Below are 55,004 nucleotides of genomic sequence, written 5' to 3'. Positions count from 1 at the left end.
GGCTTCGCCCTCGAGTATCAGATCAGCCGGGTGCTGTGCGACGCGCGCATCCTCTCGATCTTCGAGGGTGCCGCCGAGATCCAGGCCCAGGTCATCGCCCGCCGCCTGCTCGAAACCGCCTGAGGCGGGCTTCGGATCGTCGTAGACGGCTCTTCGACGGTCCTTCACCGACCATCCCGTCTCCCCTGGCAGTCGCCCTGGGAGGCGGGCACGAAACCTCCGGGCCCGCGACACCGGCCGGATCGCCTTCAGACGGCGGCCGGTCGGCGCCCTGCTGCGACGTCCCCGATCAGTTGCAGATGCCGGGGCAGGCAGACCGATGCGAGGTCGTAGCCCAGCGCGGTCCGGCGTGCGGCCGCACGAAGGCCCCGATGTCCCTGTGGATCGGCCAGCAGCGCCACCACCGCCTCCGCGATCGCGCCCGGCGAGAAGAAGTCCACCAGCAACCCGTTCTCCCCGTGCCGCACCAGTTCCTCCACCGGCGGCGTCGCCGAGCCGACGACGGCGCAGCCGACCGCCATCGCCTCGATCAGCGACCAGGACAGGACGAAGGGATAGGTCAGGTAGACATGCGCCGCCGAGACCTGGAGCAGGTTCAGGAACACCGCGTGCGGGATGCGCCCGACGAAATGCACCCGTGAGAGATCGAGGGCGTCCTTGACCTCGTCGAGATAGGCGTCGCGGTGGCTGCGCCCGTCGGCTCTCGGCCGTCCGTAGCTGGTGCCGTTGCCGCCCACGATGATGACGCGGGCCTTGGGGCGCCGCCGCAGGATCTCCGGCAGCGCCCGCATGAAGATGTGATAGCCGCGGTAGGGCTCGAGGTTGCGGCTGACGAAGGTGACGACCTCGTCGCCCGGCGAGAGCGTCGGGCCCTCGGTGTTGAGCCGGATCGTCGCCGAGGGGTTCGGCGACGCAACGCCGGTATCGATCCCGTCGTGGATCACGCTGACCTTTTCGCGGTAGGCGGGCGGAACCTGGCCGGCCTGCCACCGCGTCGGCGAGACCAGCCAGTCTGCCTGGTCGTAGGCCAGGAGATGGGGCGCGTTCTTGACGGTCACCTCGAAGCGGGACGCTTCGCCGTCCATGGGGAACTCGGGATCGAACCCGACGTCGGCACCCGCGAGCCGGTAGTGGAACTCGGCGAACCCGAGCATCCTGGCCGCGGGCCAGACATCCTTCAGGAACAGCGTCTCGCCCCAGCCGGGATGACCGCAGATGACGTCGGGCGAAAATCCCTGCGCCTTGAGCGCCAGCCCGGCGCGGGCCGCGGCCTCGCCGCGCAGGACCTTGGTCTCGAAGTTCCGGGCGAGGGGATGGATCCCCTCCGTGGGATGCGCCTTGATCCCGTAGCGCAAGGCGTTCACGCCGGGCAGCGCCGGCGCCTCGTTCATGCCGAGCGCCACCACCGCGTGGCCCTGGGCCGCCAGGGCGGGTGCCACGTGACGGTACTGGCCGGGAAAGTTCTGGTGAACGAAGAGGGCGCGCATGGGCAGGCGGGTTCCGGTTGCCGGCGTCGTGTCGGAGCATGAGCCGGCTCCGGCCTTTCCGGCCGAGCCGGCGGCCCGGACAGGAAGCGGTTCGCGCCGGGCTCGCCCGCACGCCGTGAAATCATGCCTCAAGCGACGGCGGCGGGACAATTCCCGTCGGCGGCGAGAAACCCGGGGCGATGCGGTTGCGCCGGTCCGGTCTGGCGCCCCGCGATCGGTCTGGCATATGGTATTCCAAGAGATCGAGAGGATGTTCGGATGACGGTGCTGTTCCACCACGCGGCCGCCTTGGCCCATCGCACGCCGCACGGCCACCCCGAACGGCCCGAGCGCATGCAGGCGGTGCAGGACGCGCTCGCCGGCCCGGACTACGCCGGCCTCGACCGGCGCTCGCCGGAACCGGCCACCCTCGAGACGGTGATGCTGGCCCATCCCGAGGCCTGGGTGCGGGATCTCGTCCGCTCGGCACCGGCGGACGGGCTCGTCCACCTCGACGGGGATACCGTGCTCTCGCCCGGCACCATCGACTGCGTGCTGCGCGGCGTCGGCGCGGCGGTGACCGGCGTCGACCTCGTGATGACCGGGGCCGCCAGGAACGCCTTCAGCGCCATGCGGCCGCCGGGCCACCACGCCGAGCGCACTAAGGCGATGGGGTTCTGCATCTTCAACAACGCGGCCATCGCCGCCCGCCATGCCCAGAAGGTCCACGGGGCCGAGCGGGTCGCCATCGTCGATTGGGACGTGCACCACGGCAACGGCACCCAGGACATCTTCTGGTCTGACCCCTCGGTGCTGTTCGGCTCGACCCACCAGATGCCGCTCTATCCGGGCAGCGGCGCGGTCTCCGAGACCGGCGAGCACGACACGATCGTGAACGCGCCGCTGCGGCCCTTCGCGGACGGGGACGCCTTCAAGGAGGCCTTCGAGAGCCGCATCCTGTCGCGCCTGAAGGCGTTCCAGCCCGACCTGATCGTGATCTCGGCGGGGTTCGACGCCCATTGGCGCGATCCCCTGGCGAACCTGATGCTGGAGGCCGAGGATTTCGCCTGGGCGACGCAGAGGGTGATGGAGATCGCCGACACCGCCTGCCAGGGCCGGATCGTCTCGGTGCTCGAAGGCGGCTACGACCTCAAGGGGCTCGGCGATTCCGTCGCCGCGCATGTGGCGGTGCTGATGAAGGGATGAGGGAGCGCCGCGCGCCGGTCATGCGACCCGCCGCCTCGACAGGGCGGCGCCTTTCACGGCATCCCCGGTCGCGCCATCCCGCCCCTCGATCACGACCGCCGTCCGCATGACCGCCGCCCCGCCAGCGACCTCCTCCGCCACCCGCCTGATCGTGATCCTGTCGGTGGCGGGCTTTGCCAGCACCTTCGCGGGTCGCTCCATCGAGCCGCTGGTGGGAGTGCTGGCGCGCGATCTCGCCAGCGATCCCCATACCGTGGCGCTGCTCTCCACCGCCTTCGCGCTGCCCTATGCCCTGATCCAGCCGGTGCTGGGGCCGCTCGGCGACGGCCTGGGCAAGGAGCGCATCGTCGCAATCTGCCTCGGCGTCCTGGCACTGGCGCTGGGCTGCTGCGCGCTGGCTCCGGACATCGCGAGCCTGTTCTGGCTGCGCATCCTCGCCGGGGCCGCGGCCGGTGGAGTGGTGCCCCTCGCCCTGGCGCTGATGGGCGACCGCATCGCCCTCGCGCACCGCCAGGTCGCCATCGGCCGCTTCCTGGTGGCTGTGATCCTCGGACAGCTCTCGGGCTCGACCTTCGCCGGCCTGATCGAGGCGACGGTCGGCTGGCGCGGTGTCATGGCCATCACGGCCGCGGTCGCGGTGGCCGCCGCGGCGGCGGCTCTGTTCGGGTTCGACCGGACCGCCGCCGCCCCGCCCCGGCGCGTCGGCGTTCGCGAGGCGGTGGCGCGCTACCGGACCATCGTCGCCATTCCCCGGGCGCGGGTGCTGTTCGCCGCCGTCTTCGTCGAGGCGATCGCGGTGTTCGGCATCTTCCCGCACCTGGCGCCGCTGCTGGAGGCGCGCGGGGAGGGTGGCCCGCGCGAGGCCGGGCTGGCGCTGGCGGGCTTCGCCGCCGGCGGCCTGATCTATTCCGCCTGCGTCGGGCTGTTCGTGCGCCACCTCGGCCTGTCGCGGATGCTCATGGCGGGTGGGACCATCTGCGCCGGGGCGCTCCTCGTCATCGGGATGGCCTCGCGCTGGCAGGTGGATGCCGCCGCCCTCGTGGCGTTGGGCCTCGGCTTCTACCTGCTGCACAACAGCTTCCAGGTGCAGGTGACGGAGGTGGCGCCGACGGCGCGCGCCTCGGCCGTGGCGCTCCACGCCTTCTCGTTCTTCTGCGGCCAGGCGCTGGGCGTGGCGATCCTGGGCGGCGCGCTCCAGGCTCTCGGGCAGTTCGCCTCGCTCGGCCTTTGCGCCCTCGTCACCCTCGGCCTCGGCCTCGTCACCGCCCGGCTCCTGGGGCGACCCACGCCGATGAAGATGCCGTGAACCTGGCCTACCACTTCCGGTTAATCGCGTCGTGATGCGGACGTGGGTTCGCTCGGGCGCCGCCCCGCCAGACCCTCGCGACCGTGGCGGCGGAGACTTGAACGACACGACCTTCGACGGCACGCCCGACCTCCCGTGGGTCGGCGGCCGCTGAGTCGGATGCGCGCGCCGGCACCCTCACGGGCGCGCGGATCGAGGGCGGCCATTCCCCGGATGTGGCGGACGACGGACGGCTGCCGGCGGCATCCTCCTGAGGATCGATGCTCTCGCCGAACGGGATGTTCGGACGGCGGGAACACCGGAACCGAAGGCGGCACCAGGATTCAGATTACCGGGGCCACTGCGCCGCGTTGCCGAATTTGGCCAGCGAGTCCTTGATGACGGGCAAGTGGATAGACTCATCCTTCATGACCGGCAGGTTCATGAACTTGTCCTTCGGAACCCGGGAAAAGGCCTCGTACTCCAGCTGCACGAACTCCTCCAATCCGTAGACGCGACCCGGCCTATCCCCAACAGACGTCGATTTGAAGAAGTACGATCCATCGAATGATAGGTTGTTGTGCCGGGCTATCTCAGGATAAACGGGATAAATTGTCGAACTTGCTAGAAAATTCGGGACCGTGTTGACGTCCATTTGCCAACCACTTCTGCGAGCCAATCTCATATTTTCCAGATAATGGGCAATCTTATCGATAAAGGGCACAAATATACGAGAAGATGGATGGTTATGCGAAAAAAAGCATACACCATCGCTAATGAGCCCTCGCATTTCCTGCTCGAACCCTATGTCGACAAACTGCTCCCTGCGCCGAAGTTCCAGGAACGAATTTTCGCACTCGTCGAAGTAGCCGAGGACGTCGTATGCGCCGCGCTGGTAAAGACCGATCGCTTCGTTCGCCGGCAATCCGGACGCAAAGGCCAGAGTAGCGATTAGGCTATGATAATCGCCGAGCGGCCCCTGTATTCTTGCGCCCATATGGCCAATATAGGACACGTCAGGGTGAAGGCCCGTGAAAACAATATTCGTGATAAAAACGACCGGGATCGGGTAGAAAGATTCGACGATCCGAGCCGCCGAAAATTCCTCGAACTTATCAGATAGGGGAATTGTGATAACAAACGCATAATCGCGCTTATTTGCAATAAAATTTGCCTGTATCTCGCTAATATCGGCCGGTCGCGTCGTATGTACACCATACGAATCGACAACGATTTGATCCAGCACCCAGGTTAATCCATGCTTTAAAGGCTGTACTTGGCAATTGCCAATTACCAGGCACCTTTTGGTCGCATTGGACATATTTGCAATTGTGCCCCTTCGACCGAGATGCGATCTGCTTCGCGGCACTTTGTGGGGCTTGGGTCTATGGATTTGCCCCGGTCAAAGCAAGCCGCGCGCCCCCGCCGCCAGTCAAGATGAGGTGCTCGTGGACCGTCGACACCAAGACGATCGAGGCCGCCGCCGACAAGGGCTTCGCGCTCAAGGTCGGCGGCGTGGCCTTGCCGATCGCCAGCGTGACCGTCTCTGCCAATCTCGTGCGGGTCGTCCCCGTCGCGATGCCGGCCGCCGGCACGCCGGTCGAGGTCTCCTACGCCTTCTACGGCCGGCCCGACGTTCCGCCCGGAACCCACGCGGGAGCCTGGGGCAACGTCAAGCGCGTCGGTCCACCCTCCTTCTACTTCCAGGGCGAGACCGTGGACACCTGGCTGTGCGCCCACAAGGCGGTGACCTCCGCGTGAGGATTGCGCCGGTGTCCGCAGTCGCCAGCGGACGGCCCGGTCGGACCGGCATCAGACCCCGTGGACGCAATCGCCGGACGTCCGTCGACGACAGCGGCTTTCCCGATCAGACCGAGCGCAAGCTCGCCTGTCCGCCGTGGTCGGTGTCGTGCCGGATCGCGGAGCGCACGAGGCCGTCCGGGCCGATCTCGTCGGCGGTGTAGCCGAGAACGTCGGCGAGGCGCTCGCGGGCGCGCCAGAGGCGGCTCTTCACCGTGCCGATTTTGCAGCCCATCGCCTTGGCCGTTTCCTCGTAGCTCAGGTTCTCGATGGCCACGAGGGTCAGGGTCCGCGCCATGTCGGGCGGCAGGGTGGCGATCGCCGTGGTCATGTCCTGCAGGTCGAGGCGTCCGCCCTGGGAGGGGAGGGTGACCAGACGCGCGGCATAGGCGCCGTCGCCGTCCTCGACCTCGTTGGCGCGCTTGCGCTGCCCGGAATAGAAGGTGTTGCGCATGATGACGCTGAGCCAGGCCGGCAGGTTGGTGCCGCTCACGAACTGGGCTCGGTACTTCCAGGCCCGCAGCAGCGTGTCCTGCACCAGATCCTCGGCGCGGCCGGGATTCTTGGTGAGCGACAGGGCGAAGCGGTGCAGGAGCTTCATGTTCTCCTGCAGGCCCTGGCGGATCTCCTGCGCGAGGCGCTCGTCGGAGCCCCGCGCCAGCGCGGTCTCCAGTTCGGCGAGAAGGGCCACCACCCGCTCGGAGGGGGTCCAGGCGGCATCGCAATAGACGTCCCGCAGGGACGCGCCGAGATGGAGCCGGATGGAGGCGGGCAGGCCGGGGCGGAGTTTGCGTGACGGTTCGATGGGAGACGCTCCCGACGCTGGCCAGGGGCGATCGGGCGACGCGCCGACCCAAGACGGCCCGTCCCTTCACACGTCCCCGTGACTGGGACAGGTCTGGGCAAAACGCCGGCCGCGCGCATCAACACACGTTATGGCGAGCGGGCTTCTGCGGACCGCGCAGGCGATTCGCGGGTACACCCATCGCCCGTTACCCGGGGAGGGACGCACCTCGATCCCGGTCAGGTCTCGTCGGCCGGCGAATCGGGCTGCGCCTTGGACAGCCGCTCGGCGAGGCTGGCCTCGTAGGCCACGAGGTCCTTGCCGCGCTTGAGCGCCCGGTAGAAATCGCCCGCCTCGATCTGCGCATGGATGTCGCGGATGAAGGGCGCCATGCTCGGCACCATCGCCATCACCTCGCTCGCCTGCGCGACGAACAGGTTCTCCGGTCCGCTCGGATCGTCGGCGAGGTAGAGGACCGTCAGCGTGAGGTAGAGGCGCTTGCAGGCGGTATCGGCCTCGCGCTCGGTGATGATGTCGCTCTCGCGCAGGAATTTCGTGACCGTCTCGATGACGAAGCTCGAGCGCCGCGAGCCGTTGCGGATCGCCGCGCCGCCGATCAACAGCCGCTCGAACGGCTTGAGTTCGATCTTGAGGGGCATGGTCCGGATCTCCGCTGGAGCCGGACCATCGTGGCTTATGGTTAACGAACGATAAAGATCGCTCTCGTGCGTCCGGCGCAAGTGCCTGAACAGTAAGAGATCCATTGCGACCGGGCGTAATTCGCAGCCGCTTGCAATCTCTTGTTGACCTCGCCGCTTAAGCCCTTCGCAACTCCGGCGTGGTTTGTTGGCCTGGCTCCCAAAACAGGGGGCTCACCGATCAGAATGGATCACACACCATGTCTTCAGGCGTCACCCTCACCGCTGCCACCCGCCAGAACCTGCTCTCGCTGCAGGGCACCGCGGACCTCCTGTCCAGCACCCAGAACCGCCTCTCCACGGGCAAGAAGGTGAACTCGGCGCTCGACGATCCGACGAGCTTCTTCACCTCGCAGTCCCTCTCGGGCCGCTCGGGCGACCTCGGCGCGCTCATCAACGGCATCTCCAACGGCGTCCAGACCATCCAGGCCGCCAACCAGGGCATCACCTCGATCCAGAAGCTGGTCGATTCGGCCAAGTCCACCGCCAACCAGGCGCTGGCCGATAAGAGCGCGACCACCAGCGGCACCCCCGCCACCGCAGCCGTGCTGACCGCCGGCGTCGGCTACCAGGGCAGCAGCACCGCGGCCACCGACGGCACCCAGAATTTTTCGGGCTCCAACAGCCTGGTCTTCACCGTCGCCGGCGGCAGCACCGCCAGTGCCGCCACTCCCTCGACGATTACCCTGAACGCCACCACCCTCGCCGGCCTGACCAGCGACCTCTCGAAAGTCAGCGCCGACACCATCGTGACGGCGATCAACAACCAGCTCGCCAACGACGCCGTGCCGTCGGGTGTCACCGCCTCGAAGTCCACGGACGGGCGGATCGTGTTCACGGCAACCGACACCGGTGCGGATTCCGCCGTGAGCCTTACCGGCGTCTCGGGTGACCGCGACATCGGTTTTGGCACCGGTGCCGCCGCCACGACGCAGACGGCGAGCGGATCTGATGCTGCGAACGGTGCGAAGGCCGCCGTGGTATCCGGCGAGACGATCGCTGCCACGATCGATCTGTCCGGCGCCACCTCTCCGACCTTCGAGATCCAGCTCGGTTCCGGCGCCAAGAAGACCATCACCGTCGCCGACGGTGCGACCGCCGCTTCCACGAGTCAGGCTGAAATCGCGACGTCGATCAACGCCCAGCTCAACGCCGATACCGGTTTTGCCGGGAAGGTCTCGGCGTCGTTCGTCGACAACCGGCTTACCTTCACGACGGTCGGGACTGGTTCCTCGGAGAAAGTCAGCGTCGGAAACGCAGCCGGTGTCGACCTCGGCTTCGGCACGGCCGGTTTGACCGCGGCGGCGAAAGTCGGCTCGGGTGAAGGCTCGGCCAGCGGTGCCAACGCGACCCGGACCTCGCTGGCCAAGCAGTTCAACACCCTGCTCGACCAGATCACGCAGCAGGCCAAGGACTCGAGCTACAACGGCATCAACCTGCTCTACCGCAGCGGCTCCGACGCGTCCGAGAACTCCCTCAAGGTCACCTTCAACGAGACAGGCTCGTCGAGCCTCAACATCGAAGGCGCCAAGCTCGACTCCGAGGGCCTCGGCCTGACCGCGGCCACCGGCGGCTTCCAGTCGGATGCCGAGATCAACGACGCGCTGAAGGCCATCACGCTCGCCACCAGCCAGCTGCGCGCCCAGTCCTCGACCTTCGGCTCCAACCTCTCGGTGGTGCAGAACCGTCAGGACTTCTCGAAGAACCTGATCAACATCCTCGATACCGGCTCGGCCAACCTGACGAACGCGGACCTCAACGAGGAAGCCGCCAACTCCCAGGCCCTGTCGACCCGCCAGTCGATCGGCATCTCGGCCCTCTCGCTCGCCAACACCGCGCAGCAGGGCATCCTCCAGCTCCTCCGCTAAGGGAGCCAACCTGGGCGACCGCTCCCTCGGGGGCGGCCGCCCTTCGGCAGCGAACGGGTCGTCGCGGCGCAGGCCACGGCGGCCCTTTCGTCGTCCGCAACCTCCGAGACACGACATGGCGAAACGGCCGGGGCGCGAAGCCCCGGCCGTTTCGCGTCGAGGGGTCGGTGTCAGGCGGTCCGGTCGAGGGGTCGCTCGCCGACTTCGCTGCGGGCGGCCGCCACGGCGGCGTAGGCCCTGGCCTTCAGTACCACCGGGTCCGGCAGCTGCACCACCACATCGCCGGAGCCAGGGTCCACCAGCTGGTAGACGAGGGTCTTGGTGTCCTGGTCGACGGTGACCCGCCGTTCGGTGCGTTCGGCCTCGACCTCCACCGGCCGGTTCTCCGCAACCGGTGAGGCGGGGTTCGAAATCGGCCGGATGTCCAGCCGCACGGCGGGCTGGAGCGGCGCGGCTGCCGGCGCATCCGCCGCCTTGACGGGCACAACCGGTGCCGGCGCCGCCGTTCTGATCGGCGTCGTCGCCGTCACCTCGGAAATATTCATCGCCCGCCCTCCTGAGCCGGTCGCGGCATGCAACCAGAAACGACGGGGCTCCTGAATCGAACCTTAAGATGCGCGCCGCACGAACAGATGAGCGGGGGCACCCTGAAGAAACCGACACAAGAAGGCGTCGATTTTTAAGGATTCGGAACGGGCATCATGCCTCGGTGATGGGTTCGAGGATGCGCGAACACCCTCGAACCGACCGCGACGACTACTCCGCCGCGTCGACGTAGAGCTTGCCGCCCTCTTCACGGAATTCGGCCGATTTGGCCGCCATGCCGGCCTCGCGCTCCGCCTCGCTCAAGGAGGCTGCCTCTCCCAGCACCTGCCCCGCCGCCTCCATCGCCAGCACCTCGGCGCGCAGGTCCTGCGTGATCTTCATCGAACAGAATTTCGGCCCGCACATCGAGCAGAAATGCGCGACCTTGTGGGCGTCCTTGGGCAGGGTCTCGTCGTGGTAGGCGCGCGCCGTGTCCGGGTCGAGGGAGAGGTTGAACTGGTCCTCCCAGCGGAAGTCGAACCGGGCACGGCTGAGGGCGTCGTCGCGCAGCTGCGCCGCCGGGTGGCCCTTGGCGAGGTCGGCGGCATGGGCCGCGATCTTGTAGGTGATGACGCCGGTCTTCACGTCGTCGCGGTTGGGCAGCCCGAGATGCTCCTTCGGGGTGACGTAGCAGAGCATGGCGCAGCCGAACCAGCCGATCATGGCGGCACCGATGCCCGAGGTGATGTGGTCGTAGCCCGGCGCGATGTCGGTGGTCAGGGGCCCCAGGGTGTAGAACGGCGCCTCGCCGCACTCGGTGAGCTGCTTTTCCATGTTCACCTTGATCTTGTGCATCGGCACGTGGCCGGGGCCCTCGATCATGGTCTGGCAGCCCTTGTCCCAGGCGATCTTGGTGAGTTCGCCGAGCGTCTCCAGTTCGGCGAACTGGGCCGCGTCGTTGGCATCCGCGATAGAGCCGGGGCGCAGACCGTCGCCGAGCGAGAACGAGACGTCGTAGGCCCTCATGATGTCGCAGATCTCGTCGAAGCGCTCGTAGAGGAACGATTCGCGGTGCCCGGCCAGGCACCAACGCGCCATGATCGAGCCGCCGCGGCTGACGATGCCGGTGACGCGGCGCGCGGTGAGCGGCACGTGGGCCAGGCGCACGCCGGCATGGATGGTGAAATAGTCGATGCCCTGCTCGGCCTGCTCGATGAGGGTGTCCTTGAAGACTTCCCAGTCGAGCTTGAGCGGGTCGCCGCCGACCTTCTCGAGGGCCTGGTAGATCGGCACCGTACCGATGGGCACGGGCGAGTTGCGCACGATCCAGGAGCGGATGTTGTGGATGTTGCGGCCCGTCGACAGATCCATCACCGTGTCGGCGCCCCAGCGGGTCGCCCAGACCAGCTTCTCGACCTCTTCCGCCGCCGACGAGGTCACGGCCGAGTTGCCGATGTTGGCGTTGATCTTGACGAGGAAGTTCCGGCCGATCGCCATCGGCTCCACCTCGGGGTGGTTGATGTTGGCCGGGATGATGGCCCGGCCCCGTGCCACCTCTTCGCGCACGAACTCGGGGGTGATGAAGGCGGGCAACGCGGCGCCGAAGCTGTTGCCGTCGCTGAGCGCGGCCTGCGCGCCCTCCAGCATGGTCTCGCGGGCGAGGTTTTCGCGGTGGGCGACGTAGATCATCTCCTCGGTGACGATCCCGGCGCGGGCGAACTCGTATTGCGTCACCATCTGGCCGGGCGCCGCCTTGCGGATCTCGCGGGTCGCCGGGCAGGGGGCGACCAGCTTGTCCTCGGGCACGAAGCCGTTGTCCTCTGGCTTGACGGCACGCGGTGTCACCGTGGCGTAGCCGCGCTTGGCGATCCACGGCTCGCGCACCCCGGGCAGACCCTGGTTCAGGTCGATCCGCGCATCCGTCTCGGTATAGGGGCCCGATGGATCGTAGACCCGGACGGGGGCCTCCTTGGGATCGCTGAGCCCGATCTCGCGGAACGGCACCCGGATCTCGGGGTGGCCCGCGACCGCTGCGTAGACCTTGCGCGAACCGACGATCGGTCCGGTGGTCACCGCCTGTGGCTGGCGCTGGGGAAGATCCTTGGGAAGAACGGGTGCATTCATGGGGGCGGCTCCTGGCGCTGGAGGCGACCCGCATTCGTCGACGACATCAGGCGGCGCGGCGACAGGGTCCATAGAAGCCCGATGCGCCGTCTCGTTCCCGTCCCTCCGCCGGTACGAACCGGATCAGGTTCAAGGGTCAGGGCGAGAAGCCCAATCTCAGCCCGGCACGGGCTCCCCTCGGAACGACCCAAGGGTCGGGCTTGCGCGGTCGTTTGTCAAATCCCCCGACCCGGCCATCCTCACGGGTCGGCTGACCGAACCGCCGGTTCGGCGTCGCGGGCTCAGGTCCCGGGTCGCCACGGCCCATGACGAACGCGCAGCGGGCGGCCGCGACGAGTCTCCGATCTCGTCGACGAAATCCACCTTCTCGTGACGACGCTTTCGACCGAGCAGACGATGACCGTGCGGAACGGAGCCCAAGCTCGCATCGACCGCCGGACGCCATCGGCGTGTGGATCAGGTGCGCAGGCCGGCGGCGATCTGGTGGTTGATGTTGATCAGCGCCGAGAGCTTCTCGGCCTTCGGGTCGACGAGGGTATCGATCATCCGGCGGAAGACGAACACCGACAGCTGGGCGATGTTGGTCTTGATGTCGGCTGGCAGCGGGCTCTCGGGAGCGGTGGCCGCACCGGCGATGATCGTCCAGACCTTCTGGTTGAAGTTGAGCGCCTCGCTGAGCCCGCCCGACAGGTTTGTCCAGTCGCCCTGGATGGCCTGGAGCCGGCCGGCGGCCTTGATGAGGACGGCGGCTTCGGCCTCCCGCGGGGTCATCGCGGTCCGGGAAACCTTGGCGTAGGCACTGGCACCGTAACTCATCGTGGTCCTCGCTGCGGCGGCGCGGTCCCGATTCCGGATCGCGGGGCGTCAGCTAGACAGTCTTGTGTTAACACCCGGTAATCGCCGCCGCTGGGCATCGTGACGGTGGGTACCGTCTTGCCGTCAGCGCCGTCCTGCCGCAATGCCGCCGGGAAACTCGGCAAAGGCATGTGGCGGAATCCGCGCGCTGGCCTGTCGCGACGGGACTCGGGACCCACGCCGGCATGATGAACTTTATCCTGGGGACGATCGCGGGCGGATTGATCGCCTGCATCGCGACGATCGCGGCGGCGCGTCATCCGGAAGTACAGCAGCGCCTCGGCCTCGTTCCGGCGGTGCCGGCACTGACCCTGGCAGCGGGCCCTCAGCGGACTGAGGCCCCCTGCGCTCCCTCATCGGGCAAGGGAACGGCAGAGGCGACGGTCGGCCAGACCGACATGCTGTTCTCGCGGCGCCGCTTCTGGTTCGTGGCGCCGCACTGAGCCGCTCTTCTACACCGTCGCCCGGCTCATTTTCGACGGCCCGGTTCGAGGGCCGGGAATGCCGACCCTCCTCTCATCCGAAATCCGTTCCTTCGCGTCACGCCGAGGATGTGGACGTCGCTCGGGCGCCGCACGGGCTGGGCGATGCGGCTCCCGCTCGCATTACCCGATAATCGTATCAGTAGGCGCTGAGCAGAAACATCAGCATGGTCGTGGCGACCGTGGTGCTGAGAAAGCCACACATCGCAGCGGCGAGGGATGGGCCGGTCTGCGTGCGATCGACATCGCTGGTGAGCATGGCGAGGTCGCTGGAGGAGGTGATGGTCTTCATGACGGCTGGCTTTCGGGATGACCGGTCGTGGGGCTTTGTCGAGGGAGACTGTGGACAACTTCTGACGGGATCGCGGTGCGTGGCCGCACCCGAACGCGTCAGTCGCAGCGGTTGACGGATTTGGCGATCCTGAGAGCGCGGGACTCGCTGCGCAGGTCGATGGCGACGACATCGGCCCCGCAATCCTCGAAGGCGTCGCGGGCCTCGGCGTAGCGGTCGCCGACTTCGTCGAGGGTGTCGCAAACCCGGCCGCGATCGCCGATGCGGGCCTCCTGCCGGGCCTGATAGCGCAGCGCGTTGGCCTCGACGACCTTGCGCTCGCCCTCGGCACAGGAGGGGCGGGCGATGGAGGGGCCGACCGCGCCGACGAAGACCGTCGCGGCGACGAGCACCGTGGTGATGGTGTTACGCATCGGGACAACCTTGCGATGGTTGACGAGAAGTGAAGATCTGATCGGAGATACATCCGCCGGCGTTTCCGGCAGTCATCTCCCGTTCATGGCCTTGAAACGGCCGGTCGCCGGTTAAGGTTCCGCCGGTTTTTGCGGCGCAGCTTTGTGTCGGCGCGAGGTCAGGATCGTCGCGAGCTGCACCGGCGCGAAGCCCTGTGCATCGACCCCGACGTCGTATTGCCTCGGCGCCGGCTTCAGCTTGCCATGCGAATGCCCGTGCAGGTCGATGACGCCGCTGCCCATCCGGTTCCAGGTCCGGAAGGCGTAATGGCACAGCACCAAATGGCGATCGTCGACGGTCAATTCTGCGTAGTGGGCGACCGAGTCCCAGCCCGGAGCGGCGAGCGTCCCCGGCCCGTCGTTGTTGCCGATGATGAGGTGCTTCGTTCCGTTCAGGCTCGCCAGGAGGGCGGCCACCGCATCGTTGTCGGGGCCCAGCGCGAAGTCGCCCAGGTGCCAGACCTCGTCGTCCGGCAAGACCACCGTGTTCCAGTTGGCGATCAGCGCCGCGTCGTGGCTGGGCAGGTCCCGGAACGGCCGCCGGTCGATCCGCAGGATGCGCGGGTCGCCGAAGTGGGTGTCGCTGGTGAACCAGGTCGCCATGCGGCGGCCGTCACCGGCCGGGGCTGAAGCGCAGGGGCACCGTCACCGCAAGGCTGCTCACTGAGACGCCGGCGGGGGCTGCCGGCAGCGAGCCCCTCACGGTGGCCAGCGCCGCGCTGTCGATCGGACCGACCCCGCTGCTGCGGGCGAGCCCCGCGCTGGTGACCTGGCCAGACCGGGTCACGGTGAAGCGCACCACCGCGACGCCTCCGGCCGTACCGGCCGCGGCGTTCCTGTCCATCCGGCCGTGGATCGCCGAACTGAGAGCACCCTGCCAGGCGCGCAGTGCGCTCGGATCGTTGCCGCCCGCGGCCGCGCCGGCACTGCTCTGGCGGGAGGCCGAGGCCGAGTTCTGGGCGCCCCGGGCGGTGTTCGGTTCGGCGCTGCGATCGCGCGTCTCGCGGGCGGCGTCCCGGACCGCCTTGGCCCTGGCCTCGCGCTTGGCCTCGATCTCGGCCTTCCGACGCGCCTCGCGCTCGGCGATGCGCTTGGCCTCGCGCTTGGCTTCCTGGCGCGCCGCCTCGAGCTTGGCCGGGTCCGGCGGCGTCGGCTTGGGCCGCTGCGGCTCGGGCGGCTTGGGCTGAGCCACCACCTTGGGGGGCTCGGGTGGCTTAGGGGGCTCGGGTGGCTTGGGGGTCTCGGCGACCACCTCGGGCGGTGCCTCGATCGGGGCGGCCTCCTCGGCGGTGGAGGTGACGACCTGCTCCTGCGGCGGTGCCGCGGCCGCGGACTCGGCCGGGGCCGCCGGCTCGACCTCGGTGGGAACGGCCATCGTCGCCTCGGCCGGTGGCTTGGCCGTCGTCGTGTCCTCGGGCGCGATCGCCATCGTATCGGGCGGTGCGCTCGACACCGTGGCGTCCGGCGCCTCCACGGGCTCGGTCTCCGCCGGGGGCGGATCGGACTGAGCCTGATCGGCGGGCGCCTGCGAATCCGCCTCCGTCATCTGTGGAGCCAGATCGATCGTGATGGTGTTCTCGCCGGGCGGCGCCGACGGGGGCGGCGCGTAATAGGCCAGCCCCGCCAGCGCCGTCGCGTGCAGCAGGAATGCAACGAGAAAGGCGGGGCCGAGCCCCGACGGTCCGCCGCCGGGCTGGTCTGCGGTCGTGGACAGGCTCATCGGGCTATCGCGGCGCCCCGGCGGGCACGGTCGGCAGCGGGCCGCCAGGCGACTGGGCGATCAGCGAGACCTTGGTGAACCCGGCCTGGCCGACGAGGCCCATCACCTCCATGATCTTGCCGTAGGGCACGTCGCGGTCGCCGCGCACCAGCATCACCTGGCTCGGGTCCTCGGCGGCCAGCGCCCGCAGCCGCGGCAGGATGGCCTCCGCGCTGAGGAACTCCTTGGCGAGGAAGGGCTGTCCGTCCTTGTCGATGGAGATCTCCAGGGGCTTCTTGGCCTGCGCTACCTTGGCGGCCGTGGTCTTGGGCAACTGCACCGGCACGCCGGTGGTCATGAGGGGGGCCGCCACCATGAAGATGATCAGCAGCACCAGCATCACGTCCACCATCGGCGTGACGTTGATCTCCGACATCGGCGCCGAATCGAGGCCGTCCTCGTCGTCGCCGCCGGAGGCGCGGATCGAACCCATCGCCATGGTCGTGTTTCCCTGAACGGAATGAGGCGGTGCAGCCGGGCCCGTCTTGGGGGCGGCTTCGGTCTGAGAAGCGAGGCGCGGCTATTCCGCGGCGGCGGCACGGCCCTGCACGGTCCTGTCGCGGGCCAGACGGTTACCGAGGATGCCGATGCTCGACACGAAGGCGGATTGGATGCGCCCGAGGTCGTTCGTCAGCTTGTTGTAGGCCATCACCGCCGGGATCGCGACGATCAGGCCGATGGCGGTGGCGAACAGCGCCTCGGCGATGCCGGGAGCCACCACGGCGAGGGAAGTGTCCTGGCTCTTCGCGATGGCCGAGAACGAGTTCATGATGCCCCAGACCGTGCCGAACAGGCCGATGAAGGGCGCCGTCGAGCCGGCGGTGGCCAGGAGCGGCAGGCCAGTCTGCAACCGCTTGATGTCGAGGGTGAGGGCGGCGCGCATGGCCCGCTCGATGCGGTCGCGCCGTTCGGCGCGGGTCTCGCTGGTGTCTTGGTCGCGCCAGGCCTCCACCGCCGCCCTGGTGACGGATCGGGCGAGGCCGCGGCCCTCGGTCTCCAACGCACCGTTGGCACGCACCAGGGCATCGAATGCCTTGGCCTGTCGCTTGGCGCCGGCGAACCGCACCACCTTCTCCAGCATCACCGTCCAACAGGCGACGGACGCCACGACCAGAAGGATCATCACGCCCTTCACGATCGGATCGGCCTGGAGGAAGAGGCCGAGGAAGGAGAGATCGTGGGCGATCTCGACGGGGGCGTGGGTCGGGTCCATGAGGGTCCCTCGGGTTCGATGACGGGGCACCCGCGGCCGGGCGGCCGTGGGGCGGACGGTTGTCGGGCCTCAGCGGGCGAAGGCCGCCGCTGCCTTACTCTCGGGCTCGATCCGCTCAAGGCAACTCTCGCGGCTCGCCTGCGCGCCTTCGCAAGCCAGCACGTCGTTCAGGAGGACCCGCCCGATCTTGGGGCAGGCGATCCCCGGGAAATCGAACAGCCGGACCACGGTCTTACGATCCGGGATCGGGCCGAGCTCGACCGCGAGCCGCTTCTGGGCGACGCCCTCGGTATCGAAGGCGAAAAGGTCGACCTTGAGGGACTTCAGCGCGGTACCGCGGCTGTTGTCCACCATCAGGTAGGTCCGGCAGGCGTCTCCCGCCGGCTCAAGCCGGTTGAGTTCGAGCTTCAGGGGTGCACCCTTCGTCTCCTGCGCCGCGGCCGGCCCGGCCAGCACGACGCCGAGGGCGACGACCGGAACGGCCATCCGACGCCGATCGCGGGCCGATGAGGTCGGCCGAGTCTTCGGCCCGGTGAGCGGCAAAGCGGACGGCATGTCGATCCTGGCTTCCTCGGTGGCGACCCGCGCCGCAAAGGCCGGCCTCTCAAAACGGCTGTGCGCGCCGGGCGACACTCGCTGGCGTCAGCGCCGACGTATCGTCGCGGCGACCCACCCCTCCGGGGCTTGGCCGGCGTCTCGGGTCGCTGGCGGGATTAGCCGAAGCCGCGGGCCGTGATCAAGGGGACGCCTGAAAATGAGAGCAGTTCCAAACTGTTACCGCGCCAGGCAAAACGTCGTCTGCGAGCCTTCCCGACTGCCGGATCATCCCGGATACACTTGCCGAATCATCCCGAAATCTCGTCGCAGGTCGGAGTGCCGGGGGTGCCGCCCCCGGGGTCGATCCCGCTTCGACTTCGTCAAGGATGGCAAACCCTTGATGGCGTTCCGGTCCGCATCCATATCGCGGACAGCCGCTGTCGCTGGCGGACAGGAGCGCTGCGTGAAGCGGGCTCCGACCCTCGAAGTGCCCCACGATCGTTCCCGGGGCTTCGCCAAGGACCTATCGCGTGACGACACGTCCCTCGCCCTTCGGACACCCGTTCCTGCTCGGGTTCGACGAGATCGAGCAGGCCCTCGACCGTGTCGCCAAGGGGGCGAGCGACGGCTACCCGCCCTACAACATCGAACGCGTGGCACGGGCCGCCGACCGGCCGGAACGCCTGCGCATCACGCTGGCCGTGGCCGGCTTCACGCAGGGTGAACTCGACGTGATGCTGGAAGAGAACCACCTGGTGGTCCGCGGACGGCAGGTGGACGAGAAGACCAAGGAATTCCTCCACCGCGGCATCGCGGCGCGCCAGTTCCAGCGGACCTTTCTGCTCGCCGACGGCATGGAAGTGATGGGGGCCGACCTCGCCAACGGCCTCCTATCGATCGACCTCACCCGGCCCGAGCCGGAACGGATCGTCCGCAAGATCGTGATCGCCTCCCGCGATCCGTGAGTCCGCCGCTTCGCCCCAGACTGCCCGGTGCCGCCGTCGCGGACCGCGAAACCACTCAGACGCTCTGCCTCGAAAGGAGGGCCCAGCCATGTCCGACATCAGCCAGAACCCGATGACGCACGCCGACCTCGACGCCGGCGACTTCCAGATCGCCGATCTCGCCGCGCTGGGCGAAGGCCACCTCGCCTACGTCCGGGCGATCCGCTCGGACGACGTCCGGCGGCTGTTCCCGCAGGCGCCCGAACTGATGCCAGGCCTCGACCTGTTCGCCCTGCTCTCGGCCAACGGCACGCCGATCCTGCTGGCGGACTCCCGCGACGTCGTCGTCGCCAATGCCCATGCGCAGGATCTCGTCACCGTCAGTCTGCACTGAACGGGCGATCCGCGCGGACGCCCGCGTCCACCGCCGCCACCAGCCGCGCGATGTCGGCCGGGCGGGACAGGCGGTGGTCGCCATCGGCGATCAGCGTCAGGACGGTGCCGGCCCTCGGCAGGATCTCGACGATACGCAGGGCGTGCCCGTAGGGCACGTCCGGGTCTTCCATCCCCTGTAGGATCTCGACGGGACATCCCGGATCGAACGGCCCGTCGAGGAGGCCGTGACGGCGACCGTCCTCGATGAGGGCGCGCGTCACCGGGACCGGATCGGGTCCGTAGTCGGTGGGGCGCAGCCAGACCCCGTCGCGCTCGATGGTGGCGCGGATCTCCGGCCCGAAGCGGTCCCACATCAACTTTTCCGTGAAGTCGAAGGCCGGGGCGATCAGGACCAGGGCGTGTGCCGGCCGCCCGGCATCCCGCAGTTCACGGGCGAGCAACGCCGCGATCCACCCTCCCATCGAGGAGCCGACCAAGACGGGGGAGGGGCCCGCGGAGTTTGCCACCGCGGCGCGTGCGTCCTCGAGCCAGGTCGAGATCGTGCCATCCTCGAAGCGTCCGCCGGACTCGCCGTGGCCGCCGTAGTCGAAACGCACCAGCCGCCGTCCCGAGGCCCGCGCCCAGACGTCGAGGGCGAGCGCCTTGGTGGCGCCCATGTCCGAGCGGAAGCCCCCGAGCCAGACCACGGCGGGGCCGGCCCCCTCCCTGACGCGGACGGCGAGGTCGCGGCGTGCCGGCCCCGTGCCGACGGCGAGACGGATGGGTTCGTCGGGACGATCCGGCGCGTTGGGGATTGCGGGCATGGGGGAGGGGTCCATCGTGGCATCGTCGCTGTGGGCGGGTCGCATTCGCACGTCGTTTACCAGACCGTAAAGCGAAGGACCGATGGTGGAGCATGATCGCAGACAGTCCACGTCGCCGTGCCGAGCCGGGAACCGCGAGGATCGAGTCGCCCTCCGAACCGAGGCCCGCATCCGGACGGTCGGCCGAACGCCATGACGAACGCCATGACGGTTGAGAGCCGCCAGGGCGGTGGCTTTCCCGCCGACGCGGCGCCACTCGCCGGCGCGACCATCCTGCAGATCATTCCGGCCCTGGACGCCGGCGGGGCCGAGCGCACCACGGTGGACGTCGCCGAGGCGCTGGCCGCGGCTGGCGCACGGGCCCTGGTCGCCACCGAAGGCGGACGGCTGGTGGGCGAACTCCAGGCCAAGGGCGGCATCTGGCTTCCGTTCCCGGCGGGCTCCAAGAACCCATTGAGCATGGCGCTGCACGTCGGGCGCCTCGCCCGCCTGTGCCGGCGCGAGGGCGTCGACCTCGTGCATGCCCGCTCCCGCGCACCGGCCTGGGTGGCGCTGGGGGCGGTGCGCCGCAGGGGGCTGCCTTTCGTCACCACCTACCACGGCAGCTATTCCGGGCGGACCGGCGTGAAGGTGCTGTACAACTCGGTGATGGCGCGCGGCGACGTGGTCATCGCCAACTCGCATTACACCGGCGGCCTCATCCGCGCCCTCCATCCCGAGCAGGCGGGCGACCGCGTCCGGGTGATCCATCGCGGCACCGACCTCACGCTTTTCTCCGCCGGCGCGGTCTCGGCGGCGCGGGTCGAGGCCCTGCGCCGGACGTGGGAGGTGGCGCCGCACGAACGGGTGGTGCTGCTCGCCGCGAGGCTGACCGCATGGAAGGGCCAGCGCGTCCTCATCGAGGCCGCGGCCCTGATGCGCGATCGCGGCCTCGGCGACGTCGCCTTCATCCTGGCGGGCGATCCGCAGGGACGCTCGGCCTATGAGCGCGAACTCGACGCGCTGATCGCGGCCAGGGGGCTCGAGGGAATCGTGCGCCGGGTCGGTCATTGCACCGACATGCCGGCGGCGTTCCGGGCGGCCTCCGTCGTCGCGGTGCCCTCCGTGGAACCCGAAGCCTTCGGTCGCTCGGCGGTGGAGGCGCAGGCGCTGGGAACGCCGGTGGTCGTCTCCGACCTCGGCGCCGTCCCCGAGACCGTCCTGGCGCCGCCGGACGTGCCGGCCTCCCAGCGCACCGGCTGGCGGGTGCCCCCGGCCGATGCCCCGGCGCTCGCCGGCGCGCTGGTGGAGGCCCTGTCGCTGGGCGCCAGTGCCCGCGATGCCCTGGCCGGGCGGGCGCGGGCGCATGTGGAGACGCACTTCTCGCTCGAAGGTATGGCGCGCGACACCCTGGCCGTCTACGCTTCGCTCCTCGCCCAGAGGCGGGGCCCGTCGTGATGCGGAATCGGCGATCCTCGCTTCGGCGGTCGCCATGAACCAAATCGCCATTGCCCGGTTGACTTGTGACCCGAGTCAGTCAAGCTGCACCCACCGGAGTTCCGGAGCGTTTGGTGGCCAGGATCTGCCTTAAAGGCGTGTCCCGCGGCTGCCGTTTCGGCGTTTCATCAGGAGATTGAAGCCATTCGTAGACCAATGAGAGCCATGCCGGCCCCGCAGAAGGACGGGCCGCGCGCCAACCGGGACATCCGTGGTGTCCGTGAAGTGCAGCTCATCGACGATACCGGCCAGAACCGTGGCGTTGTCGCCTTCTTCGATGCCCTAACGTTGGCCGAAGAGGCCGGCCTCGATCTCGTCGAGATCGCCCCCAACTCCGTCCCTCCCGTCTGCAAGCTGCTCGATTACGGCCGCTTCCGCTTCAACGAGCAGAAGAAGCAGAACGAGGCCCGCAAGAAGCAGAAGACGGTCGAGGTCAAGGAGATCAAGCTCCGCCCCGGCATCGACAAGCACGACTACGACACCAAGATGAAGGCTGTCGTCCGCTTCTTCGAGGAGGGCGACAAGGTCAAGGTGACGTTGCGCTTCCGTGGGCGCGAGATGGCACACCAGGACATCGGCCTACGCCTCCTCGAGCGCGTCAAGAACGAGACGCAGGAAATCGCCAAGGTCGAGAGCGAGCCGATGCTCGAAGGCCGGCAGATGATCATGATCCTGGCGCCGCGCTAGGATCGATCGGTCGGCGCGCTCGATCCGGGACGGTCGATGGGGTCCGGTGGCCGAAGGCTGAAAAGTACGTCGCTCCGACATTGTTTGATGTACATGAAACGGCGCCCGCGAGGGTCGCCGTTTTTTTTGTGTCGCCGTCGTACCGTGATGTTCCGCGGCGGGATCGGCCGTACGATGCATAGGAGACGGGCAGATCGGGCGACAAATGTCGGCGGGACTGCCTGTCAACGGCGCTTCTCCGGCCAGGATCTCACCGATATGGTGACGACAGGTTTCGTGATCGAGGCGAGCCGTAATCGGCGGACTGCGTCATCCGCACGAATCTTGCTGGCTCCGATTCGCCCCGTGCAAAAAGCGGTATGACACTGTCCTTCACTTGCGACCGGGCCGACCGCTGTTAAGCTGCTGTCGTCAAGGCAGCGATGCCGATGCAAATCCGTCATCATCAAGGAGTGAGTCTGCCGATGCATACGAGCCATCAGCGCCTGCCGCGCCGTCCCCTGGCGATGTTGCTGGGCGTCACGGTCGCGGTCGCAGCAGGAAGCGCGCAGGCGCAGGACCTCACCGGCACCCTGGCGAAGATCAAGGAGACGGGCGCCATCACCATCGGCTACCGCGACGCCTCGGTACCGTTCTCCTATCTCGACAACGACCAGAAGCCCGTCGGCTACGCGTTCGAGATCTGCAACAAGGTCGCCGACGCGGTCAAAGCCCACCTGAAGCTGTCCAAGCTCGAGGTGAAGCTCAACCCGGTGACTTCGGCGACCCGCATCCCGCTCATCGCCAACGGCACCGTCGACCTCGAGTGCGGCTCGACCACCAACAACGTCGATCGTCAAAAGCAGGTGTCCTTCACCAACACCCACTTCCTCACCGCCACCCGCTACGTGGCCAAGAAGTCGGCCAAGCTCGACAAAATCGAGGACCTGAAGGGCAAGACCGTGGTCTCGACCTCGGGAACCACCAACATCCGGCAGATCAACGAGGCCAACACCGCCCGCGGCCTCGGCCTGACGATCCTGCCGGCCAAGGACCACGCGGAAGCGTTCCTGATGGTCGAGACCGGGCGGGCGGTCGCCTTCGTGATGGACGACGTCCTGCTGGCCTCGCTGGCCGCCGGCTCCAAGGATCCGGGCGCCTACGCGATCTCGTCTGAAGCCCTGTCCGCCCCCGAGCCCTACGGCATCATGCTGCGGAAGGACGACGAGCCCTTCAAGAAGGTCGTCGATGCCGCCACGGCTGCGATCTACAAGAGCCCCGACGGCGTCGCGCTCTACGAGAAATGGTTCACCAAGCCGATCCCGCCGCGGAACATCAACCTGAACCTGCCGATGAGCGAGGCCATGAAGAAGGCCTTCGCGAACCCGAGCGACAGCGCCGATCCGGCCGCTTACTGACCGACCGTCGCGGCCGCCACAGGCACCTGCCCGTGGCGGCCGCGCGGCTCCGTGGCCGCGCTCATGGCGCCGGCGATCGTTCCCCTCGCGAAAAGATCATGCCCTAGGCCATGAACTACAATTGGAACTGGAGCATCTTCTTCGACCAGTCCCCCGAGGGGACCGGGACCTATGCCGACATGCTCCTGTCGGGCCTGCTGTGGACCCTGGCGACGGCCTTGTGCTCCTGGATCATCGCCTTCTGCCTCGGCTCGATCATCGGCGTGATGAGGACGCTCCCGAGCAAGGCCGCGAATGCCATCGGCACCGGCTACGTGGAGCTCTTCCGCAACATCCCGCTGCTCGTGCAGATGTTCCTCTGGTACTCGGTGATGCCGGAGGTGGTGCCCGAGAATTGGGGCAACTGGCTGAAGCAGCTCCCGAACGCCTCCTTCTATACGGCGGTGATATGCCTGGGCTTCTTCACCGCCTCGCGCGTCGCCGAGCAGGTGCGCACCGGCATCGAATCGCTGCCCCGAGGCCAGCGGATGGCCGGCACGGCCCTGGGGCTGACGACAGCCCAGACCTACCGCTACGTGATCCTGCCCATCGCCTACCGGGTGATCCTGCCGCCGCTGACCTCCGAATTCCTCAACAACATGAAGAACACCTCGGTGGCCCTGACCATCGGCCTGCTGGAACTGACGGCCCGCGCCCGGTCGATGCAGGAATTCTCATCGCAGGTGTTCGAGGCCTTCACGGCGGCGACGGTGATCTACCTCGGCATCAGCCTCCTGGTCGTCACCGTGGCCGGCAAGATCGAGACCCGCGTCGCCGTGCCGGGGGCCCGCTGATGGCCGCCGCTCCGTCTCGGGAAACGTGTCCGCACCTGGCCGACCCGTCGAAGCCGTCACGCAAAACCGTCGCGATCTGAGGTAGCCGGATGTTCTCGGATTTCGATCTCAACGTCATCCTCGGCTCGCTGCCCTACCTGTTCGGGACGGGCATGGTCTTCACCGTCACGCTGACGGCGCTGGCGGCCACGGGCGGCATCATCCTCGGCACGCTCATCGCCATGATGCGCCTGTCCGGCATCGCCGCGCTGGCGATCCCGGCCAAGATCTACGTCAACTTCATGCGGTCGCTGCCGCTGGTGCTTGTCATCTTCTGGTTCTACTTCCTGGTGCCCTACATCGGGCAGTGGATGACCGGGGCGTTACGCCCGATCTCGGTGGGTGCCTTCACTTCGGCTCTCGTCACCTTCACGCTGTTCGAAGCGGCGTTCTTCTCGGAGATCATGCGCGCGGGCATCCAGTCGGTCTCCAAGGGCCAGACGTCGGCGGCGCAGGCCCTGGGCCTTAACTACCGCCAGACCATGGCGACCGTGATCCTGCCGCAGGCCTTCCGGAACATGGTGCCGCTGCTTCTGACGCAGACCATCGTGCTCTTCCAGGACACCTCGCTGGTCTACGTGATCTCGCTCACCGACTTCATGGGTGCGGCATCCAAGGTCGCGCAGCGCGATGGGCGCCTCGTGGAGATGTATATCTTCGCGGCCGTGGTCTACCTCATCATCTGCCTCACCGCCTCGACCCTCGTGCGCCGCCTGCAGCGTCGCGTCGCCATCATCCGCTGAAGGCATCCTGCCATGTCCGCTTCCGCGTCCCCCGCCAGCGCCGCGCCGATGATCGCCATCAACGGCATCAGCAAATGGTACGGCCCGGTTCAGGTCCTCAACGACTGCACCACCCAGGTGACCAAGGGCGAGGTCGTCGTGGTGTGCGGGCCTTCGGGATCGGGCAAGTCGACCCTCATCAAGACGGTGAACGCCCTCGAGCCGATCCAGAAAGGATCGATCACGGTCGACGGCATCGGCGTCCAGGCCAAGGGGACGGACCTTCCCAAGCTGCGCTCGCGCGTCGGCATGGTGTTCCAGCACTTCGAGCTGTTTCCCCATCTCTCGATCACCGACAACCTGATGCTGGGCCAGCGCAAGGTGCTCGGCCGCTCGGCCGAGGCGGCACGGAGCACCGGTCTCACGCTCCTCGAGCGGGTGGGCCTGTCGGCCCATGCCCACAAGTATCCGGGCCAGCTCTCGGGCGGGCAGCAGCAGCGCGTGGCCATCGCCCGCGCGCTCTCGATGAATCCGATCGTGATGCTGTTCGACGAGCCGACCTCGGCGCTCGATCCGGAGATGGTGGGCGAGGTACTCGACGTGATGGTCGGCCTCGCCAAGGAAGGCATGACCATGATGGTGGTGACCCACGAGATGGGCTTTGCCCGCAAGGTCGCCAACCGCGTCGTCTTCATGGACCGCGGCGAGATCGTCGAGGATGCCGGCAAGGACGATTTCTTCGACAAGCCGCGCTCCGACCGGGCGCAGACCTTCCTGTCCAAGATCTTGGCCCACTGAACGATCCTGGCCCACTGAACGATCCTGGCCCACTGAACGATCTCGGCCCACTGAACGATCTCGGCCGCCCGACGCTCTTGACAGGCCGCCCGCCGGGCGGCTGACATGCCGCGTGACAGCGTCGGCTCGCTATGGGCGACGCAGCGGGAGAAACATCATGCGTAGGCTCGGTTCGGCCTTTGTCGTCGCGACGGCCATGGTTCTGTCGAACGGCGCGTCGGCGCAGGGGACGGCGGGCACCGGCGTTCCGGCCAACATCTGCAAGGAACTGACGGCCTTCCTGCATCCGCCGGCACCGGCCGCCCCGGCGGCGGCGGCGGCGCCGAGTCAGACAGCGGTCCAGGCGCCCAACCCAGGCGGATCGAGCCCGGCGCCGTCCGGTGCGAGCGAGACCCAGAAGTCGTCCGGCCTCAGCGGGCCGACCACCAACGGCGGTCCCGGTGCCTCGGGCCCTCAGGGCGCCTCGCAGAATGCCGGGTCTCCCTCCGGCGCCAGTGCGCCCTCGGGCCAAGCGAGCCCGCCCCCGGCCCAGGCCGCCGCGCCGGCAGCCCCCGCGGCACCGCCGCCCAAGAAGCCGTCGGCCGAGGAGGTCGTGCGCGCCGATGCCGCGATCGCCGCCAACGACATCGCCGCCTGCCAGGCCTCGGCGCGCGGCATGCGCCGGGCGGGCGTGGTGATGCCGGCGCCGCTGATGTCCCTGGCCGCCCTCGATCTGAAGTTCCTCATCGCCGCACAGTAAGGGCGCACGAGCCGTCGACCGGGCAGACGCGATTCGCCTGCCCGGCGAGCGGGATGAACCGGCACGTCATCGGATTCGTTGTCAGGTAACAGGTTTTCGGCTCTCGCCCGTTCGGGCCTCGTCGCGACTCCTGTCTCGCGATCCGTGGCATCTCGGATCAGGGTAATGCCGGAGACCCCAATGACCCACCTCAGCCGCAGTGGCGCCATCGCCCTGCTCGTCGCCGTGCTCGCGAGCGCACCCGCATTCGCAGAGCCGGGCGGATCCGCCGCCACTTTCCTGACCGCCCGGTCCGTCGCCGGCATGCCCGCCTCGAAGCTCATCGGCCTCGACGTGATCGGCATGGGGCACGAACGGGTCGGCCGGATCGAGGAGATCGTTCTCGACGCGAATGGCCACGCCAAGGCCGTGGTCATCGGCGTCGGGGGCTTCCTCGGCATCGGCGAGAAGCGCGTCGCGGTTCCCTTCGACCAGATGGTCTGGACCGGCGTCGCGACCTCAGGCGGTACGGCGCGATCCAGCACCACGCCGGCCGATGCCCCGAGCGCCAAGGCCGCCGACACGGCCGGCCCCCAGACGATGCCCGGGTCGCAAATTTCCAACGATGTCCTCACCGTCATCGACGAGAAGAGGGGCGGGGGCGTCAACGAGGCGACGGGATCGGTGACCGCCACGGACACGTCCCGCGGACGCGCCACCGTCGCGGTGCCGGGATCCGGCGACGGTCCGGTTCGCGCCGAGATCCGGGCGACGAAAGCGATGCTGCAGGAAGCGCCGGCCTTTGACGCCACCGGTACGGCGGGCCGCTAAGCGGCTCGGCGTTGGCGGGCCGACGCTTCACCCTGCTCTGGCTCTCGGTCTGTCGCAGGTCTTCGACGCAAAACCGATGACCCCTTTTGCGAAGCCGGCTTGGAAACCGGCCCCCGTCAGCAGGCCTCGTCGAGGCTCGGTGGGGCCGCCAGCATTGCGACGATCTTGGCAGCGAGGGCATCGGGCCGGAACGGCTTGACGAGGAATCCGTCGACGCCGGCGTCGCGGGCGGCGAGCCGGGCCGCGGAGCGAGCGTTCGCCGTCAGCATGAGGAACCGGATGGGGGCGAGGGCCGCATCGGCACGGATGCGGGCCAGGAGCTCGATCCCGTTCACCGGGGTCATGGTCCAGTCCGAGATCACGAGCTCGAATCGATGGCGGCGAAGGAGCGTCCAGGCTTCTTCGCCGTCGCCCGCATAGCGAACATCGCTGAAACCGAAGGCGCCGAGCAGCGACACCAGGGTCGCGCCGATGATCTCGCTGTCGTCGACCACGAGGACGGGCAGCCGCTCGGGCCGAAACGGGCGCAGCCGGTCGGCGGCGCTGCCCGCCTCCGCCCCCCCGGCGGCGGGCGTGGGGGCCGGCCGCACGGCACCGACCAGGGGGGCGAAGCTCGCGATGGCTCGGGCGGGACTGACGACGGGTCCGAGGATGCCGTCGACGCCGGCCGCGGCCAGACGGTCACGCATCTCCGGGCAGTCGACAGACGTGGCGGTGACGGGCAGAGCGAATGCCCGGCACGCCGCGAGAATGGCCGCGAGGCGCGAAGCCGGCGCTTCGGGGCGTGCAAACAGTCCGGCCAGTTTCACGTTCCCGAAAATGCCGCCGTCGAGGGCGGCGATCGACGCCGTGCCGGCACCGAAATCCTCCAGGCCGAGCCTGACCTTCAGGGCGCGAAGCCTCATCAGCGTCTCGGTGACGGATCGACCGCCGGCCAGGACGGCGGCCTCGCCGACATCCACCCGCAGGCGCGTCGGATCGAGGCCGGTGAGCGCAAGAGCCTGCGAGACGCTGAGTGCGACATCGCCGCCGGTGAGCTGCGACGGGCAGACCGGCACGGCGATCCCGAGGGGCCGGGTCCAACTCGCGGCCTGCCGACAGGCCTCGTGGATCAGCCAGTCCCCGATCGACGTCATCAGGCCGGCCTGCTCGGCGATCGGTACGAAGACCGCGGGAGCGATCGGCCCGAGGCGCGCACTGTGCCACGACAGGCCCACATCGAAGCCCGAGACGCTGCCGGTGGCGACGTCGATCTGCGGCTCATAGGCGAGTTCGAGCTCGCCCCGATCGATGGCGAACAGGAGATCCGCCTCGATCGCCCGGCGGCGTTCGACGGCGTCGTCGAGGGAGGGATCGAACACGCGAAACGTGTTCTTGCCCTCGCGCTTGGCCTTGTAGAGCGCGGCGTCTGCGTTGCGCAGAAGGTCCGCGATCGACCGGCCCTGGTGCGGATGATGGGCGATCCCGATGCTGACGCCGAGATGGAGGGGCGCATCGGCGACGAAGAAGGGAAGGCCGATCGCGGCCACCAGCCGCTCGGCCAGCCGGACGGATTGCGACGGATGGCCGGTGAAGGCCTGCAGGATCACGAACTCGTCGCCACCGAGGCGGAAGACCAGGTCGCTTTCGCGGGTGGCGTCCTTCAGCCGGCGCGCCACTACACGCAGCGCTTCGTCGCCGGCGGCATGGCCGTGATTGTCGTTGATCGCCTTGAAGCCGTCGAGATCGAGACAGAGCACTGCGAATTCGGCGCCGTAACGGCCGGCGCCGGTGTGCTCGACATCGACGACGTGATCGAGGCCGAGCCGGTTACGCAAGCCCGTGAGCGGATCGTAGCGCGCATGGCGGCCGACCCGCTCGACAGCGGAACTGCGGGCGCGCAGGTCGTGGATGTTGAGCAGGCCCAGGGAAGCGCCGCCGAGGACCACCCGCCGATGCTGGATCTCGACGCCGATCGCATCGGGGCCGGCGAGCACGATCTCGACCGGGGCCGTGCCCTCGGGCGCGCAGATCGCACGCAGAACGATGCCACGATGGGCGTCCGTCGCCAGTTCCTCGGCCCGGCTCCCGACGAGGGCGCGGGGATCGCATCCCAGCAGGCCGCCGAGGCTGGCGTTGGCCTCCAGGATCAGGCCGTCGGGCGATACGATCGCCACGCCGTCCACGATCGCGTCGGACAGGCTCCGAATCCGCAGCAATTCCGCATCGATCCTGCCGGGTTGGTCGTCGCATTCCATCATCGGATCGTCGACTCGCATCCCCGCCGGCACTCGCCGCTCCGAGTCACCATTCAGCGCTGAAGAAGAGCTTAAGATCGCCCGGCCGGGGCACCGCGCCGCAGGCCCATTCCGCGATGACGATCGGGCTGCCGGCGCTCTGAAAAATGGTCTCTACCAGAGACTTGTGAGGCCCGATGCAAAGCGCCGGCAGACCCGCGCCCACTCAGGACAAGACTTCGTGAGGGAAGACCTCGATCGTGTCGCCGGGATCGAGCCGGGTACGCTCCTCGCCGAGCTGCGCCAGCCCGTCGCCGCCGGTGAGCGAGGTGAGGGCGCCGGCGCCGTCGCGGGGGTACTTGCGGGCCTCGAACACCCCGTCGGCGCCGCGATGCAGGCTGACGCGCACGAATTCGCGGCGCCCGGTCTTCTTGGCGTAGGCGAAACCGGCCCGGGCCGGGATGCCGATGGGCGGCAGGTAGGTGGCACCCCCGAGGCGGGCGAGGAGCGGACGCACCACGAACACCAGGGTGACATAGGCCGCGACCGGGTTGCCCGGCAGCCCGACGAACGGCGTGCCGGCGATCGTGCCCATGGCGACCGGACGGCCCGGCTTGATGCCGAGGCGCCAGAACATCAGCTGCCCGGCGGCCTCCACCGCCGCCTTGACGTGGTCCTCTTCCCCCGTGGAGACGCCGCCGGAGGTGAGCACGAGGTCGTGGTCGGCGGCAGCCGCCGCCAGTCGCTCGGTCAGCACGCCCCGGTCGTCGCGCAGGAGGCCGAGGTCCGCCACCGCGACGCCGAGGCGGCGCAGCAGGGTGACGAGCATGATGCGGTTGGCATCGTAGATGCCGCCGGGCGGCAGCGGGGCGCCGGGCTCGGTCAGTTCGTTGCCGGTGGAGAAGACGGCCACGCGCAGGCGCCGGCGCACGCTCAGCGCGGCATGGCCCACCGCCGCGGCCAGCGCCAGGTCCTGGGGCCTCAGGCGCCGGCCGGCGGGAACGACGATGGTCCCCCTGGTGACGTCCTCGCCCGCCAGCCGGCGGTTGGCGCCGCGCTTCAGGCCGGTCGGCAGGCCGACGACATCGCCCTCCCGCCGCACGTCCTCCTGCATGAACACGGTGTCGGCACCGGTGGGCATCGGGGCGCCGGTGAAGATCCGCACGGCATTGCCGGCTATGGCGAGGCCGGGCCCGGCCGCCCCCGCCGCGATGCGGCCGGCCACCGGCAGCACGGTCTCGCCCGCGGGGTCGAGGTCGGCGTGGCGCAGGGCGTAGCCGTCCACCGCCGAGTTGTCGAAGGGCGGCAGGTCGATCCCGGCCAGAACGTCGGCCGCCGCGATGCGGCCGTCCGCCTCGTCGAGGGGGACGGTCTCGCACCCCGCCAGCACCGGCAGGCGGTCCTGCATCAGTGCGATGGCTTCCTCGATGGAGAGAAGCGATCCGCCGAAGGCGAAGCAGTCGTCAGTGAGCTGGGCCATGATCCGACCGTCGGTCCTGCAGCCTGTCCAGCACGGCCTCGATCGGCTCGGCCAGGGCCAGGACGGTATCGGCGATGGCGGCGATGGCGTCGAGGGCGACCACCGGCACCCCGGCCCGCGCGAACGGAACATCGCTCGCCACCGCGACGATGCGCGCGTCGTCCGGGTGCAGGGGCGGCTGGCCGTTGGCGGCGCGGAACACCTCGAGCTTGGGGTGGGCCTCGCGCTTGAAGCCCTCGACCACGACGAGATCACAGGGGCTCAGGCGCCGCAGGAGGTCGGCGAGGGTCGCCTCGGCGCCGTCCGCGACCTCGTGGATCTGCACCCAGCGCCGGCTCGACGACACGACGACCTCGCTTGCCCCGGCCTCGCGGTGGCGGTGCGAATCCTTGCCGGGCCGGTCGACGTCGAAGGCGTGGTGGGCGTGCTTGACCGTCGCCACGCGAAGCCCGCGCTGGCACAGCACGGGGATCAGGCGCGTCAGGAGCGTCGTCTTCCCGGCCCCGCTCCAGCCCGCGAGGCCGATGACCCTCATGGCGGCCATCAGCGCCCCTCGTCTCGCGACAGGCCGAGGGCCGTCAGGTCGTCACCGGTCGCGGCCTCGGCCAGGACATCGAGTAACGCCGCCAAGGCCGGCGAGACGACGGCGTCGCCGGCATGGGCGAAGTCGTAATGCTCTTCCCTCAGCGGCAGGAAGCCGAGGCCGTAGAGCGTGGCGACCGTCGCGATGGCGACGCCCCAGTCGGCCCGCCCCTGCGCCACCGCCGCGGCCACCGCGTTGTGGGAGCGCGGCTGGTTCCAGAAGCCCGCCGGCCGCGCCCCTGCCAGGAGGCCGTCGACGAGGAGGCGGGTGCCCGAGCCGGTGTTGCGGTTGACCATCACCACGTCGGGATCGTCGCGAAGGCCGGCAATGGCCGTCTCGGCGTCGCGGCCGGCAAAGCGCGGATCGTCCGGCCGGAACACCACGCCCTGGAGGCGGCGCCAGCCCGCCACCAGGGCGAGGCCGGGGCGCAGGAACGGCGCGTTGTAGCGGCCGCTGAGCGGATCGAACAGGTGCAGGGCGGCCAGATCGCATTCGCCACGCTCCAGAGCGGCCAGCCCGCCCGAGGAGCCCACCCAGATCGTGCGCGCGCGGACCCCCCGTTCGGCCAGGCGCCCGACCACGCGGTCGAGGCCGAGGCAATGGCTGCCGGCGATGGTGAGATCGGGCGTCCGCGCCCCCGCGCCGAGGCGGGTCAGGCTCACGCGCTCGCCGGCCTCCAGCCCGGACCGCTCGGCCGGGACGGCGAAAAAGCCGTCGGCCTGGGAGAAGGCGGTGACCGAGCCCGAGCCCTTGGGCAGCGGCACCGCCACCGCGCCGTCCGGCCCTCGGACCAGGGCCGCCATGACGAACTCCATCCGCCCGAACTCGGACGACAGGCGCTGCGGCAGGACGGCCTCGACGCCGGCCTCCTCCCGCGGGGGGAGGCCGGCAAGGGCGCGGATCAGGGGGACGACGACATCGTGGAAGGTGAACATGGCCGAGGTCGGAAAGCCCGGCAGCACCACGATGGCCTTGCCTTCGGCCTTGGCGAGGCACAGCGGCTTGCCGGGCTTGAGCGCCACGCCGTGCACGAGGATGCCGGGCGGCCCGAGCCGCGACAGGATGCGGTGCGAGACATCCCCCGCTCCCTTCGAGGTCCCGCCCGACAGGACGACGAGGTCGCAGGCGGCCAGGGCGGCGCGGATCTTCGCCTCGAGGGCATCGCCGTCGTCGGGCACGATCCCGAAGGAGACCGCCTCGCCGCCGTTCTCGGCGACGCTCGCCGCGACGATGGCACCGTTGGAATCGTAGATGCCGGCCGCCGGGAGGGCGGTGCCGGGGGCGACCAGTTCGTCGCCCGTCGAGATCACGCCGACGCGGGGACGGCGCACCACCGTCACCGCTGAAAGGCCGCAGGCGGCGAGCATGCCGATCTCGCGGGCGGTGAGGAGGGTGCGCGCCCGCAGCACGGTCTCGCCGCGGGCCATGTCGGTCCCGGCATAGCCGACGAACTGGCCCGGCGCGGCCGCCCTGGAAAGGTCGACGGCCATTCCGCCGTCGTCGTCGCGGAATTCGGTGGCCTCGATCATCACCACGGCGTCGGCCCCGCGCGGCAGCATGCCGCCGGTGGCGATGGGGGTGGCCGTGCCCGCGGTCACCGCTTCCGCCGGGGCGATGCCGCAACTCAGGATCTCGCGGTTGAGGACGAGGCGCCGCGGTGCGGCCTCGCCCGCCCCGCGCGTATCGGCGGCCCGTACCGCGAATCCGTCCACCAGAGCCCGGTCGAAAGGCGGTACGTCGATGGGCGAGGCGACGTCCTGCGCCAGCACCCGTCCCAATGCGGCGGCCAGCAAAACCGTCTCGTCGCCGAGGGGGACGTGCGGGATCTCGGCGCGAAACAGCGCCAGCGCCGCATCGCGCGAGAGCACGTTCAGGAACTGCTCCTGGCGGGACGCCGCCGCGAGGCGCGCGGCGAAGGCGTCGGCCGGGTCCGGGGGAGGGGGCATCGTCACAGGGGGATGAACGGGACCGTCGTCCCTTCGCCATAGCCCTCCCGCTCGGGCGGCACCAGAACCGCGGCGTCGGCGAGGCACAGGCGATGCAGGGGAATCTCGGCCCCGCCCAGCGGCACGAGCCCGCCCGCCTCGCGGCGTACGAACACGATATCGCTCACCCCGGGGGCCGAGACGACCTTGCGGGTGAGCGGCGCGGTCGGGCGATCGGCGGCGACAGCCCCCGACAGGGTGTCGAGGAGCGGACGCACGAGGGCGAGGTAGGCGGCGAGCGCCGCCTCGGGCCGGCCGGGGATCAGCACGACCGGACGGCCCGTCGCGCTCCCGAAGCCCGCGCTTTCGCCCGGACGCAAGGCAATGCCGTGGACGGCGACGGTGCCGGCGGCGGCGAGACCGGCCGCACTCCGGTCGGTACGCCCGAACCCGGTGCCGCCGACGACGAGGACGGCATCCGCCGATGCCGCGAGGATGGCGTCGGCGATGGCCTGCGCCTCGTCTGGCGCGTCGAGGACGGCGACGACGCGGGCACCGTCAGCCGCGATCAGGCCGGCGAGCCCCCGGCAGACGGGTGCGGCATGCGCGCCGGTGGCGATCAACGCGACGGCCGGGCTTCGGACCTCGACCGCCGCGATCCCGCAGGCGACGAGAGCCATACTCTGCAGGGGCGTGAGCCGCGTTCCCGCCGCCACCAGGACGTCGCCGCCGCCGAGGTCGCCGCCGGCCTGCCGGGTGCCGTCGGTCCCGGCGGCATCGGCGACGACGGCGATCCGGCCCATCGGATCGGGGGTGTCCGGTACCGCCTCCGGGTCGAGGACCGTATCGGCGCCGACGGGGAGGCGATTTCCGGCCTCGACCCATTCGGGGCGCCGCACGAGCAGGACCGGCGAATAGGGACCGGCCCCCGCCACCGCCTCGGCGGCCACCGCCCAGCCGTCGCGGAGCGCGAGCGGCACGGCCGGACAACCGGCCGGCACCAAGACGTCCGCCGCCATCCGCACCCCGATGGCTGCGGCGAGATCGCGACGCAGGGGCATCACGTGGGCCACGCCGGCCAGAAGCCGCCGGCACGCGGCATCGAGGGGCGTCAGGGCGCTGGACGCGGACCGGCGCCCGTCACCACCCATCGCTGCGGGACGATCTGTGCTGCCCATGCGCGCCAGCGTTGGTCCAAACCCGCCGGTCGATCAAGCTGTGCCGCCGTCGCGTCGGTCGACGAGAGGCCTCATTCCTCAGGCCGCTCGTCGCGCCACCTGCGCTTCGATCGCGAGATCCCAGGCGCCGGTGGCGCGCAGCGTTCCGGACGCACCGTCGAGGGCACCACGGCGCAGGTTCAGCCCGAGGAACCGCGACCGCTCGAACGGGCCCGGCATGGACAAACCCGCCGTGAGCAGCCCGGAAAAGCCGAAGCGGGCGTAGTAGGGCGCGTCGCCCACCAGCAGAACCCCGCCGTGGCCGAGGGCCTCGGCCCGCGCCAGGGCGGTCCACATCAGCGTCGTGCCGAGCCCGGCCCCGTGCAGGGCCGGATCGACCGCCAGCGGGCCGAGCAGCAGCGCGGGCCGGCCGAGACCGGCCTCCACGTGCCAGAGCCGCACGGTCCCGACGATGCGGCCCTGACGCTCGGCCGAGAACGCGAGTCCCCGTGCCGGCAACCGGCCCTCGCGCAGGCGCTCGCTGGTCTTGGCCAGGCGCGCCGTGCCGAAGCAGGCGTCGAGCAGCCGCTCGCGCGCAACGACGTCGCCATCCTGTTCCTGACGGATCTCGATCACGGCCTTGGAGCCTTCCCATGGTCTGGCGGGAGACGAAACACACCGCACCGAAGCCCCGTTCCGGGGCGATCGGCGTCGGATCGGCCGATCCCGCGGGGACCGGCCCCGCGGGATGCGTCGCGTCAGATCACGTACTGCTGCAGGGGCGGGAAGCCGTTGAACGCCACCGCCGCGTAGGTGGTGGTGTAGGCCCCGGCTCCCTCGATCAGCACCTTGTCGCCGATCGAAAGCGAGACCGGCAGCGGATAGGGCACCTTCTCGTAGAGCACGTCCGCCGAATCGCAGGTCGGTCCGGCCAAGACGCACGGGGACATCCGGTCCTCGTCGTGGTCGGTGGTGACGCGGTAGCGGATCGACTCGTCCATGGTCTCGGCGAGCCCCCCGAACTTGCCGATGTCGAGGTAGACCCAGCGGATCTCGTCCTCGGCATCGGACTTCTTGGACACCAGCACCACCTCGGCCTCGATCATGCCGGCGTTGCCGACCATGCCGCGGCCCGGCTCGATGATGGTCTCTGGCAGCTGGTTGCCGAAGTGCTTGGTGAGCGCGCGGAAGATCGCGTCGCCATAGCTCTCCACGCCCGGCACCGCCTTGAGGTACTGCGTGGGAAAGCCGCCGCCGAGGTTGACCATGGACAGCGCGATGCCCCGGTCCGCACACTCGCGGAAAATGGCGGCGGCGGAGGCGAGCGCCCCGTCCCAGGCGCCGGTGTTGGCCTGCTGCGAGCCGACGTGGAACGAGACGCCGTAGGCGTTCAGCCCCTGGCGACAGGCGTGCTCGAGCACGTCCACGGCCATCTCCGGCACGCAGCCGAACTTGCGCGAGAGCGGCCATTCGGCGCCGGCGCCGTCGCACAGGATGCGGCAGAACACCTGGACCTCGCCGCCCCCGATGCCGGCGGCCTCCGCCGCGCGGGCGATCTTCTCGACCTCGGCCTGGCAATCCACCGCGAACAGGCGCACGCCGAGCTTGAGCGCCCGGCCGATGCAGCGCTCCTTCTTGATGGTGTTGCCGAACGAGATCCGGTCGGCGGTGGCGCCTGATGCCAGCGCCATCTCCACCTCGACCACGGAGGCCGTGTCGAAGCACGAGCCCATCTCGGCGAGCAGGCGCAACACTTCCGGGGCCGGGTTCGCCTTCACCGCGTAGAACACGCGGGTGTCGGGCAGCGCGCGGGCAAAGGCGGTGTAGTTGTCGCGCACGACATCGAGGTCGAGCACCATCACCGGGCCCTCGTCCTGGCCCATGTCGCGGCGAGCGCGCAGGAAGTCGCGGATGCGATCGGTCATGATGTTTCCAACCCACAGGTTCGCAAGCGCCCGAACGCGGGGCGCGCTGTCGAAATCGGGACGGCGACGAGCCGTCCGGCGTCTGGGGGCGATGCGTCGCGGCGCACACGTGCTGTGGAGACACGCGTTCGGCGCGGGCGCATGCGCACCCGGAAGCTGCCGTGGATTGGTAGGGGAATGTCCCCACCGCACGCCGGGCAAAGAGAAACAAGCCTCTTCGGTGCCGGCCTTTGGAGGGCCGACGAGACCAAAAAAGCCCGTTCGTCGTTGCTTTAAGCTGCGTCCCCCGTGGAGAGCGGGGTTCGCCGGTTTCGCCTCCGGCTGCCGGTTGTTGTCGGGGTCCGGTGTCGCCACCTGGATGCCGGCCGGAGGGGATCCACCCTGTCGACCATCGATCCTTTAAGACCCCTGGCGGCTGTCCGGCAGTTGGCCGGATGCCCACCAACCGACACGCGGCCACAGGCACGTGCGAAATTGGGCAAGGGCGATATACGGGCGGGGGGGCGGCGCCACAAGCACAAACAGCCGGCTCACCATTAAAAACAGGCCTTGGGAGGCAGGCTGTTGCACGGACGCCGCGGCTGTCGTGCAGGCTCTCGCCGCAGGCCCTTCCCAATCGCCGGCGAACCGGCCATCAAGCCGGCACCTCGCCGCCGCACGCGTCTTCCAAGCCGCCCTCGACCATCGACAGGACCATCACCGTGCCCACCCGCTCCGCCGCCACGAGGCAAACGGCTGCCCCGCGACCGACGATCCGGACGGCGACGCCGGACGATCTCGACGCGCTGGTGGCGCTCGAATACGCGGCCTTCGCCAGCGATCAGGCCGAACGTCGGGCGATCCGGCACGCGATCCGGTCGGCGAGCATGACGGTGCTGGTGGCGGTGATGGGGGAGGAGAACGGCGCGGATGTCCTCGTGGCCGCGGCGACCCTGGAACGGCGACGCGGCACGCGCAGTTCGCGGCTCTCGTCGATCGCCGTCTCGCCGACTCGGACGGGATCGGGCCTCGGCAGCATCATGCTCGACGCCGCGGAGGAGGATGCGCACTCACACGGCTGCTCGGTCCTGCGGCTCGAGGTCCGCGCCGACAACGGCGCCGGCATCCGGCTCTACGAGCGGCACGGCTATACGCGCTTTGCGGTCATCCCCGACTATTACGAGGACGGCATGGAGGCCTGGCGCTACGAAAAGGCGCTGTAAAAACCCTCCCCCCGGGTGGGGAGAGGGAGCACCGCCGAGGATCCGTTCGAGATCAGTCGCAGCTTTCCTTGGTGACCGTCTTGCGGTCGCCGTCCTCGTTCTCCTTCGTCACCGTCTTGGAGCGGCAACCGTCGGCGCTCTCGCGGCGCTCGATGGTACGGGTCTCGGAGGCGGGACGGTCGACGATCACCCGGTCGGGGGCGTCGCGCTCGATGATGGTGGTCTGGGCCTGGGCCGCGGAAGCACCGGCCATGGCCAGAAGGGTGGCGGCGACAATCGAATAACGCATGCGTCTCTCCATCGGGAATACGCGGCCTAACGACGCCGATGGGCCAACCGTTCCGCTTGGGTGATGCCGAATTCACCCGGCCGAGACGGGAGGATCGTGCAAGAGCCATCCTCCGTTCCGCAATGGCCCGGTGACGCGGTTGCGGTCAGCCCTCGATCCTGGAGAAATCCGCCACTTCTTGCGTCGCCGCACGCAGGGCATTGAGGAGGGCGAGACGGTTTTCGCGCAACCGCGGCTCGGCGGCGTTGACGGTGACCTTTTCGAAGAAGGCGTCCACCGGCGCCCGCAGGGTCGAGAGCGCCCGCATCGCACCGGCAAAGTCCTCCGCCGCCACGGCGGTCGAGGCGGCCTCGCGCGCCACCACCAGCGCCTCGGAGAGGGCCCGCTCCTCGGGCTCGCCGGCCGCCGCGAGGGCCGCATCGGGGGCGCCCTCGTAGGCGCGGCCGTCCTTCTTTTCCTCGATTCGCAGGATGTTGGCCGCGCGCTTGTAGCCGGCGAGCAGGTTCCGGCCGTCGTCGCTGTCGAGGAATCGTCCCAACGCCTCGACGCGACGGACGACCATGAGGAGGTCGTCCTGGCCGGGCAGGGCGAAGACGGCGTCGATCAGGTCGTGCCGCGCTCCCTGGTCGCGGAGGTAGACTTTGAGGCGGTCGGCGAAGAAGATCAGCAGGCTGTCCGCGATCTGCTCGCAAACTTCCAATTTCACCTGTCGCGTCGTGTGTCCATCGCCGCGTCTCTTTTCATCATACTTGCCCGGCAGATCGGCCAAACCCTGAACGAACAATACCTGATGCTGAATGATGGTAAGGAAGTGTAAGCGAAAGGAGCCATCAAGGATCAACCGAATGACGCCAAGCGCCGCCCGCCGCAACGCATAAGGGTCCTTACTCCCCGTCGGCTTCTCGTCGAACGCCCAAAATCCGACCAGCGTGTCGAGCTTGTCCGCCAGCGCCACGGCCACCGAGACCGGATCGGTCGGCACCCGGTCGCTCGGACCAACCGGCTTGTAATGCTCCTCGATCGCCGCCGCGACGCTGGCAGGCTCACCCTGCAGAGCCGCATACTTGCGCCCCATCAAGCCCTGCAATTCTGGGAACTCGCCGACCATCTCGGTGACGAGGTCGGCCTTGGCGAGCCGTGCCGCGCGCTCGGCGAGGTCAGGGTCGGCGCCGACGAGCGGTGCCAGTTCGCGCGCCAGCGCCGCGATGCGCTGCACCCGTTCGCCCTGCGTCCCGAGTTTCTCGTGAAACACGATGGTGTCGAGTTTCGGCAGCCGGTCCTCGAGCCTGACCGCCTTGTCGGTCTCGAAGAAGAAGCGCGCATCCGAGAGGCGGGCCCGCACCACGCGCTCGTTGCCGGCGGTGATGGCGAGGCCGCCGTCGCTGGCAACGAGGTTCGAAGTGAGGATGAAGGCCGGGGCGAGGGCGTCGCTGCCGCCCTTGCGCAGCACGAAGCACTTCTGGTTGGCGCGGATCGTCGCCCGCACCGCCTCGGCCGGGATCTCCAGGAAGGCCTCGTCGAAGGTGCCGAGCAGGACCACGGGCCATTCGACCAGCCCGGCGACCTCTTCGAGCAGGCCGTCGTCCTCCACGAGTTCGAGGCCGCGGGCGAAGGCGAGGTCGCGCGCGTCGTGGAGGATGATGTCCTTGCGCCGCTCGGTATCGAGGACGACGTGGGCACGTTCCAGCGCCTGGACGTAGTCGTCGAAGCGGCGCACCTCGATCGGACCCGGCGACAGGAAGCGGTGACCACAGGTGGTGGTGCCGGCCACGATCCCGTCGACGGCGAAAGGCACCACCTCCGGCGTCTCGGTCTCCGGGCCGAAGGTGGCCACGATCGACTGCAGCGGACGCACCCAGCGCAACGCCCCGGGCTGCGCCGAGGCGGCGCCCCAGCGCATCGACTTCGGCCAGGGAAAGCTTTTGACGACTTGCGGCAGGATCTCGGCCAGGACGTCGAGGGTGTCGCGGCCGGGCCGCTCGATCACGGCGACGTAGAACTCGCCCTTCTTCGGGTCGGTGACGACGGTCGCCTCGTCGATGCTGGCGAGCCCCGCGCTCTTCAAGAAACCCTGGACGGCACCCTCGGGCGCACCGACGCGGGGGCCTTTGCGCTCCTCGCGCACATCCTTGCCGCGAGCGGGCAGGCCGGCGACGTGCAACGCGAGGCGACGCGGGGTCGCGAAGGCCTTGGCGCCTTCATAGAGAAAGCCGCGCTCGACCAAGGCGTCGGTGACGAGCTTCTTCAGGTCGTCGGCCGCCCGCCGCTGCATGCGGGCGGGAATCTCTTCGGAGCGCAGTTCGAGGAGGAGGTCGGGCATGATCGGCGGCTGGTGCCTCGGCCCCCGACCCTCAGGCAGGCGGGGGCTGCGGAATGACGGGCCGGCCGTGGCCGGGCGATGACGTGCCCGTGTAGAGAGCCCGCTCGGGCGTGTCGAGAAGCGGGCGGCCGCCTCAGGGCAGCGGCGCCGACATGATCGCCTCGAGCCGCCAGCGCTCCTTCGTCAGCGCCCGCACGTCGGTGACGAGCCAGAGCCCGTTCTCCTTGACGAGATCGTAGCGAAGGTCCTGATTCGAAAAGTTCTTGAAGCGTGCCTGGACCTCGGCCTTGGTCTCGTTCGCCGACAGGGTCTTGAGCACCAGGGTCTTGCGCCAGCCGGACTGCGTATCCTGACCGTTGACGTGATAGGCGAACCCGAGCCGCCCGACCTCGCCCTTCGACTCCGTCGCATCCTTCTCGAACAGGGTGCGCAGGCCCTTGGCGAGAAACCGCCATTCGTTGACGTCGTCCGCGGCGTAGAGGGCGCGCACCGTCTCGACCGGATCGGTGGCTGACTGCGCGATGGCCGGTGCCGCGGCGAGGGTGACGAGGAGGGCGAGTGTGAGGCGCATGATGTCCGCTCCCGCTTGATCACGTCGTTGTCCGTCGGTGGGCCGAGTCACGCAGGTTTGGAAACGGTCGTCGATCTTGGGGTTTTTGCCGACTTGGCTGCGCCTCATTGATGACGCCCCCGAACCGACGACGATGTCGGGGCTTCGTCGGCCCCGCCAAGGTGATGACGGTGCCGACGATGATCCGCGGGACCGGCGCTCGTGGTCGGATGGCTAGGGCGCACCACCACCCGCGGTCCTCAGCCACGCCGCCCCGCACGCCTTCGCCAGTTCCCGCACCCTGAGGATGTAGCTCTGGCGCTCGGTCACCGAGATCACGCCGCGGGCGTCGAGCAGGTTGAAGACGTGGCTCGCCTTGATGCACTGGTCGTAGGCCGGCTGGGCCATGCGGTGGCGCTCGGTCTGCGTGGCCGGGGCGCCGGCGTCGAGATAGCTGCGGCAGGCCTTCTCCGCGTCGGTGAACTGCCGGAACAGCATCGCCGTGTCGGCGGCCTCGAAGTTGTGGCGGGAGTATTCCTGTTCCGCCTGCAGGAAGACGTCGCCGTAGCTGACGCGGTCCTCGCCAGAGCCGCCGTTGAAGTTGAGGTCGTAGACGTTCTCGACGCCCTGGACGTACATGGCGAGGCGTTCGAGACCATAGGTGAGTTCGCCCGCCACCGGTGCGCATTCGAAACCGGCCACCTGCTGGAAGTAGGTGAACTGGCTGACCTCCATCCCGTCGCACCAGCATTCCCAGCCGAGACCCCAGGCGCCCAGCGTCGGGCTTTCCCAGTCGTCCTCGACGAAACGGATGTCGTGGAGCTTCAGGTCGACGCCGATGGCGTCGAGGGAGGCGAGGTAGAGCTCCTGCAGGTTGGGCGGGTTCGGCTTCAGGATGACCTGGAACTGGTAGTAGTGCTGCAGCCGGTTGGGATTCTCGCCGTAGCGCCCGTCCTTCGGGCGGCGGGAGGGCTGCACGTAGGCGGCCTTCCAGGGCTTGGGGCCGAGCGCCCTGAGCGTGGTGGCCGGATGGAAGGTGCCCGCGCCGACCTCCATGTCGTAGGGCTGCAGGATCACGCACCCCTGGGCGGCCCAGAAGTTCTGGAGCGTGAGGATCAGCCCCTGGAACGAGGTCTTGTGGGACGAGATCTCGTCAGACGAGAGTTTGGGCGCGGGATCGACGGCGCTCGACATGGAATGGCGTCCGGTGCGGTTGACTGGCGGGCAGCGTTTAAGGGGGTCGCCCCCCGTGTCAACGGCACCGCTGTGCACGGTGGTGTGTGCCCGGGCACGCAATTCCGCCACGATTCGATTTAGGCCCGGAACTGTCCCGCCTGCAGCCAAGTTTATGCAGCAATCAAGGGGTCGCGGATCGTCTTCGGATGGTCCCGTAAATCGGAATGCCGGATCATGCGCCAGTCGTTCACTGTCTTCGCCGCCGTCCTCGCCGCCTCGCTGGTCGCGACACCTCTGGTGATCAGCGCCTCCAACGCCTTCGCAACCCCTGAGAGCACGGATGCCGTGGTGATGCCCGCGGTGGTGACTGCGATCGAGGTCGCGCCGGTGGCCGCGCCCGTTGTCGCCGAGACCTGCCAGCGCAAGGTCCGCGTCGTCTATGCTGGCTACGCCCAGGCGGGCTGCACCGCCGCCCGCTGAGCCGGCCTCACAACCCGAATCGCGCCCAGGCCGCCCTCTCGTCGAGGGCGGCGATCGCGTCCTCGGCCAGGTTCGGCATTCGTGCGAAAGACGTTCCGCCGGGTCCGGCCCGCCGCAGGAGCCGCGCGATCAGCGAACCCCGGCGGTCCGCCACGAGGACGAGTTCCACCACCTTGCCGTACCGCTCCCTCAGGGTCGAGCGCACGTCGCCGAGGCCGTCGACAAGACCGAGCTCGAGTGCCTGACGCCCGGTCCACACCGCACCGGTGAAGAGGTTGCGGTCGGCCGTCAGCTTCGGGCGGCGCTCGCGGACCAGGGCGGTGAAGAGCTCCTGCACGTCGGCCTGGATGGCGAGCAGGCGGGCGACGTCGGCCGGGTCTTCCGGCCGGAACGGATCGAGCATGGCCTTGGCCTCGCCCTGGGTGTGGATGCGACGCTCGACACCCAGACGCTCGATGAGCCTGTCGAAACCGAACCCCGCCGACACGACGCCGATGGAGCCCACCAGAGAGGCCGGATCGGCCACGATCTCGTCGGCGGCGCAGGCGATCATGTAGCCGCCCGAGGCCGCGACATCCTCGACGAACGCGAAGACCGGCAGTGTCTTCTCACCCGCCAGTGCCCGGATCCGCCGATGGATGAGATGCGACTGCGCGGCCGACCCGCCGGGCGAATTGATGACGAGGGCCACCGCCGTGATCCCCTTGAGGGAGAACCCGCGCTCCAGGCTCGCGGCGACGCCGGCGATCGACAACCCGGCGCGGAACGGGGAGACCGCGCCGATCGCGCCGCTGAGGCGGATCACCGCCACCCGCGGCACGGTCTTGCGCCAGCGGCCCGGAAGCATCGAGCGAAGCCAGGTGGGCAGGGTGATCGGCATGGTCGCGAATTCCCGAGGGCTTGAGTCGGGATGCGGCTTACCACGGCGGGCGACGACCGCGGGTGCCCCCGCGTCGCCGCAGACTCAGGTCGTGGGAAGACCCGCGCCGCGGTGGAGGGCTTGCGCCTCGGGGGTGAAGCGGCCGTCCGCCTGCTGCAGCACCAGGGGCGGCAGCAGGCTGGTGGGAGCACGGCTGGCCTTGGTCGCCGTCACCAGGATGCGGATCGCGGGCCGGTCGGCACGGGCATGGACCGGGCGGATGGCGAGACCGCCGAAGCGGGCGCGCAAGGCCTCCAGGCAATGCTCCAGGGCATCGGCCCGATGGATCAGGCCGAGCCGGCCCTTGGGCCCGAGCACATCGGTGCAGGTGCGCAGCCAGCCATCGAGGTCACCGGCGCCGAAGCTGTGGGCATCGCGCTTGCCCGCGACCGGCGACGGGCGATGCCGCGATTCGTCGAAATAGGGCGGGTTCGTCACGACGAGGTCGGCCAGTCCCGGCAGGAGGCCGGCGGCATGGCGCGCGGTCGCGGCGGCCAGGATATCGGCCTCGATGACGGAGGCGCGGTCGCCGAGCCCGTTCAACGCAACATTGGCGCGGGCCAGTTCGACGAGGGTGGCTTCGCGTTCCACCAGGACGACCCGGCACGCGGGATTGAGCGCGGCGACCGCCAGCCCCACCGCACCGGCGCCCGCGCCGAGATCGCAGACGGTGCTGCCCGGCTCCGGCGCCACGAGATGCGCCAGGAGGACCGCATCGGTTCCGGCCCGATGCGCGCCCGGCGGCGGCTGGTGCAGATGCAGGCGTCCACCGAGCCAGGCGTCGGGGTCCGCCATTGTCACGGTGCGCGCAACTCGTGGGCGAGGCCGGCGTCCGTGAGGAGGCGCCGGGCCTGGAGGGCAAGGTCGTCGGGCACGAGCAGGCGCCGTGAGAACGCGCCGATCGACCCTTCCATCAGGCTCATGTGGGTGTCGGCCACCAGGACCGGGATCTCGGCGCCGTCGAGGAGGGATTGGGCGAAACCGATCAGGACGATGTCGTTGGTGCGGATCAGTTCCGTCATGCTCAAGCTCCCCCGGCGGTCGTGTCGACTCGGCTGGCGCGGGCCGCGACACGGGAAAAGCTTAGCCTTTTTCCTTGCGGCATGCTGCGTGTTGCGAGCGCGGGGACCGCGTGCCATGGGAGCCTGACGGTTGGAGCGCGGGCTCCGCCGCCGACCGCTCAGCATGGAGGCTTGGCCCATTGGGTGTCGTGGTTCCCTTCGATGAGGCCCGTTCCGATCCGGAAGCGAGCCTGAACGATCTCGTCGCCCTGGTGGCCAAGGGCATGGAGCGCGTCAACGCGACGATCCTGTCCCGCACCGGCTCCGACGTGGCGATGATCCCGGAGGTGGCCAACCACCTGATCGCGTCGGGCGGCAAGCGCCTGCGGCCGATCCTCACCCTGGCGACCGCCGACCTGTGCGGCTACGGCCACGGCGAGGGCGCGGTCAAGCTCGCGGCCAGCGTCGAGTTCATGCACACGGCCACCCTCCTGCACGACGACGTGGTCGACGAGAGCGACATGCGCCGTGGCCGGGTGGCGGCGCGGATCAAGTGGGGCAACGAGGCCAGCGTGCTGGTCGGCGACTTCCTGCTCGGCCAGGCCTTTCGCATGATGGTGGAGGTCGGGAGCTTACGAGCGCTGGATATCCTCTCTGCCGCCGCCACGGTGATCGCCGAGGGCGAGGTGATGCAGCTCACCGCCGCCAAGAACACCGAGACCAGCGAAGACGAGTACCTCGCCGTCATCCGCGCCAAGACGGCCGAGCTGTTCGCCGCCGCCTGCGAAGTCGGACCGGTGCTGGCCGACCGCCCCCGGGCCGAGCAGGCCGCCTGCCGGTCCTACGGGATGAACCTGGGCATCGCGTTCCAGCTCGTGGACGACGCCCTCGATTACGGCGGCACCAGCGCCTCGTTGGGCAAGAACGTCGGCGACGATTTTCGAGAGGGCAAGATCACCCTGCCGGTCGTGCTCGCGTTCCGGCGCGGCAGCGACGAGGAGCGGGCGTTCTGGCGCCGGACCCTGGAGCAGGGGGCGCTGGCGGAGGGCGACCTCGATACCGCCTTGGCGATCCTGCATCGGCATCGGGCGCTGGACGACACCATCGAGCGCGCCCGCCACTACGGCGCCATGGCCCGCGATGCCCTCGCATTGTTCCCGAACGGCCCGATGAAGGCGGCGCTCCTCCAGGTCGTGGATTTCTGCATCGCGCGGGCGCACTGAGCCGGGCGGCCGGCGGCATCGCACGACTGCGCAGGCCCGCCCGCGCCGGACTTCCCGGTCAGGCGGCGGACGCCCTTAGCGCGCCGGCCTTCAACTGACGCTGGGCCTCGGCCGCCCCGTCAAGCACGACCTTGCCGCTCTCGTCCGACCATTCGGCCAGGAGGACATCGGTGGCGGACTTGCCCATGGGCGCTCCGAACAGGAAGCCCTGGCCGTAGGTGCAGCCCTGGTCTGCGAGCCAGTCGACGCTCGACGCCGTCTCGATCCCCTCGGCCGTGGTCAGGAGGCCGAGGCTCGAGCCCAGCGCGATGATCGCATCGACGAGCTTGGCTCGTTCCGAACCCAGCGGGATCGAGGCGACGTAGCTGCGGTCGATCTTGAGCTTGTCGAACTGCAGCTCGCGCAGGTGATAGAGGCTCGAATAACCGGTTCCGAAATCGTCGAGCGCGATGCGCACGCCGAGGTTCTGCAGCGACTTGAGGGCGACGCGGGCGGCTTCCAGATCGTTGACGAGGGCCGTCTCGGTGATCTCGATCTCCAGGCGGCTGGGGGCGAAGCCGGTCTCGGTCAGGATCGCCAGCACGCGCTCGGGCATCTGCTTGTCCTGCAACTGCAGCGGCGAGATGTTGATGGCGAGCTGGAGGTGCTGCGGCCACGAGCGGGCATCGCGACAGGCCTGGCGCATCAGCGACCAGCACAGGTCGGCGATCATGCCGGTCTCTTCGGCGAGCGTGATGAAGTCGCTCGGGTTCATCAGGCCGTGCTCGGGATGACGCCAGCGAGCCAGGACCTCGAAGCCGATCAGCTCGCGGCCCGGCAGCGCCACCACCGGCTGGTAGAAGGGCTCGATCTCGCCGCGGGCGATGCCGGCGCGCAGGTCCTGTTCGAGAAGCGCGCGGATCTTGAGGGCGTGCCCCATCTCGAGCTGGAAGAACCGGTAGGTGCTGCGCCCGTCGCGCTTGCCCTGGTACATGGCGACGTCGGCCGCATGCAGCAGGGTCTCCGACGTGACGGTCTCGACGCTCGCCAGGGCGATGCCGATGGTGGCGCCGATCTCCAGGCGGCCTGCGCCCCACGGGATCGGCTGCGAAAGGCTGGTGATGATCTGCTGGGCGAGCCGGCTCACCGATTCGGTGTCGGCGCCGTAGTCGAACAGCAGCGCGAACTCGTCCCCACCGAGCCGCGCCGCGGTGTTGCCGGGGGGCAGGAGCCCGCGCAGCCGGTCGGCCACGGCGCAGAGCACGGCGTCGCCGGCGGCATGGCCATGGACGTCGTTGACGGGCTTGAAGCGATCGAGGTCGATCTGGATGACGGCGATGCTCGGAATGCCCTCTGCGGAGGCGAGGCGGGCATCAAGGGTCTCCTTGAAGAGACGGCGGTTGGCCAGTCCGGTGAGGACGTCGTGGCGGGCCACCGACTCCGCCTGCGCCTGGGCGCCGTCGCGCGCCTCCATCACGCGACGCAGCTTGAACGACTTGCGCACGGCTGCCACCCCGATCCCGAGGGACATGCAGATGGCGAGCATCAGGAGATGTTCGAGCCCGTGCAGCGCCGTGAATTCGAGCAGGATCTTGAAGACCCCGAGCTGCGTACCGACGATCCAGACACAGACGCCGATCATCATCAGCGACAGGAGCTCCCGCGCTTCCCCCTCGGCCCACGAGGCAGATCGATCGTCGCTCATTCGTCGCTCCTGTTGCCCCAGTCTTAGGCAGCGGACTCTTTCGCGAGCGTAAACGAGGGCCGGCCCTTCCTTCATCGAATGCCGGAGGCACGTCGTACAGTCCGGCGGCGACGGATATCAGTCTCGATGGAGCGATAGTCGGGAGGACGCGAAGGATCCGACCGCCGTCAACGCAGTAACGCCGATATGATCCACCATTCCGGCTGCCGCGAGCGTATCCGCGCGGCGGCGCGAACCGCTGCACGGCGATCGGCGAACACGCCGAAGACCGTCGCGCCCGAACCCGACATGCGCGCGAGCCGGCAGCCGGGCTCGTCGCGCAGGGCGCGGAGCGCGTCGCCGATGACCGGGGCCACGGTGAGGGCGGGCGCCTCCAGGTCGTTGCGGGCCGGTGCGAGGACGGCGAGGGTCGCATCCACGCCTGCATCAGCGACGAGGACGGGGTGAGGCGCACCCTCGTTGCGGGCCCCGACCGTGAGGCCAAGGGCACGGAACACCGGGGCCGTCGCCACCGGGACGCCGGGATTGATGAGGACCGCGGGGAGGGGGGCCAGGCGGAGGGCGTCGCTCACGGTCTCGCCGGCCCCGCGCATCATCCGGGCCGTCGGCTCGAGGCACACGGGAACGTCGGCACCGGTCCGTCCGGCGGCCAGCCGCACGGCGGGGTCGGTCAGGGCCAGATCGTTGAGGCCGGCGAGCAGCCGCAACGCGGCGGCGGCGTCGGAGGAGCCGCCGCCGATGCCGGCGGCGACCGGCAGCCGCTTCACGAGGTAGAACGCCCCCCAGCGCAAGCCCGGAACGGCCTCGGCGAGATGACGGGCCGCCCGGATCACCAGGTTGTCGTCGAGGGGCCCCGCGGGCCCCGCGGTCGGGCCGGAGACGGTCAGCGCGAGCTCCGGGCCGGGATCGAGGCTCAGCGTATCGCCGGCCCCCGTGAAGGCGACCAGGCTCTCGAGCTCGTGATATCCGTCCCCCTCGCGGCGACCGAGGACGTGGAGGGTCAGATTGACCTTCGCCGGAGCACGGGTGACGAGACGGGACACGGGCACTCGGAGGATCGAGGACGGCGACGCCGCCGGGCGCCCGGCTATGGCCGGACGCCCGCGACGAGGTCAAGCCGGGCGGAGCTTCAGCCGCCGCTCTTCTTGTCGGCCGCTCCCGGAGGCTCGCTCGGAGCGGGAGCACCCTTGGGTAGCTCGGGGTTCACGGCCTCGGCCGGAGGATTCTCGGCGGTCGCCGCGGGCTTGTCGAGTTCGGGCAGGCCATCCTTGAGCTTGGCGTTGATCTTTTCGAGATCCTCCGGCTCCGGGTTCAGGTCCTTGGCGTGCTGCCACTGGAACTTGCCCTCGAGCCGGCGCCCGGCCCGCCAATAGGCATCGCCGAGGTGGTCGTTGATGGTGGGGTCGCCGGGCTTCAGCTCGATCGCCTTTTCCAGCTCGCGCACCGCGTCGTCCCAGCGGCCGAGGCGGAAGTAGGCCCAGCCGAGGCTGTCGATGATCATGCCGTCGCGCGGGCTGGCGTCGACCGCCTGCTTGAGCATGGTGAAGGCTTCGTCGATGTTCAGGTTCTGGTCGACCCAGGAATAGGCGAGGTAGTTGAGCACCTGCGCGCGGGCGCCGGGCTGGGAGGCCGGCACCAGTTCCAAAGCCTTCTTCAGGTCGGCCTCGGCCTTGGACCATTCCTTGGCCCGCTCGTAGGCGGTGCCGCGGAAGTAGAAGGTGGTCCAGTAGCTCGCCGCCGGCCGGTCGCCGATCAGTTCGATCGCCCGGCTGTAGGTGGCCGCGGCCTCCGCGTACTTCTTGCGCGACCGCTGGACGTTGCCGAGCGCGGTCACCGCGTCGATATCGGTGGGGTGCGCCTTCATGACCGCGTCGAGATGCGCCAGGGCCTCGTCGCCCTTGCCCATCTGTTCGAGGTTCAGGCCGACCTGGATGTCGGCATTGAGCCGCAGCGGCGAGGTCGCCGGGATCTGAGCATAGGCCTCGTTGGCCCGCTCGGTCTGCTTCATCCGGTCGAGAAGATCGGCCAGGGTCAGGCGGGCCAGGGCGTGATCGGGAGCGAGGTAGAGGGCGAGGCGCAGGTAGACCACCGCCGGCAGTTCGTCGCCCTGGGTCGAGCCGGCCGAGCCGAGCCCGTAGAGCACCTCGGCGGCACCCTCCTGCGCGTTGGTGATCAGGCGGCCGAGGGGCTTGCCCGCCTTGAGGCGGTCGAGGGCGTCGCGCACGATGGGGTGGCGGGCCATCAGCTGGTCGAACTCGGTGTAGGCCTGGATCGCCAGGTCGGTGCGGCCGGCCTGCGCTTCGAAGCGGCCGTAGGCGTCGACGATCCGCAGAGTGTTGTGGTCGGCGTCGTAGGCGGCCTTGAGCCGGCGCTCGGCCTCGGCCTGGTCGCCGACCACGCTGGCGATCAGGCCGGCGTGGTAGTCGCGGAAGGTGTTGTAGTAGCGCTCGCCCTTGAGCTTGGACACGGTCTCCAGCGCCCGCCTGCCGTCGTTGGCGCCGGCGTAGGCCCAGGCCGACAGGAGCGTGCCGGTGAGGTCGGCCGCGGCACCGCGACCGCTGCGGGCGAAGTTCTGGCGGGCCTGGGCGAACTGGCCGGCCTTGATCTGGCGTACGCCGAGCGCGAGCTGGGCGAGCCCGTTCGATCCGTCGCGGGCGGTCAGGCGCTCGGCCGTGCGGAAGGCGTCGGGCAGAGCACCGTCGGCGAGCAGCGAGATGAAGGCGCGTTCCTGCAGTTCGGAATTGCGCGGGTCGGCCTTCAGCGCCTCGCGGTAGAAGGTGGCGGCTGCCGCCGTGTCGCGGGAGGCCCCCGCGATGTAGGCCGAGAGGAAGTTGCCTTCGAGGGATTCCGCCGGCTCGAAACTCGAGATCGGCGCCGATTCCCGTGGCTGCATCGCCAGGGCCGGCGCGCCGACAACGGCGACCGATGCGAGGAGCGAGAGGACGGACAGCGTCCGGCGAGCAGCGCGTGCGGTCATCGGTCTTCCGTTCATGGGCACCGGTCACGGTTAGCGGCGCCGGCCCTGAGGGACCGGCGGGGAATGGCGGCGGAGACTGGACTCTTCCCGCCAGGGCCGCAAGGCCATCTTCCGGCCAGAGCGGCACCGTCTTCCCGCCAGCACGGCGAGGCGAAAGGATGGCGCGCGAGAAGGCGCCACCGCCCACCATTACATGTTGGGGTAGTTCGGCCCGCCCGGCCCCTCGGGCGTGACCCAGTTGATGTTCTGGTTGGGGTCCTTGATGTCGCAGGTCTTGCAGTGGACGCAGTTCTGGGCGTTGATCTGGTAGCGCACGCCCTGCGAGGCCGCGGCCTCCGCCACCCATTCGTAGACCCCGGCCGGGCAGTAGCGCGCCGAGGGACCGCCGTAGACGTCGTGCTCCGAACTCTTCTGGAGGCCGATGTCGCCGATGGTGAGGTGGGGCGGCTGGTCCTCCTCGTGGTTGGTGTTCGAGAGGTAGACCGAGGACAGGCGGTCGAAGGTCAGCACGCCGTCGGGCTTCGGGTAGACGATCGGCGTCACCTCGGCGATCGGCTTGGTGCAGGCGTGGTCGGGCTTGCCGTGCGCCAGGGTGCCGAAGGGCGAGGCCCCGAAGATCGTGTTGGCCCACATGTCGAGGCCGCCGAGGCCGACGCCGACGAGGGTGCCGTAGCGCGACCACAGCGGCTTGACGTTGCGCACCGGCTTCAGGTCGCGGCCGATGTCGCTGTCGCGCCAGCCGGTGTCGTAGTCGGTGAGCTCGTCGCCCCGGCGGCCTGCGGCCAGCGCCGCGGCGATGGCCGTCGCCGCCTGCATCCCCGAGAGCACGGCGTTGTGCGAGCCCTTGATGCGGGGCACGTTCACGAAGCCGGCGGAATCGCCCACCAGGCAGCCGCCCGGGAACACGAGCTTGGGCACCGACTGCCAGCCGCCCTCCATGATGGCGCGGGCCCCGTAGCCGATGCGCTTGGCGCCCTCGAACACCTCGCGGATCATCGGGTGGGTCTTGAAGCGCTGGAACTCCTCGAACGGCGACAGGGTCGGGTTCTCGTAGTTCAGGTGCGTGACGAAGCCCACGGAGAGCAGGTGGTCGTCGAAATGGTAGAGCCAGGAGCCGCCGCCGGCCTTGTTGGGCAAAGGCCAACCCATGGTGTGCTGGACGAGGCCGGGCTGGAATGTGTCGGGGCTGAGCTGCCAGAGCTCCTTCACGCCCAGACCGTATTTCGGGTGGTCGCTCCGGGCGGCGAGGTCGAACCGGGCGATCAGCGACTTGGTGAGCGAACCGCGCGCGCCCTCGCCGAAGACCGTGTACTTGCCGCGCAGCTCCATGCCGCGGGTGTAGTCGTCGCGCGGCTCGCCGGACTTGCCGATGCCGAGGTCGCCGGTGGCGATGCCCACCACCGCCCCGCGGTCGTCGAACAGCACCTCTGACGCCGGGAAGCCCGGATAGACCTCGACGCCGAGGGCCTCGGCCTTGGCGCCGAGGTACTTCGTGACGTTGGAGAGCGAGCCGACGAAGTTGCCGTGGTTGCTCATGAACTTGGGAAAGAACAGGTTCGGCATCGTCACGCCGCTGTTCTTGGTGAGCATCATGAACTCGTCGCGCTCGACCGCGGTCTTGAGCGGCCGCTCGGGATCGTCGCGCCACTCCGGCATCAGCCGGTCGAGGCCGAGCGGATCCACGACGGCGCCCGACAGGATGTGCGCCCCGACTTCCGAGCCCTTCTCGACGACGACGATGCTGATCTCGTTCCCGGTCTCGGCGGAGAGCTGCTTGAGGCGAATGGCGGCGGCGAGCCCGGCCGGCCCCGCGCCCACGATCACCACGTCGAAATCCATCCCCTCGCGTTCCGGCAGCGCCATTCCCGATGTTCCTTGCCCAATGGTCTCTTGGTCGCGACGCTCGGGACCGTTGCGGCCACCGCGCCCTTCGTCCCTCACTCTCAACCCATTCCAGGGTGCAATGGCAAGTCGGTCGTCGCCTTCTCAACCGTCGCAGGAGTGGCGTACAAAAGACCAGTCTACGGCGCCCGCCTCACAGGCCGGCGGTTGTCCACAGCCGCGGTGGGCGCCAGATAGGATGCCATGACCGAGGCCCACGACGAACGGCGCGACCTGACCGCCTGTCTCGACTTCTACACCGAGGCGGGGGTCGATCTGGCCCTCGACGAGCGTCCGCACGACCGTTTCGCCGAAGTCGATCCGATCCCCGCGCCGCGCCTCGAGCGGAGGGATGTCGAGCGGCCCGCCCCGCAAAGGCAGCCGCTGCCCGACCGGGGGACGCCGGTCGATCCGCCACGGCAGCAGACGTTCGGCCGGTCGGCATCCGCCATGCCCGAGGCGGCGGCCGGCGATGCGCGGGCGAAGGCCAAGGATTGCGCGACGCTGGCCGACCTTGAAGCCCTGCTCGCCACCTTCGACGGATGCCCGCTGAAATTCACAGCCAAGAACCTCGTCTTCGCCGACGGCAACCCCGCCGCGAAGCTGATGTTCGTCGGCGAGGCGCCCGGCGCCGATGAGGACCGGATCGGCAAGCCGTTCATGGGCCGCTCGGGCCAGCTCCTCGACCGGATGATGGCGGCGATCGGCCTCGATCGGACCCGCGCCTACGTCACCAACATCGTGCCGTGGCGGCCGCCGGGGAACCGCAACCCGACACCGCAGGAGGTGGCGATCTGCCGGCCCTTCATCGAGCGTCAGATCGAGCTGGCCGATCCCGACCTGATCGTCTGCCTCGGCAGCCCGGCCACGCAGGCGCTGACGGGGACTAAGGACGGCATCCTCAAGGCGCGTGGCCGCTTCTATCCCTACCGGGTGGGCCAGCGTGAGATCCGCGCCCTGGCGACCCTCCATCCGGCCTATCTGCTGCGCCAGCCGCTGCAGAAGCGGCTCGCGTGGCGCGACTTCCGCCTGCTGCGCAACGCCCTCGACGGCAAGGCCTGAGCCCGCTAGGGCGAGGGCCGACGGAACCGTCACGCTCGCGCGGGAATTACTCCGTGCGACGCCGGCCCGACCAGACGTCCGGACACAGGTGGTAGCCTCGACATGCGCTGGGAAGATTTTCGCTCGTCGGACAACGTCGAGGACCGCCGCGGCGAGGGTGGCGGCGGCGGCTTTCCGGGCGGCGGTGCCGGCGGGCTCGGCATCGGCGCCATCGTCATCCTTTGCATCATCGGCTGGGTCACCGGCATCAACCCCGCCGTCCTGATCGGCGGCGCCGAGCAGATGATGGGCGGCGGCGCGCCGCGTCAGGAACAGGTCGACCCTCAGACCCAGGCCAGGCGCGGCACCAAGCCCGCCGACGATGCCGGGCGCTTCGCCGCCGCCATCCTAGGCAATACCGAGGACGTCTGGAAGGAGATCCTGCCCAACCAGACCGGCAAGCAATACCGGCCGACCGGGATGGTGCTCTACACCGGTGGCACCCGCAGCGGCTGCGGTTCGGCCAAGGCGGCGATGGGCCCGTTCTACTGTCCGCTGGACAAGAAGGTCTATCTCGACACGACCTTCTTCAAGGAGATGGAGACGAAGTTCGGCGTGAAGGGCGACTTCGCCTACGCCTACGTCATCGCCCACGAGGTCGGTCACCACATCCAGGGCGAGCTCGGAATCCTCGGCAAGGTCCAGTCCCGCCAGCAGGCGGCGGGTCAGGTCGAGAGCAACAAGCTATCGGTTCGCGTCGAGCTGATGGCCGATTGCCTCGCCGGCGTCTGGGCCAAGAACTCGAACGACCGCTTCAATTCGCTCGAGCCCGGCGACATCGAGGAGGCGATGCAGGCGGCCAGCGCCATCGGCGACGACAAGCTGCAGAAGCAGTCGCAGGGTTATGCCGTGCCCGATTCCTTCACGCACGGTTCGTCGGCGCAGCGGATGCGGTGGTTCATGACCGGCTACAAGAGCGGCCAGACCCGCTCCTGCGACACCTTCCGCGCCGCCGCGAACTGAGAACGCGACCCGGCGGGGGAGATCCGCTGGCGGCGGTCCATTCCATTGCGGCCGTCATGCCGGTCCGGCACGGCCTTTCTTCCTTCGAGGACACCGTCCCATGGTCGCCTCCGACAAGACCCGCACCTTCGTTCCCCTGGCCATCGCCGTGCTCACCGTCTCGGACACACGGACGGCCGAGGACGACCGCTCCGGCGATCTCCTCACGGAGCGGTTGACCGCGGCCGGTCATCGCCTCGCCGCCCGCGGGATCGTCCCCGACGAGGTCCCGGCGATCCGGGCGCGGGTCGAGGAATGGGTGCGGGACCCGGGCATCGACGTGGTTCTCACCACCGGCGGTACCGGCTTCACCGGCCGTGACGTCACCCCGGAAGCCCTCGAGCCACTGTTCGAGAAACGGATGGACGGCTTCTCGGCGGTGTTCCACCGCATCTCCTACGACAAGATCGGAACCTCGACGCTGCAGTCGCGCGCCACCGCCGGTGTCGCCGGGGCCACCTACATCTTCGTACTGCCGGGCTCCCCCGGCGCCTGCCGGGACGCCTGGGACGGCATCCTGGCCGCCCAACTCGACTACCGGCATCGCCCCTGCAACTTCGTCGAGATCATGCCGCGCCTCGACGAACATCTGCGCCGGGGGGCCACCGTCAGCGTCTGACCCCGCTCAGGGCCGATCGATCCGCGCGGAGAGCCGGCGTGGACGCAGGCGCGGCGAGAAGGTGGGCTCGGCGAGCAGACGGTCGCGTCGGACGAGATCGCCCGGGCGCGGCCGGCTGACGCCGACCACCGCCTCACCGCGGGCGGCCAGACGGATCGGAAGCCGGGTGTGAGGTCGCCGCAGCCTGCCCAGAGCGACGTCGGGCCGGGCCATGCCGATGAACCGGTCGAGGGTGCGGATCCAGCCTTCCGCGAGGACGTCGCCGGCCTCCAGGCACAGCACCCACTCGCGCCGCGCTATCCTG

The 55,004-nt window shown here is 69.4% G+C and carries 56 protein-coding genes and 1 riboswitch (2 of these 57 only partly in view); of the genes, 22 read left to right on the top strand and 34 right to left on the bottom strand.

The features are described from left to right. Positions 1–123 carry the 3' end of an acyl-CoA dehydrogenase family protein gene (locus ASG59_RS01685; protein ID WP_055884400.1) on the top strand. The gene continues 1,560 nt to the left of window position 1, outside the view, so 123 of the gene's 1,683 nt are visible here — the last part of the coding sequence; its start codon lies beyond the left edge, outside the window; the stop codon is at positions 121–123. A gap of 125 nt (positions 124–248) precedes the next feature. Here the strand turns inward: ASG59_RS01685 and ASG59_RS01680 are convergent, their stop codons facing one another. Continuing rightward, complete coding sequence (locus tag ASG59_RS01680) at positions 249–1,487, bottom strand: glycosyltransferase family 4 protein (RefSeq protein ID WP_056406587.1); 1,239 nt, start codon at positions 1,485–1,487, stop codon at positions 249–251. 258 nt (positions 1,488–1,745) lie between these two features. On the opposite strand from ASG59_RS01680, the gene ASG59_RS01675 reads away from it, so the two are divergent. Both ASG59_RS01675 and ASG59_RS01670 read left to right on the top strand, forming a co-directional pair. Beyond that, positions 1,746–2,672 carry a histone deacetylase family protein gene (locus ASG59_RS01675; protein WP_056284620.1) on the top strand — a complete coding sequence of 309 codons (927 nt, stop codon included), beginning with the start codon at positions 1,746–1,748 and terminating at the stop codon, positions 2,670–2,672. A gap of 106 nt (positions 2,673–2,778) precedes the next feature. Next, positions 2,779–3,978, top strand: a complete 1,200-nt coding sequence (locus tag ASG59_RS01670; protein WP_056406585.1) for an MFS transporter — start codon at positions 2,779–2,781, stop codon at positions 3,976–3,978. A 328-nt stretch (positions 3,979–4,306) separates the two neighbouring features. Here the strand turns inward: ASG59_RS01670 and ASG59_RS20215 are convergent, their stop codons facing one another. Continuing rightward, positions 4,307–5,278 (bottom strand): WcbI family polysaccharide biosynthesis putative acetyltransferase, encoded by a 972-nt coding sequence (locus tag ASG59_RS20215; protein WP_162245426.1) that lies wholly within the window; start codon positions 5,276–5,278, stop codon positions 4,307–4,309. 116 nt (positions 5,279–5,394) lie between these two features. Between ASG59_RS20215 and ASG59_RS01665 the strand changes: the two genes are divergently transcribed. After that, positions 5,395–5,718 (top strand): hypothetical protein, encoded by a 324-nt coding sequence (locus ASG59_RS01665; RefSeq protein WP_056406583.1) that lies wholly within the window; start codon positions 5,395–5,397, stop codon positions 5,716–5,718. 106 nt (positions 5,719–5,824) lie between these two features. On the opposite strand, the gene ASG59_RS01660 is transcribed toward ASG59_RS01665, so the two are convergent. Next, a complete protein-coding gene (locus ASG59_RS01660; protein ID WP_244472405.1) occupies positions 5,825–6,448 on the bottom strand; it encodes a sigma-70 family RNA polymerase sigma factor in 624 nt (207 codons plus the stop codon). Between the two features lie 332 nt (positions 6,449–6,780). Then, a complete protein-coding gene (locus ASG59_RS01655; protein ID WP_056406581.1) occupies positions 6,781–7,200 on the bottom strand; it encodes a flagellar biosynthesis repressor FlbT in 420 nt (139 codons plus the stop codon). Positions 7,201–7,439: 239 nt separating this feature from the next. Between ASG59_RS01655 and ASG59_RS01650 the strand changes: the two genes are divergently transcribed. Next, complete coding sequence (locus tag ASG59_RS01650; protein WP_056406579.1) at positions 7,440–9,107, top strand: flagellin; 1,668 nt, start codon at positions 7,440–7,442, stop codon at positions 9,105–9,107. A 170-nt stretch (positions 9,108–9,277) separates the two neighbouring features. On the opposite strand, the gene ASG59_RS01645 is transcribed toward ASG59_RS01650, so the two are convergent. The 3 genes from ASG59_RS01645 to flaF all read right to left on the bottom strand — a co-directional run bounded on the left by ASG59_RS01645 (position 9,278) and on the right by flaF (position 12,572). After that, the gene (locus tag ASG59_RS01645; RefSeq protein ID WP_082494565.1) at positions 9,278–9,652 is read right to left on the bottom strand and encodes a hypothetical protein; all 375 of its coding nucleotides are present in this window, start codon (positions 9,650–9,652) and stop codon (positions 9,278–9,280) included. A 211-nt stretch (positions 9,653–9,863) separates the two neighbouring features. Next, on the bottom strand, positions 9,864–11,756 hold the full coding sequence (gene thiC, locus ASG59_RS01640; RefSeq protein ID WP_055884372.1) for a phosphomethylpyrimidine synthase ThiC: 1,893 nt from the start codon (positions 11,754–11,756) through the stop codon (positions 9,864–9,866). Between the two features lie 83 nt (positions 11,757–11,839). Further along, positions 11,840–11,944, bottom strand: a riboswitch (TPP riboswitch). A 268-nt stretch (positions 11,945–12,212) separates the two neighbouring features. Further along, entirely contained in the window at positions 12,213–12,572 is a 360-nt protein-coding gene (gene flaF, locus ASG59_RS01635; protein ID WP_055884369.1) for a flagellar biosynthesis regulator FlaF, read from the bottom strand. Positions 12,573–12,796: 224 nt separating this feature from the next. Between flaF and ASG59_RS01630 the strand changes: the two genes are divergently transcribed. Beyond that, positions 12,797–13,054: a hypothetical protein gene (locus tag ASG59_RS01630; protein ID WP_055884366.1), complete on the top strand. Its 258-nt coding sequence runs from the start codon at positions 12,797–12,799 to the stop codon at positions 13,052–13,054. A 178-nt stretch (positions 13,055–13,232) separates the two neighbouring features. On the opposite strand, the gene ASG59_RS20860 is transcribed toward ASG59_RS01630, so the two are convergent. The 7 genes from ASG59_RS20860 to ASG59_RS01600 all read right to left on the bottom strand — a co-directional run bounded on the left by ASG59_RS20860 (position 13,233) and on the right by ASG59_RS01600 (position 17,295). Further along, positions 13,233–13,385: a hypothetical protein gene (locus ASG59_RS20860; RefSeq protein WP_200944234.1), complete on the bottom strand. Its 153-nt coding sequence runs from the start codon at positions 13,383–13,385 to the stop codon at positions 13,233–13,235. Positions 13,386–13,483: 98 nt separating this feature from the next. Beyond that, positions 13,484–13,798, bottom strand: a complete 315-nt coding sequence (locus tag ASG59_RS01625) for a hypothetical protein (RefSeq protein ID WP_055884363.1) — start codon at positions 13,796–13,798, stop codon at positions 13,484–13,486. A 111-nt stretch (positions 13,799–13,909) separates the two neighbouring features. Further along, positions 13,910–14,440, bottom strand: coding sequence for a metallophosphoesterase (locus ASG59_RS01620; protein ID WP_056406577.1), 531 nt, complete (start codon positions 14,438–14,440; stop codon positions 13,910–13,912). A gap of 10 nt (positions 14,441–14,450) precedes the next feature. After that, positions 14,451–15,557 carry an energy transducer TonB gene (locus ASG59_RS01615; protein WP_056406575.1) on the bottom strand — a complete coding sequence of 369 codons (1,107 nt, stop codon included), beginning with the start codon at positions 15,555–15,557 and terminating at the stop codon, positions 14,451–14,453. Positions 15,558–15,561: 4 nt separating this feature from the next. Further along, the gene (gene tolR / locus ASG59_RS01610) at positions 15,562–16,035 is read right to left on the bottom strand and encodes a protein TolR (protein ID WP_056284650.1); all 474 of its coding nucleotides are present in this window, start codon (positions 16,033–16,035) and stop codon (positions 15,562–15,564) included. An 81-nt stretch (positions 16,036–16,116) separates the two neighbouring features. Next, on the bottom strand, positions 16,117–16,809 hold the full coding sequence (locus tag ASG59_RS01605) for a MotA/TolQ/ExbB proton channel family protein (RefSeq protein ID WP_055884352.1): 693 nt from the start codon (positions 16,807–16,809) through the stop codon (positions 16,117–16,119). 69 nt (positions 16,810–16,878) lie between these two features. After that, entirely contained in the window at positions 16,879–17,295 is a 417-nt protein-coding gene (locus ASG59_RS01600) for a hypothetical protein (RefSeq protein WP_055884348.1), read from the bottom strand. A gap of 581 nt (positions 17,296–17,876) precedes the next feature. Between ASG59_RS01600 and ASG59_RS01595 the strand changes: the two genes are divergently transcribed. Further along, entirely contained in the window at positions 17,877–18,311 is a 435-nt protein-coding gene (locus tag ASG59_RS01595) for an Hsp20 family protein (protein WP_056406570.1), read from the top strand. 112 nt (positions 18,312–18,423) lie between these two features. After that, positions 18,424–18,684, top strand: coding sequence for a DUF1150 domain-containing protein (locus ASG59_RS01590; RefSeq protein WP_056406717.1), 261 nt, complete (start codon positions 18,424–18,426; stop codon positions 18,682–18,684). On the opposite strand, the gene ASG59_RS01585 is transcribed toward ASG59_RS01590, so the two are convergent. Continuing rightward, positions 18,671–19,489 (bottom strand): alpha/beta hydrolase, encoded by an 819-nt coding sequence (locus tag ASG59_RS01585; RefSeq protein ID WP_082528568.1) that lies wholly within the window; start codon positions 19,487–19,489, stop codon positions 18,671–18,673. The genes ASG59_RS01590 and ASG59_RS01585 overlap by 14 nt on opposite strands. A gap of 204 nt (positions 19,490–19,693) precedes the next feature. Here ASG59_RS01585 and ASG59_RS01580 point away from each other — a divergent pair, with 204 nt between their 5' ends. From ASG59_RS01580 to ASG59_RS01545, 8 genes are all read left to right on the top strand, one after another. After that, complete coding sequence (locus tag ASG59_RS01580; RefSeq protein WP_056406712.1) at positions 19,694–20,926, top strand: glycosyltransferase family 4 protein; 1,233 nt, start codon at positions 19,694–19,696, stop codon at positions 20,924–20,926. A 204-nt stretch (positions 20,927–21,130) separates the two neighbouring features. Beyond that, positions 21,131–21,652, top strand: a complete 522-nt coding sequence (infC, locus tag ASG59_RS01575; RefSeq protein WP_238204267.1) for a translation initiation factor IF-3 — start codon at positions 21,131–21,133, stop codon at positions 21,650–21,652. 506 nt (positions 21,653–22,158) lie between these two features. Continuing rightward, on the top strand, positions 22,159–23,049 hold the full coding sequence (locus ASG59_RS01570; protein ID WP_055884742.1) for an amino acid ABC transporter substrate-binding protein: 891 nt from the start codon (positions 22,159–22,161) through the stop codon (positions 23,047–23,049). A gap of 110 nt (positions 23,050–23,159) precedes the next feature. Next, complete coding sequence (locus tag ASG59_RS01565) at positions 23,160–23,882, top strand: amino acid ABC transporter permease (RefSeq protein ID WP_055884339.1); 723 nt, start codon at positions 23,160–23,162, stop codon at positions 23,880–23,882. Between the two features lie 89 nt (positions 23,883–23,971). Beyond that, entirely contained in the window at positions 23,972–24,664 is a 693-nt protein-coding gene (locus ASG59_RS01560) for an ABC transporter permease subunit (RefSeq protein ID WP_056406569.1), read from the top strand. 48 nt (positions 24,665–24,712) lie between these two features. Then, complete coding sequence (locus ASG59_RS01555) at positions 24,713–25,441, top strand: amino acid ABC transporter ATP-binding protein (protein ID WP_156387655.1); 729 nt, start codon at positions 24,713–24,715, stop codon at positions 25,439–25,441. Positions 25,442–25,598: 157 nt separating this feature from the next. Next, positions 25,599–26,180 carry a hypothetical protein gene (locus tag ASG59_RS01550; protein ID WP_244475593.1) on the top strand — a complete coding sequence of 194 codons (582 nt, stop codon included), beginning with the start codon at positions 25,599–25,601 and terminating at the stop codon, positions 26,178–26,180. A gap of 180 nt (positions 26,181–26,360) precedes the next feature. Beyond that, positions 26,361–26,990 (top strand): PRC-barrel domain-containing protein, encoded by a 630-nt coding sequence (locus tag ASG59_RS01545; protein WP_056406568.1) that lies wholly within the window; start codon positions 26,361–26,363, stop codon positions 26,988–26,990. Positions 26,991–27,106: 116 nt separating this feature from the next. Here the strand turns inward: ASG59_RS01545 and ASG59_RS01540 are convergent, their stop codons facing one another. The 7 genes from ASG59_RS01540 to ASG59_RS01510 form a co-directional block, all read right to left on the bottom strand. Next, positions 27,107–29,188 (bottom strand): diguanylate cyclase, encoded by a 2,082-nt coding sequence (locus tag ASG59_RS01540; protein WP_162245425.1) that lies wholly within the window; start codon positions 29,186–29,188, stop codon positions 27,107–27,109. Between the two features lie 244 nt (positions 29,189–29,432). Beyond that, positions 29,433–30,686 carry a gephyrin-like molybdotransferase Glp gene (gene glp, locus ASG59_RS01535; protein WP_056406566.1) on the bottom strand — a complete coding sequence of 418 codons (1,254 nt, stop codon included), beginning with the start codon at positions 30,684–30,686 and terminating at the stop codon, positions 29,433–29,435. Next, positions 30,670–31,230, bottom strand: a complete 561-nt coding sequence (gene mobB / locus ASG59_RS01530; RefSeq protein ID WP_200945905.1) for a molybdopterin-guanine dinucleotide biosynthesis protein B — start codon at positions 31,228–31,230, stop codon at positions 30,670–30,672. Before mobB ends, glp begins: the two co-directional genes overlap by 17 nt. Beyond that, positions 31,230–33,215, bottom strand: a complete 1,986-nt coding sequence (locus ASG59_RS01525; protein WP_056406563.1) for a molybdopterin biosynthesis protein — start codon at positions 33,213–33,215, stop codon at positions 31,230–31,232. The genes mobB and ASG59_RS01525 overlap by 1 nt, the downstream gene beginning before the upstream one ends. A 2-nt stretch (positions 33,216–33,217) precedes the next feature. Beyond that, complete coding sequence (locus ASG59_RS01520; protein ID WP_244475592.1) at positions 33,218–34,372, bottom strand: molybdopterin-binding protein; 1,155 nt, start codon at positions 34,370–34,372, stop codon at positions 33,218–33,220. Positions 34,373–34,450: 78 nt separating this feature from the next. Next, complete coding sequence (locus tag ASG59_RS01515) at positions 34,451–34,987, bottom strand: N-acetyltransferase (RefSeq protein ID WP_056284672.1); 537 nt, start codon at positions 34,985–34,987, stop codon at positions 34,451–34,453. A gap of 122 nt (positions 34,988–35,109) precedes the next feature. Then, complete coding sequence (locus ASG59_RS01510; protein WP_056284675.1) at positions 35,110–36,276, bottom strand: type III PLP-dependent enzyme; 1,167 nt, start codon at positions 36,274–36,276, stop codon at positions 35,110–35,112. A 701-nt stretch (positions 36,277–36,977) separates the two neighbouring features. Between ASG59_RS01510 and ASG59_RS01505 the strand changes: the two genes are divergently transcribed. Continuing rightward, positions 36,978–37,478, top strand: a complete 501-nt coding sequence (locus ASG59_RS01505; RefSeq protein ID WP_055884308.1) for an N-acetyltransferase — start codon at positions 36,978–36,980, stop codon at positions 37,476–37,478. Between the two features lie 52 nt (positions 37,479–37,530). On the opposite strand, the gene ASG59_RS01500 is transcribed toward ASG59_RS01505, so the two are convergent. From ASG59_RS01500 to ASG59_RS01485, 4 genes are all read right to left on the bottom strand, one after another. Next, a complete protein-coding gene (locus tag ASG59_RS01500) occupies positions 37,531–37,767 on the bottom strand; it encodes a hypothetical protein (protein WP_056406558.1) in 237 nt (78 codons plus the stop codon). Positions 37,768–37,912: 145 nt separating this feature from the next. After that, positions 37,913–40,087, bottom strand: coding sequence for a glycine--tRNA ligase subunit beta (glyS, locus tag ASG59_RS01495; RefSeq protein ID WP_056406556.1), 2,175 nt, complete (start codon positions 40,085–40,087; stop codon positions 37,913–37,915). Between the two features lie 133 nt (positions 40,088–40,220). Beyond that, complete coding sequence (locus tag ASG59_RS01490; protein ID WP_056406554.1) at positions 40,221–40,658, bottom strand: DUF3828 domain-containing protein; 438 nt, start codon at positions 40,656–40,658, stop codon at positions 40,221–40,223. Positions 40,659–40,871: 213 nt separating this feature from the next. After that, positions 40,872–41,831 (bottom strand): glycine--tRNA ligase subunit alpha, encoded by a 960-nt coding sequence (locus tag ASG59_RS01485; RefSeq protein ID WP_055884294.1) that lies wholly within the window; start codon positions 41,829–41,831, stop codon positions 40,872–40,874. Between the two features lie 216 nt (positions 41,832–42,047). Here ASG59_RS01485 and ASG59_RS01480 point away from each other — a divergent pair, with 216 nt between their 5' ends. Next, positions 42,048–42,293, top strand: a complete 246-nt coding sequence (locus ASG59_RS01480) for a hypothetical protein (protein WP_056284682.1) — start codon at positions 42,048–42,050, stop codon at positions 42,291–42,293. A gap of 7 nt (positions 42,294–42,300) precedes the next feature. On the opposite strand, the gene ASG59_RS01475 is transcribed toward ASG59_RS01480, so the two are convergent. The 3 genes from ASG59_RS01475 to ASG59_RS01465 form a co-directional block, all read right to left on the bottom strand. Further along, positions 42,301–43,173, bottom strand: a complete 873-nt coding sequence (locus tag ASG59_RS01475) for a S49 family peptidase (RefSeq protein WP_056406552.1) — start codon at positions 43,171–43,173, stop codon at positions 42,301–42,303. Between the two features lie 84 nt (positions 43,174–43,257). Next, positions 43,258–44,007 (bottom strand): methyltransferase, encoded by a 750-nt coding sequence (locus ASG59_RS01470; protein WP_056406550.1) that lies wholly within the window; start codon positions 44,005–44,007, stop codon positions 43,258–43,260. 2 nt (positions 44,008–44,009) lie between these two features. Continuing rightward, positions 44,010–44,234: a DUF2007 domain-containing protein gene (locus ASG59_RS01465; protein WP_055884281.1), complete on the bottom strand. Its 225-nt coding sequence runs from the start codon at positions 44,232–44,234 to the stop codon at positions 44,010–44,012. A gap of 179 nt (positions 44,235–44,413) precedes the next feature. Between ASG59_RS01465 and ASG59_RS01460 the strand changes: the two genes are divergently transcribed. Then, positions 44,414–45,436, top strand: a complete 1,023-nt coding sequence (locus ASG59_RS01460; RefSeq protein ID WP_055884278.1) for a polyprenyl synthetase family protein — start codon at positions 44,414–44,416, stop codon at positions 45,434–45,436. Positions 45,437–45,494: 58 nt separating this feature from the next. On the opposite strand, the gene ASG59_RS01455 is transcribed toward ASG59_RS01460, so the two are convergent. The 4 genes from ASG59_RS01455 to ASG59_RS01440 all read right to left on the bottom strand — a co-directional run bounded on the left by ASG59_RS01455 (position 45,495) and on the right by ASG59_RS01440 (position 51,960). Beyond that, a complete protein-coding gene (locus ASG59_RS01455) occupies positions 45,495–47,120 on the bottom strand; it encodes an EAL domain-containing protein (RefSeq protein WP_055884276.1) in 1,626 nt (541 codons plus the stop codon). A 167-nt stretch (positions 47,121–47,287) separates the two neighbouring features. Then, positions 47,288–48,163 (bottom strand): 4-(cytidine 5'-diphospho)-2-C-methyl-D-erythritol kinase, encoded by an 876-nt coding sequence (locus tag ASG59_RS01450; RefSeq protein ID WP_056406707.1) that lies wholly within the window; start codon positions 48,161–48,163, stop codon positions 47,288–47,290. Between the two features lie 86 nt (positions 48,164–48,249). Then, complete coding sequence (locus ASG59_RS01445; protein WP_055884273.1) at positions 48,250–50,097, bottom strand: tetratricopeptide repeat protein; 1,848 nt, start codon at positions 50,095–50,097, stop codon at positions 48,250–48,252. A gap of 189 nt (positions 50,098–50,286) precedes the next feature. After that, positions 50,287–51,960, bottom strand: coding sequence for an electron transfer flavoprotein-ubiquinone oxidoreductase (locus tag ASG59_RS01440; protein ID WP_056406549.1), 1,674 nt, complete (start codon positions 51,958–51,960; stop codon positions 50,287–50,289). 222 nt (positions 51,961–52,182) lie between these two features. On the opposite strand from ASG59_RS01440, the gene ASG59_RS01435 reads away from it, so the two are divergent. The 3 genes from ASG59_RS01435 to moaB all read left to right on the top strand — a co-directional run bounded on the left by ASG59_RS01435 (position 52,183) and on the right by moaB (position 54,700). Next, positions 52,183–53,040, top strand: coding sequence for a uracil-DNA glycosylase (locus ASG59_RS01435; protein ID WP_056406547.1), 858 nt, complete (start codon positions 52,183–52,185; stop codon positions 53,038–53,040). 102 nt (positions 53,041–53,142) lie between these two features. Next, positions 53,143–54,042, top strand: coding sequence for a neutral zinc metallopeptidase (locus ASG59_RS01430; protein ID WP_055884261.1), 900 nt, complete (start codon positions 53,143–53,145; stop codon positions 54,040–54,042). Positions 54,043–54,142: 100 nt separating this feature from the next. Beyond that, a complete protein-coding gene (gene moaB, locus ASG59_RS01425) occupies positions 54,143–54,700 on the top strand; it encodes a molybdenum cofactor biosynthesis protein B (RefSeq protein WP_056406545.1) in 558 nt (185 codons plus the stop codon). 6 nt (positions 54,701–54,706) lie between these two features. Here moaB and ASG59_RS01420 read toward each other — a convergent pair whose 3' ends face one another. After that, positions 54,707–55,004, bottom strand: partial view of a hypothetical protein gene (locus ASG59_RS01420; RefSeq protein WP_055884252.1) — the 3' portion only. It continues 224 nt past the right edge of the window; 298 of the gene's 522 nt are visible here — the last part of the coding sequence; the start codon falls outside the window, past its right edge — the gene reads right to left on this strand; the stop codon is at positions 54,707–54,709.

It is taken from the genome of Methylobacterium sp. Leaf466, from assembly GCF_001425565.1.
In the GTDB taxonomy this organism is placed as follows: Bacteria; Pseudomonadota; Alphaproteobacteria; order Rhizobiales; family Beijerinckiaceae; genus Methylobacterium.
This window is presented reverse-complemented; position numbering and strand designations above follow the sequence as displayed.

Excerpts from the sequence above, each read along its gene's own strand:
- ASG59_RS01445 (WP_055884273.1), bottom strand. The coding sequence starts at position 50,097 with ATGACCGCACGCGCTGCTCGCCGGACGCTGTCCGTCCTCTCGCTCCTC.
- ASG59_RS01605 (WP_055884352.1), bottom strand. The coding sequence starts at position 16,809 with ATGGACCCGACCCACGCCCCCGTCGAGATCGCCCACGATCTCTCCTTC.
- infC (WP_238204267.1), top strand. The coding sequence starts at position 21,131 with ATGCCGGCCCCGCAGAAGGACGGGCCGCGCGCCAACCGGGACATCCGT.
- ASG59_RS01585 (WP_082528568.1), bottom strand. The coding sequence starts at position 19,489 with ATGCCCGCAATCCCCAACGCGCCGGATCGTCCCGACGAACCCATCCGT.
- moaB (WP_056406545.1), top strand. The coding sequence starts at position 54,143 with ATGGTCGCCTCCGACAAGACCCGCACCTTCGTTCCCCTGGCCATCGCC.
- ASG59_RS01455 (WP_055884276.1), bottom strand. The coding sequence starts at position 47,120 with ATGAGCGACGATCGATCTGCCTCGTGGGCCGAGGGGGAAGCGCGGGAG.
- ASG59_RS01625 (WP_055884363.1), bottom strand. The coding sequence starts at position 13,798 with ATGCGTAACACCATCACCACGGTGCTCGTCGCCGCGACGGTCTTCGTC.
- ASG59_RS20215 (WP_162245426.1), bottom strand. The coding sequence starts at position 5,278 with ATGTCCAATGCGACCAAAAGGTGCCTGGTAATTGGCAATTGCCAAGTA.
- ASG59_RS01590 (WP_056406717.1), top strand. The coding sequence starts at position 18,424 with ATGACGCACGCCGACCTCGACGCCGGCGACTTCCAGATCGCCGATCTC.
- ASG59_RS01555 (WP_156387655.1), top strand. The coding sequence starts at position 24,713 with ATGATCGCCATCAACGGCATCAGCAAATGGTACGGCCCGGTTCAGGTC.
- glyS (WP_056406556.1), bottom strand. The coding sequence starts at position 40,087 with ATGCCCGACCTCCTCCTCGAACTGCGCTCCGAAGAGATTCCCGCCCGC.
- ASG59_RS01440 (WP_056406549.1), bottom strand. The coding sequence starts at position 51,960 with ATGGCGCTGCCGGAACGCGAGGGGATGGATTTCGACGTGGTGATCGTG.
- ASG59_RS01485 (WP_055884294.1), bottom strand. The coding sequence starts at position 41,831 with ATGTCGAGCGCCGTCGATCCCGCGCCCAAACTCTCGTCTGACGAGATC.
- ASG59_RS01665 (WP_056406583.1), top strand. The coding sequence starts at position 5,395 with ATGAGGTGCTCGTGGACCGTCGACACCAAGACGATCGAGGCCGCCGCC.
- thiC (WP_055884372.1), bottom strand. The coding sequence starts at position 11,756 with ATGAATGCACCCGTTCTTCCCAAGGATCTTCCCCAGCGCCAGCCACAG.
- ASG59_RS20860 (WP_200944234.1), bottom strand. The coding sequence starts at position 13,385 with ATGAAGACCATCACCTCCTCCAGCGACCTCGCCATGCTCACCAGCGAT.
- ASG59_RS01550 (WP_244475593.1), top strand. The coding sequence starts at position 25,599 with ATGCGTAGGCTCGGTTCGGCCTTTGTCGTCGCGACGGCCATGGTTCTG.
- ASG59_RS01645 (WP_082494565.1), bottom strand. The coding sequence starts at position 9,652 with ATGAATATTTCCGAGGTGACGGCGACGACGCCGATCAGAACGGCGGCG.
- ASG59_RS01620 (WP_056406577.1), bottom strand. The coding sequence starts at position 14,440 with ATGGCGACCTGGTTCACCAGCGACACCCACTTCGGCGACCCGCGCATC.
- glp (WP_056406566.1), bottom strand. The coding sequence starts at position 30,686 with ATGGCCCAGCTCACTGACGACTGCTTCGCCTTCGGCGGATCGCTTCTC.
- ASG59_RS01490 (WP_056406554.1), bottom strand. The coding sequence starts at position 40,658 with ATGCGCCTCACACTCGCCCTCCTCGTCACCCTCGCCGCGGCACCGGCC.
- ASG59_RS01500 (WP_056406558.1), bottom strand. The coding sequence starts at position 37,767 with ATGCGTTATTCGATTGTCGCCGCCACCCTTCTGGCCATGGCCGGTGCT.
- ASG59_RS01570 (WP_055884742.1), top strand. The coding sequence starts at position 22,159 with ATGTTGCTGGGCGTCACGGTCGCGGTCGCAGCAGGAAGCGCGCAGGCG.
- ASG59_RS01525 (WP_056406563.1), bottom strand. The coding sequence starts at position 33,215 with ATGCCCCCTCCCCCGGACCCGGCCGACGCCTTCGCCGCGCGCCTCGCG.
- ASG59_RS01520 (WP_244475592.1), bottom strand. The coding sequence starts at position 34,372 with ATGGGCAGCACAGATCGTCCCGCAGCGATGGGTGGTGACGGGCGCCGG.
- ASG59_RS01545 (WP_056406568.1), top strand. The coding sequence starts at position 26,361 with ATGACCCACCTCAGCCGCAGTGGCGCCATCGCCCTGCTCGTCGCCGTG.
- ASG59_RS01630 (WP_055884366.1), top strand. The coding sequence starts at position 12,797 with ATGATGAACTTTATCCTGGGGACGATCGCGGGCGGATTGATCGCCTGC.
- ASG59_RS01465 (WP_055884281.1), bottom strand. The coding sequence starts at position 44,234 with ATGACGGAACTGATCCGCACCAACGACATCGTCCTGATCGGTTTCGCC.
- ASG59_RS01670 (WP_056406585.1), top strand. The coding sequence starts at position 2,779 with ATGACCGCCGCCCCGCCAGCGACCTCCTCCGCCACCCGCCTGATCGTG.
- ASG59_RS01580 (WP_056406712.1), top strand. The coding sequence starts at position 19,694 with ATGACGGTTGAGAGCCGCCAGGGCGGTGGCTTTCCCGCCGACGCGGCG.
- ASG59_RS01475 (WP_056406552.1), bottom strand. The coding sequence starts at position 43,173 with ATGCCGATCACCCTGCCCACCTGGCTTCGCTCGATGCTTCCGGGCCGC.
- ASG59_RS01480 (WP_056284682.1), top strand. The coding sequence starts at position 42,048 with ATGCGCCAGTCGTTCACTGTCTTCGCCGCCGTCCTCGCCGCCTCGCTG.
- ASG59_RS01560 (WP_056406569.1), top strand. The coding sequence starts at position 23,972 with ATGTTCTCGGATTTCGATCTCAACGTCATCCTCGGCTCGCTGCCCTAC.
- ASG59_RS01675 (WP_056284620.1), top strand. The coding sequence starts at position 1,746 with ATGACGGTGCTGTTCCACCACGCGGCCGCCTTGGCCCATCGCACGCCG.
- ASG59_RS01435 (WP_056406547.1), top strand. The coding sequence starts at position 52,183 with ATGACCGAGGCCCACGACGAACGGCGCGACCTGACCGCCTGTCTCGAC.
- tolR (WP_056284650.1), bottom strand. The coding sequence starts at position 16,035 with ATGGCGATGGGTTCGATCCGCGCCTCCGGCGGCGACGACGAGGACGGC.
- ASG59_RS01600 (WP_055884348.1), bottom strand. The coding sequence starts at position 17,295 with ATGGCCGTTCCGGTCGTCGCCCTCGGCGTCGTGCTGGCCGGGCCGGCC.
- ASG59_RS01470 (WP_056406550.1), bottom strand. The coding sequence starts at position 44,007 with ATGGCGGACCCCGACGCCTGGCTCGGTGGACGCCTGCATCTGCACCAG.
- ASG59_RS01680 (WP_056406587.1), bottom strand. The coding sequence starts at position 1,487 with ATGCGCGCCCTCTTCGTTCACCAGAACTTTCCCGGCCAGTACCGTCAC.
- ASG59_RS01615 (WP_056406575.1), bottom strand. The coding sequence starts at position 15,557 with ATGAGCCTGTCCACGACCGCAGACCAGCCCGGCGGCGGACCGTCGGGG.
- ASG59_RS01510 (WP_056284675.1), bottom strand. The coding sequence starts at position 36,276 with ATGACCGATCGCATCCGCGACTTCCTGCGCGCTCGCCGCGACATGGGC.
- ASG59_RS01655 (WP_056406581.1), bottom strand. The coding sequence starts at position 7,200 with ATGCCCCTCAAGATCGAACTCAAGCCGTTCGAGCGGCTGTTGATCGGC.
- ASG59_RS01650 (WP_056406579.1), top strand. The coding sequence starts at position 7,440 with ATGTCTTCAGGCGTCACCCTCACCGCTGCCACCCGCCAGAACCTGCTC.
- ASG59_RS01430 (WP_055884261.1), top strand. The coding sequence starts at position 53,143 with ATGCGCTGGGAAGATTTTCGCTCGTCGGACAACGTCGAGGACCGCCGC.
- flaF (WP_055884369.1), bottom strand. The coding sequence starts at position 12,572 with ATGAGTTACGGTGCCAGTGCCTACGCCAAGGTTTCCCGGACCGCGATG.
- ASG59_RS01565 (WP_055884339.1), top strand. The coding sequence starts at position 23,160 with ATGAACTACAATTGGAACTGGAGCATCTTCTTCGACCAGTCCCCCGAG.
- mobB (WP_200945905.1), bottom strand. The coding sequence starts at position 31,230 with ATGGCCGCCATGAGGGTCATCGGCCTCGCGGGCTGGAGCGGGGCCGGG.